This is a genomic window from Streptomyces sp. NPDC020875 (genome assembly GCF_040641415.1).
Lineage (GTDB): Bacteria > Actinomycetota > Actinomycetes > Streptomycetales > Streptomycetaceae > Streptomyces.
Genome location: NZ_JBFADP010000040.1, coordinates 1 through 57,671, shown reverse-complemented (window position 1 = coordinate 57,671; position 57,671 = coordinate 1). Strand labels below are relative to the sequence as shown.

The window sequence follows — 57,671 nt, the reverse complement described above, 5'->3', positions numbered from 1 at the left end:
CGTCATGACCTTGGCGATGCCCAGCTTGTTCAGGGTGTCCTGGGAGGTGCCCTGGAACTCGGCGGGGTAGTCCATGGAGCCGACGCCCATGATCACCGACTGGCCGGGCATCAGCCGGGGCACGGAGTGGACCGTACCGAGGCCGCCGGGGTTGGTGAGGGAGACGGTGACGCCGGTGAAGTCGTCCATCGTCAGCTTGTTGCTGCGGGCCCGGCGGACGATGTCCTCGTACGCCTGCCAGAACTCGAAGAAGTCGAGGGTCTCGGCCTTCTTGATGGCCGCGACCACGAGCTGGCGGTCGCCGTTGGGCTTCACCAGGTCGATGGCGAGACCGAAGTTGACGTGCTCCGGCTTGACCAGGGTCGGCTTGCCGTCCTTCTCCGCGAACGACCAGTTCATCGACGGCATGGCCTTGAGGGCCTGCACCATGGCGTAGCCGATGAGGTGGGTGAAGGAGACCTTCCCGCCCCGGGCGCGCTTCAGGTGGTTGTTGATGACGATCCGGTTGTCGAAGAGCAGCTTCACCGGGACCGCGCGCACGGACGTGGCCGTGGGCACCTCCAGCGACGCGTTCATGTTCTTCGCGACCGCGGCGGAGGGGCCGCGCAGGGTGATCAGCTCGGGGCCTTCGCCGGAGCCGGCCGCCGGGGCTGCCTTGGCCGCGGGGGCCGCGGCGGGCTTGGCGGCGGCCGCGGGCTTCGCCGCCGGAGCCGGAGTCGGGGCCGGGGCCTTCGCCGGAGCTGCGGCTGCGGGCTTCGCCGCCGGAGCGGGGGCCGCGGCAGGGGCGGGTGCCGCGGCAGCCGGAGCGGCCTGCGCGGCGGGCGCCGTCTGCTGGGCGGGGGCGGGGACCGACGCCGGTGCCGGAGCGGTGGCGGCCGGGGCGGCACCGGCGGCGTCCGCCGGGGCCTCGGTGGTGTTCTTCCCACCCGGCTTGTAGTCGGCGAAGAAGTCCCACCAGGCGCGGTCTACCGAATCGCGATCCTGGAGGTACTGCTGGTAGATCTCGTCGACGAGCCACTCATTGGCACCGAAGGCGGCCGCGGGGCCCTGGCCCGGGGTGCCTTGGTCGGCCGAAAAACTGGCGTTACTGGGGGACTGAGACGACACGGCGGCAACCGCCCTCTTCCGCTTCACAAGGTGATGGACAGCGGAAATAAAGGCTACGCCTCCTGAGGCCCCAGATGCAGGCCGGGCCCGTCATCGTCGCGTAAGTCACATCGAAACTCGGGTTTCATTGCGAGGAATGGCGGGAAACAACCACAGTTTGCCCATGCCGGGCCCGCCCCGGGCCGGGGCCGAACCCCCGCCGGTGGCGTGCCGGTCGAGCGGCCGGAGATCCCGCGGGATCCCGGGAAACGTCCTCCGGCGCCGGTCCGGACGGGTGACGGCGGCCGGTAGATGGCTCGCCCCTTGTCTCATACACGCACTCCGGTACCGGGCGATTCGAACCCTACGTCAACTGACGGTGGACCGGAATTCCCGGAAGGGTGACCCGGATGCGGCAGCCCCGGGTGGATTCGGCCACCCCGATCCGCCCGCCGTGGAGATCGACCGCCCAGCGGGCGATGGCCAGCCCCAGCCCCGTACCGCCGTCACTGCCCTTGCCGTGCGGCGCCGCCACCTGACCCCGGTTGAACCGTTCGAAGACCCGGTGCCGCTCCTGCTCCGGAATCCCCGGCCCCTCGTCGACGACCTCCAGCTCCAGCGACTCCGGATGCTGCCCCCGCCGGGCCAGCACCGTGACCCGGCCGTGCGGCGGCGAGTGCCGGACCGCGTTGTCGATCAGGTTCGCCACCACCTGGTGCAGCCGCTCGGTATCCGCGTACGCCGTCAGCTCCGGCGGCGAGACATCGAGGTGCAGATGGACATCGGTCCTGGTCGGCCGCCCCGACCCGGAGGCCAGCATGCGGGGCCCGCCCGCCAGACTCGCCTCCTTCAGCACCCCCGACAGATACGGCCACACCTCGAACCGGTGCGCCCGCAGCGGTACGACCCCGTTGTCGAGCCGGGACAGATCCAGCAGCGTCTCCACCAGCCGGCCCAGCCGCTCGGTCTGCGTCAGCGCCGTCCGCATCGTCTCCGGATCGGCCGCCGACACCCCGTCCACCACGTTCTCCAGCACCGCCCGCAGTGCCGCGATCGGAGTCCGCAGTTCGTGCGACACATTGGCCACCAGCTCCTTGCGGTGCCGGTCCTCCGCCTCCAGATCGTCCGCCATCCGGTTGATCGTGCAGGCCAGATCGCCCAGCTCGTCCCGGCGGTCCGCGCCCCGCACCCGGCGGGTGTAATCGCCGTGCGATATCCCCTTCGCCACCCGGGTCATCTCGTCCAGCGGCGCGGTCAGCCCATGGGCGAAGAACTGGGTGATCAACAGGGTCGCGATGATCGAGAAGACGGTGATGAACCGCAGCTCGGTCGAGGTCTTCAGCGCGACCACCAGCAGCCCCGTCGTGATGAAGACCGACACCACGACGAGCGAGCCCAGCTTGGTCTTGATCGAGATGGGGACCGTACGGCGGCGGACCGCGCGCTGCTCCGGCGGGACCGAGCACCGCCCGGCCCCCTCCCCGTTCCCGGCCCCGGGCCCTGGTCCCGTTCCCGGACCGGCGCCCGGCACCGGACGCGCGCCGGAACCCGGCCGGCCGCCGGTCCCGGACCCCGCGCCCGGACCGGCGCCCCTCCCGGTACCCCGCCTCATGGCGCGGGCGTCTCCAGCGCGTAGCCGACACCGTGGACCGTACGGATCCGCTCCGCGCCGATCTTCCGGCGCAGCGCCTTGATGTGACTGTCCACGGTCCGCGTCCCCGACGCGTCCGCCCAGTCCCAGACCTCCGCCAGCAACTGCTCCCGGGAGAGCACCGCACGCGGAGTGTTGGCCAGACACACCAGCAGATCGAACTCGGTCGGCGTCAGATGAACGTCCTCGCCCCTGACCCGGACCCGCCGCTGCGCGTGGTCGATCTCCAGCTCGCCCAGGCGCAGGATCCCGCTCCTGGGAGTCACCGCCGCCAGCGCCGCCCGCTCCACCCGGCGCAGCAGGACATGCACCCGGGCCGCCAGCTCGCGCATCGAGAACGGCTTCGTCATGTAGTCGTCCGCGCCGACCCCCAGCCCGACCAGCATGTCGGTCTCGTCGTCACGGGCCGTGAGCATCAGCACGGGCACCGGCCGCTGCGCCTGCACCCGGCGGCACACCTCCAGCCCGTCGAAACCGGGCAGCATCACGTCCAGGACCATCAGATCCGGCTGCCAGGCATCGGCCGCGTCGACCGCCGCCGGGCCGTCCGCGGCCGTCTGGACCAGGAAACCCTCGGCCCTCAGCCGGGCGGCGATGGCGTCCACGATCGTCGAGTCGTCCTCGACGACCAGCACCCGCCGCTGCGCGCCCGGTGTGGCCGCGACGCCGTTCTGGGTGGTGGTCTGTGTCTGTTCCATCGCCCGCCCCTGTAAGCGCTCTCGGGAGATTCACGCTTCGTTGTCGATCGGTGTTGTTGGTTCAGCAGACTAAAGGCTGTTTCAGCGTCCCGGCTACGCAGGGCTAACGGCGAGGTGCACCACGTCCGGTACGCCCCGGGCAACCCGGATCTCTTCGGTTCTTACCCCGCTGAACCCGGCATTCCGCAGAGCCGTCTCAAAGGCCGCGGACGGCCGCGCCGACCAGACCGCGAGCACCCCGCCGGGGGCCAACCGGGCCCGGCACAGGGCGAGTCCGGCGGGGGTGTAGAGGCTGGAGTTGTCCTCGGTGACAGTCCAGTCCGGACCGTTGTCGATATCCAGACACAACGCGTCATAGCGGTCGCCGGTATCCCGGAGATGGGCCAGCAGATCCACGCGGAGGATCACACTCCGGGGGTCGGCGAGCGCCGCGCCCGAGACGGCCTTCAGCGGCCCCGCCAGATGCCAGTCGACGATCGCGGGCTCCCGCTCGACGACGGCGATCCGGCCCCATCGGACATCGGCGGCGGCCTGGGCCAGGGAGAAACCGACCCCCAGACCGCCGATCAGCACGGCGGGTCGCTTTTCGGACATTCTCACCGGCTCGGCGCCGGACCCGGCCGCCAGAGTTTCGAACGCCGCGTCGATCAGCCGCCGCTCGGAGCGGCCGTCCGAGGTGTCCATCAGGAAACAGCCGTTGGCGATGATCTCGTGATGATCCCCCCGTCGCCGCAGGACGACTTCGCCGTACGGGCCGTCGCGGCGATCCAATGTGACGGGTGCGGACATACGGCCTCCGGTGCGATCTGGCTGACGGACCGGGCCATGGTCGCCCGGGGGCGCGGGTTGTACGAACGAATCCGGCCAGCGGTTGGGGCGGGGCGGTTTTTCCCGCCGGGGGCGCCGCCTGGTGTGGGGTTCCTGGTCCCTCAGGCGCCTGGTGTCGGGGTTGCCTGTGTCCAGGCGGGGTGTTCGCGCCTCAGGCGCCGGCGGGGCGGGGGCGCCCTCCCGCTGTGGGGTTCCTGGTCCCCGGGCGCCTGGTGTCGGGGTTGCCTGTGTCCAGGCGGGGTGTTCGCGCCTCAGGCGCCGGCGGGGCTGTTGAAGTTGTGACCGTTGCTCCGGCGGTATGCGGGCGGTCTTGTTCGGCGTCGGGAGGGTCGGTGGCCTCCGGGCTCACCTCCTCACGGACGGCGGAAGTGAGCCTCTTGTCTGGGAGACCCGTTTCTTTTCCGCCGTCCTCCCCCAAAGCTGCCTTTGGGGGGACCCCCAGGGGGCGACCCTGCACCCCCCGACCACGCCGACTGGTCTTGTCCCCTGGGGCTGGAGCCCGTCCCGGGGGAGGGGAAGAGTGCCGCTTGGTGTTGTCGGTCCACCCGCGCCTGGGTGGGTGGCTTGTCGCGCAGTTCCCCGCGCCCCTGGGTTGCCCCCGTTGCCGCCCTCCGAAAGGGCCCCGCCCCTCATCCCGGGGCCGGGACCCATTTCAGGTCCGGTGCGGGGGAGAGCATTAGGTGGCGCTGGGGGTCCCCCCATTGCCGAAGGCATAGGGGGCGGAACTGCGCGAACGGCCCACGACGGCCCGCAGCCGAAACTCCTCCGGAGGAAGCACTCTCCATCCCGCCCGGAGGGCGCCCCCCTTCGCAAGGGCGATGAGGAGGGCAACCAGGGGCGCGGGGAACTGCGCGAACAGCCACAGGCGGTCCGCAGGCCGCGAACAACACCAGGCTGCCGGGCGCGGCCCGGTAGTGGCGGGCCCCGCCTGGAGTGCCGAGGCGCTGGGGCCCCGAAGGCACAGGCCGCGAACGGCGCGACCAGCCACCCGCGGGCCGCAGGCCACCCGGCGCGGACCGTCCTCAGGGGTGAGGGAGCCCCCTGAGCGCTCCAGGAGGCGGGTTAGCCGCGGGGGGAGGCTCCCCGGAGAAGCCACGTCGTGGTGCCCGTCGCGAACAGCGTCAGCGCCGTCGTCCACGCCCCCGGCTCCCAGCCGGGGGCGTTCACCCAGCCCCACGCCCCGCCCGTGATCGGGACGAAGTACGCGACGGCCGTGTAGAGCGCCATCGGCAGCCAGCTCAACCCGGCGCCCGCGACGGCCGCCGTCAGCAGGGTGAGGCCGACGGCGCCTAGCAGGTTCCGGATCGCCGCGGGGGAGCCGTAGACGTCGGGGCTGCCGGTGAGGGCCATGGTGAAGCCCGCGGCGGCGGCCCCGGTCACCCCGGCGATGTGCAGCAGCCGGGGCCGCCACCAGGGCCGGGCCGCCGTCCGGTCGAGTTCGGCGCTGTGTGTGTGGAGGCCCGCCGCGACGATCGTGGCGACGGCCAGCGGCGCCAGCAGGATCAGCGGCAGCCGGTTCGCCGGGTCTTCGAACCCGTGCTCCCGCACGAGGCGGGGCGCCGTCCACGCGGTGATCAGCAGGACCGCTGTGACCAGGGCGAACGTACCGGGCAGTCCGCGCGAGCGGCCGTACAGCACGAGGGGTGAGAGCGCCCGTCGCCGTACGGGCGCGGGTGCGGCCCCGGGTTCCCAGGCGTGGCGGGGCGTCATGGGGCGGGCACCTTCCCGGGGCCGGTGCACGGGTCGACCGCGAACCGCCGGGCCAGATAGTCGCGGCCTTCGGCGGGGGACTTGGCCTCCAGCCGGGTGAGATGGGCCCGGGCCGCGGGCGTCGCCCAGGGCCACCGTTCCGGGTCCGGGGCCAGCCACTGCGCCACCGCGTGGTCGATGTCGGCCGCGTGCGCCCACTCCGCGTCCGTGGCTTCGAAGTACCTGGTGTCGCAGTACCCCAGCATGCTGTCGACGGCCCACCGGGCGTACGCCTCCGGGTGCGTCAGCCGCCCCCGCAACACCTCCATCGATGGGTTGGGGAGTTGTGCCTCGCCGTCCTTCAGCAGCGAGTCGGCGGTGTCGACCCAGCGGACCGGTGCGCCCGGTACGCCCCGCAGGGTGTCGTGGACCTCGTCCAGGGCGGTCGCGATCTGCTTCCGCAGCCCGGTGTTCCGCGCCTCCAGACATATCTGCGGCGAGCCGTCGTCGCAGACCAGCCGGGTCGCGGCCGGATCGGGGCGCCACACGTCCTCCCCGGTCTCGATCAGCACGGCGGCGCCGAAGACGGCCGCGGTCAGCGGGACGATCGCGACCGCCCGGTGCCGGGCCGCGTACAGCAGCAGTACGGTCGCGGCGAGCCCGCCGGTCCAGAGCACGGATACGGGGGTGTACCACCAGACCGGCTCCAGACCATCGAACGGGCCCTGGTCCGCCGGGTTGAGCTGGGAAATCGCGCCCTTCACCGCGGCGACGTCACCCTGGTACGACACCAGGAAGAGCCAGCAGCCGATGCCCAGCAGCGGCGGGGCCACCCGCCACGGCACGAGGCGGCCGACGACGAAACCGATCACACCGAGGGCGGCGACCGCGACGGAGTCCGCGACGGCCACGGAGACGTACGGGCCACCGGCGCTCGCGTAGGGGGCCGTCGCCAGGATCACCGTCAGGAATCCGGCGAGATGGGCCACGATCGGCCACACCACCACCGGCGCGACGGCGACCAGGGCCTGCCGTACCGGGCCGAGGGCCGCCGACGCCCGGAGGTCGAGCGTCTTGCGGCGCCGCTCCCGGCCGCCCTGCCAGCAGCCCGCGGCGGCGGTGAGGGAGCCGCCGAACAGCACGGACCCCGACCGCAACAGCTCGGCCCCCTCCGACCACTGGCTCTGCCAGTCGGAACCCGGGTCGGCCTTCTCGTACAGCACCATCCCGATGACGAGGGCGACGGCCGCGCCCGCCCACGGCCCGATTCCGCGCAGCAGTTCGGCGCGGAGGGGATGGACCCGCCGGGGCCGGGACGGCGGGCGGCCGGTGCCCTCCGGGGGTTCGGCGCGCGGCGGCGCCGGGGTGTCCGCAGTCGTCATGGGGTTCCGCTCCGGGAGAGGTCGGGGTCGAGTCGCGGGTAAGGGGGTACGGGTGGCGGGGCCCGGTGGTCGGGTGTGTTTCCGGACCGGTGGCGGGCGCCGGGGCCGACCGCCGGGTCGTACGGGCCGGTCGAGGCGTAGGGGACGGGTGGGTCGGCCGGGGCGCGGCCGGCGGGCCGGACGGCCGGCTGTCACCGGGGCGCGCTCAGTGCCGCGCGATGCGCGCGCAGGGCCGCCGTATAGCCGCGTTCGATGGCGTTGCCCTCCTCGCCGGGGGCGTCCCGGCCCAGGGCCGTCAGTTCGTCCGGTGTGCCCCGGTAGGCGACCCGGCCCGATTCGACGACGGTGACCCGGCCGCAGGCGGCGGCCACGTCCTCCACCAGATGGGTGGAGACGATCACCGTGGAGGTTCGGCCCAGTTCCCGCAGCAGCGCCCGGAACTCGACCCGCTGCTCCGGGTCGAGACCGGCCGTCGGCTCGTCGAAGAGCAGCAGCTCGGGCTCGTTGACGACGGCCTGGGCGATGCCCACCCGGCGCACCATTCCGCCGGAGAGGGTCTTCAGCCGGGAGTTGATCCGGTCCGCGAGGCCGACGCGTTCCACCGCGTACTCCACCGCGTCGGGCACCCGCTCGGCGGGCATCTCCTTCAGCCACGCCACGTACGCCACGAACTCGCGGACCGTGAACCCGGGGTAGTAGCCGAACTCCTGCGGCAGATAGCCGAGCCGCCGCCGGACGGCCGTACGGTCGCGGCGGACCGAGATGTCCCGGCCCAGCAGCGCCACCCGGCCGTCGGAGGGCGCGGCGACCGTGGCCAGGACCCGGATCAGGGACGTCTTGCCCGCGCCGTTCGGGCCCAGCAGACCGTGCACACCGGTATCGAAGTCCAGGTCGACGGCGCGCAGGGCGACCGTACGGCGATGGCGCACGGTCAGGGCCGTGACCTCGGCGCCGGGATGGTTGCTCACACTCTCTCCAGATGGTCGAAGGACGAACGGCGCAGGACCAGCAGCCCGGCGCAGAGGACGGCCGCGGCGGCCCAGCCGCCTTGCGCGGCGGCGCCCACCAGCGGTGCCAGCCGGTCGTCCAGCGGTCGGGCCGCGGTACCCGCGACGGGCAGCAGGACGGCGGCAAGCCAGCCGCCCGCCAGCACGGCGGCGGCGACTGGCAGCCCTGTCCAGCTGCCGAGGACGAGGGAGCCGAGGGTCAGCGCCAGACCCGGCAGCAGCCAGGCCGCCGCGCCGGGGGCGCCGCCGTCGGCGGGCAGCAGGGCGCCCGTGGCGGTCAGCAGCGTCACGCTCACCGCGAGGACGAAAGCGGTCCGGGTGAGCAGCAGCCGCAGCCCGCCGGAGGGCGTCGCGGCGGCGATCTCGTGCAGCGGGTCGGTGTACCGGCCGTACGACAGGGCGACCCCGGCGGGCGGCAGTACGGGCGCGAGGACGAGCAGCAGGGGCCGGGCGGCGTCGAACCCGGTCACGTAGGAGAGCGTGAAGGCGGTCGCGATCACGGCGAGCAGCGCCCCGAGCCACCCCTTCCCCAAGGCGGGCCCGACGCCCCGCGCAGAGAGCCTCCGCCACTGCCCGCCGCGCCGCCCCCCGACGGCACGGCGAACGGTCGGCCCCCCGTCGGCGCCCGGCCGGTGGGCCGTGACGCCGGGGTCCCGGCTCGCTCCGGGGGACCGTACGCCCGGCACTCCGGGAAGCGCCCCGGCCCTCGCAGCGCCGGGGTGTGCCCCGGTCCGCCGGTCGGCGGTGGTCGGAGGTCCTGCCACGGCCGACCGGCCGGTGGTCCCGGCGGGGTCTGTTTTTGCCGCGCGGTCGGCCATGGCCGCCGTACGGATGTCCGCGCCGGGCCTGTGGGCCGGTACGCCCCGGACCCCGGTGGTGTCGGCGGGCCGGAGAGCGGGTGGCCGATCGGCCGGGGCCTCGGGGCGTGATCCGGTTCCGGGGCCGGTCGGTCCGGTGGCGGCCGGAGGCGCGGTCCTGGCCGCAGTACGGGTATCCGGGCGGGGCCCGGGTGCCTGTACGGGGGCATCGGGGCGGCGGGTCTCGGCGCCGGGTCGCCGGACGGCGGAGAGCCGGGGACGTGCCCCGGCCCCGGTGCCGGGCGGCCGGTCGGCGGTGGCCGGAGGCGCGGCCGTGGTCCGGGCAGCCGCGGCGGGCCCGGGCGTCGGTACGCCCGGGGCCTCGGGGCGTGATCCGGCTCCGGGACCGGACGGTCCGGGCCCGGTCGTCGGCCGGGCGGCCGGGGCCGGGGGGGACACCCCGGGGCCGGGCCGTCGGATGGCGGGCGGCGATCCGCCGTTGGTCCCGGCGGGGTGCGGTACCGCCTTCGGGCCGGGGCGGCGGGCCGCCGCCGACCCGTCGGCTGATGTGATCCGGGTCAGCAGCGCCGAGCGGACCTCCGCGAGGGCCGTCGCCGCAGCCGGGACCGCGCGGACGGCCGCGGAGACCGTCGCGGCGCAGCGGGAGCAGGACTCGACGTGCTTCTCCACGGACCAGGCGTCGGGTTCGCGGACCGAACCGCGGGCGTAGGCCGCGGCGGTCGCGGGGTCGACGTGCCAGTCGGCGGGACGGCGCCCGGACGGGGTTCCGTCGCTCATGCGGTGCCTCCCAGGGGGTGGACGTCGGGGGCGATCAGCGCCAGGGCCGCGCGGAGTTCGCGGCGGGCCCGGAGGGCGCGGGTCTTGACGGTGCCCTCGGGTATGCCGAGGACGCGGGCCGCCTCGCGGGTCGTCAGGCCGTCGACGACCGTGACCCGCAGTACCTCCCGCAGCTCGGGCGAGATGCGGTCGAGGGCGGCGCCCACGTCTCCGTACTCCAGACCGGCGAGCACCCGTTCCTCGGCGGACGGCGCGGCCGTCGGCGGTGGTACGGCGGCGGGGGCCGGGGCTTCCGTACGGGCCCGGGCCCGGGACGCGTCCACCAGGCGCCGGGCGGCGATCACCCAGAGCCAGCCGCCCGCCTCACCGCCCCGGTGGGACGCGGCGGAGCGCCAGACCGTGACAAAGGTGTCCTGGAGGACCTCCCGTACGGTCTCCGGGTCCCGGCAGCGACGGGACAGCCGGGCGTGCAGCCATCCGGCGTGCCGGTCGTAGAGCACGGCCAGCGCGTCGGCGTCGCCGCGCGCGACCGCGCGCAGCAGTGCCGCGTCGGCGGGCTCGGCGGGCGTGCCCGGCCCGGCGGTCCCGGTGTCCGTCCGCTCGGTGTCCTCGGGGCGAAGTGGTCTCACGCCTCCTCTATCGCGGATCGGGCCCGGTTCGGTTCTCGTCCGGTCCCGGCCACCCGGGTCACTGTCAGTCGATCCAGATGACCAGGGCGTGCCCGCGCAGGGCCGTGGCCCGGAAGAAGGCGGCCAGCGGGGCGTAGTGGCCGGTGACGAGTTCGACCGCGTACGGATCTGTCCACCACGAGGCCGGACGGATCTCCGCCGCCGCGAGATCCTCCGGTGTGACACCCGCCGACAGCTCCGCCGGGCCGAGGGCGGCGAAGGCGTCGGCGGCGGTCCGTACCCGCTCCGGGGAGAGCGGCCCCGGTGGACCGGATCCCCAGTCGCCCGCGCCCGGTATCGGCCGCTCCCCGTGGATCACGTCCACGGGGAAGGCCCGGCGGCGGAGCAGGAAGTCGAGTCCGTGCCATGCCTGGTCCGTGCGATGGACCCGGGCGGTCGGCGGGGGCCGCTCGGTATCCGGTTCGGCCGCCCGCAGCCCGTCGGCGAACTCCTCGGCCCAGCCGGGGTCGCCCGACGCCCGGGCGTACTCGTCGGGGGTGAGTCGGATGTACACACCGTGCATGCTCATATCCGGAGAGTAGGACGCGGCACTGACAGTCGTGCCCGATGCCCCGAGGCGCTGTCGGTGCCGGGTCGTACGGTGTGGACGACCGGCCCGATCCGAACCAGGTCGTTTCTTTTGGATCAGGCTGGGTTAGTGAGCGGGGTCTGGTGCCGTGGATCGCAAGGCGGAGGAATGAGCCACTGCGGAGCATTGGTGATTGACGACAACGCGGCGAGGCGCGGTGCCAGGGCACGCGAGCCCCAGCAAGATCCAAAAGAGACGGCCTAAGCCCCTCGGAGTTCCCCGTGTCCCTGACCGCCCGCCTCCTCCGTACCGTGCCCGCGCCCCTCCCGTTCAAGGGCGTCGCGGACGCCCCCGTGCCCCGCCGATCGGGACCGGGCAAGGGGTGGCGGCTGACGCAGCGGGCGGACGCGGAGGTGGTGGTCGCGGACATCGCCCCGGACGGGGCCGCGCCCGTGCCCGTGGTCCGGTTCCCCGCGCCCTGGCCGTCCGCCGAAGCCTCGTACGCCGTCTCGCCCGCCGCCGATCTGGCCGTCTTCACCGGCCCCGACGCGGTACGGGCCGTGGACCGGACCGGCGCCGTGGTGTGGGAGATCCGCCATCCGGCCCGGCCCGCGTGGCGGGGCGGCGGCTCGGTCGGCTTCGCCGTCGACGGGCGGACCCTGTGGGCCCATGTGGTGGCCGCCGGGCGGGCGGAGGAGTGGCTGGTGATCGACCCGGCCGACGGTACGGTCCTGGCCCGCGCGGAGACGGGGACGGACTCCGCCGGTTCCGAACACGTACCGCATCCGGACCCCGGGCAGATGGGGCTGAGCGTCGGCGAGGGGCAGGACGGAGCGCCGCTGCGGTGGGGCCGCTGGGACGGCCGGACCCTCACGGTCGACTCGTACGGCGCCGACGACCTGGTCCTGCTGGGGGTGAGCCCCGGCGGCGGGCTGCTGCTGACCGTCGGCCACGACCAGGACGCGGTCACGGTCCACCGGGCCGCGGACGGATCCGTGGTGGGCGCCGTCCCGGCGGAGGCCGTCCCCGCGCATCCCGGCGCCGACCCGGCGGACGAGGACGACTTCGGCCCCTGCTTCGACTACGCGGGCGGCTTCGTCGACGAGCACACGGCCCTGGTGAGCACGGTCGACAGCGACGACGAACACGGACCGGGCCGCCACTGGCTCGTGGCCGCGGACTCCCCGGCCCTGACCGGCCCGGTGGACTACCCCCTCGCGATATCCGACTACCCCGTACCCCTCGGCGACGGCACCTGGTGCACCGCGTCCCCCGAGGACGGCGTGCTGCGCCTCTGGACCCTCGGATAGGCGCCCCGGACGGGCGGCCGCCGGCCCCTTGGGGCGCCCGGGGTAATGTCCGCCTGTTCGAGGCATGCCCCGGGCGGGGCTTGATGAATGGAGGGGCGTCATGAGCGGCGCGGCAACGGCCGGCGGCACCTGGGAACTGGATGCGGAGACGGGCGGGATACTCGCCGGCCGATGGTGGAAGTGGGCGCTGTCGGCCCCGGACGACGCCTGCCCGGTCCAGGACACGACCGGTGAACACGCGGCCTGGAGACAGCCGGACGACCTCTGGTTCCTCGCCGGTACCTACGGCGGCCGGGTGGTCCGGCGCTGCGCGATCCCCTCGACCCGGCCGCTGTTCTTCCCCGTACTCAACATGCAGCACAGCAGGGGGTACTCGAAGGTGCCCCTGACCATGACCGTCACGACGGCCACGGCGTCGCTCAACGGCGCCCCGCTGACCCTGCGGGAGTACGCCGCGCCGTTCCGGACGGGCCTGATCCGCCGCCATGCCTGGGGGATCTGGGGCGGCATCACGCCGCTGGTCCCCGGCCAGTACGTCCTGGAGATCAAAGGCGCGAACACCGACGGCTTCCGGGTCGACACGACCTATCACCTGGAGTCGACGGCACCCTGAGCCCCGGGAGCACCGCCCCGGGCTCACCCCTGGTGGACCGGCGATCGCTCAGAGCGAACAGAGCGCGGGGAACAATGCGCGAGTCACATGCATTGAGTCCACATAGCTCAAGTTCACTGCCAAAGGGGAGATCATGGCTGCTGAGTCCGACGCGTTCACACCGTTCGCCCTGCCCGTGCTGCCGCTCGACGACGAGGTCGTGCTGCCCGGGATGGTGGTGCCGCTCGATCTGACCGACAACGAGGTACGGGCCGCCGTCGAGGCCGCCCAGGCCGCCGCCCGGGCCGGAGGCTCGTCGGGAGGCAGCAAGCCGCGGCTGCTGCTTGTTCCCCGGGTGGACGGGACGTACGCGGCGACCGGTGTGCTCGGCACCGTCGAGCAGGTCGGCAGGCTCTCCGACGGTGACCCCGGGGCGCTCGTCAAGGGACGGGCCCGGGTCCGGATCGGGGCCGGGACGACCGGTCCGGGCGCGGCGCTCTGGGTCGAGGGCGTCCAGGTCGAGGAGGTGCTGCCCGACCCGCTGCCCGGACAGGTGCTGGAGCTGGCCAAGGAGTACAAGGCCCTGGTCACCGACTGGCTGAAGAAGCGCGGCGCCTGGCAGGTCGTGGACCGGGTCCAGCAGATCGACGACATCTCGCAGCTCGCCGACAACGCCGGATACTCCCCCTTCCTCACCGTCGCCCAGAAGATCGAACTCCTCGACACCGCCGACCCCGTCGACCGGCTGAGGCTCGCCGCCGAGCAGCTGCGCGAGCATCTCGCCGAGCAGGACGTCGCCGAGTCCATCGCCAAGGACGTGCAGGAAGGCGTCGACAAGCAGCAGCGGGAGTTCCTGCTCCGCCGCCAGCTCGACGCCGTCCGCAAGGAGCTGCGCGAACTCAACGGCGACCAGGAAGGCGAGGAGTCCGACGACTACCGGGCCCGGGTGGAAGCCGCCGACCTGCCCGAGAAGGTGCGCGAAGCCGCCCTCAAGGAGGTCGAGAAGCTGGAGCGGGCCAGCGACCAGAGCCCCGAGGGCTCCTGGATCCGGACCTGGCTCGACACCGTCCTCGAACTGCCGTGGAACGAACGGACCGAGGACGCCTACGACATCACCGGCGCCCGGTCCGTCCTGGACGCCGAGCACGCCGGGCTCGCGGACGTGAAGGAACGGATCACCGAATACCTGGCCGTACGGAAACGGCGCGGCGACCGGGGCCTCGGGGTCGTCGGCGGCCGGCGCGGCGGTGCCGTGCTCGCCCTCGTCGGGCCGCCCGGTGTCGGCAAGACCTCCATCGCGGAGTCCGTCGCCCACGCCATGGGCCGGAAGTTCGTCCGGGTCGCCCTCGGCGGCGTCCGGGACGAGGCGGAGATCCGCGGCCACCGCCGGACCTACGTCGGCGCCCTGCCCGGCCGGATCGTCCGGGCCGTCAAGGAAGCCGGGTCCATGAACCCCGTCGTCCTCCTCGACGAGATCGACAAGGTCGGCTCCGACTTCCGGGGCGACCCGGCGGCGGCCCTCCTCGAAGTCCTCGACCCCGCGCAGAACCACACCTTCCGCGACCACTACCTGGAAGTCGAGCTGGACCTCAGCGACGTCGTCTTCCTCGCCACCGCGAATGTGCTGGAGGCGATCCCGGAAGCCCTCCTCGACCGGATGGAACTCGTCCGGCTCGACGGCTACACCGAGGACGAGAAGGTCGTCATCGCCCGGGACCACCTGCTGCCGCGCCAGCTGGAGCGGGCGGGCCTGGACGCCGGGGAGGTCGTGGTCGACGAGTCGGCGCTGCGGAAGCTGGCCGGTGAGTACACCCGCGAGGCGGGCGTACGGAACCTGGAACGGGCCGTCGCCCGGCTGCTGCGGAAGGTCGCCGCACAGCACGAGCTGGGCGAGCGGAAGCTGCCGTACACCGTCGACGCGGGCGAGCTGCGCGGGCTCATCGGGCGCCCCCACCACGTACCCGAGTCCGCCCAGGACCCCGCCGAGCGGCGGACCGCCGTCCCCGGGGTCGCCACCGGCCTCGCCGTCACCGGGGCGGGCGGAGACGTCCTCTACGTCGAGGCGTCCCTCGCCGACCCCGAGACCGGGGCCGCCGGGCTCACCCTCACCGGACAGCTCGGCGACGTCATGAAGGAATCCGCCCGGATCGCGCTCTCCTACCTGCGGTCGCACGGCGCGGAGACCGAGCTGCCGGTGGGCGACCTCAAGGACCGCGGGGTCCATATCCACTTCCCCGCGGGTGCCGTCCCCAAGGACGGGCCGAGCGCCGGAATCACCATGATCACGGCGCTGGCGTCGCTGCTCTCCGGGCGGCTGGTCAGGACCGACGTGGCGATGACGGGCGAGGTCTCCCTCACCGGACGGGTCCTGCCGATCGGCGGCGTCAAGCAGAAACTGCTGGCCGCGCACCGGTCGGGCGTCACGACGGTCGTCATCCCCAAGCGGAACGAACCCGACCTGGACGACGTCCCGGCGGAGATCCTCGACGCGCTGCAGATCCACGCGGTGACGGACGTCCGCCAGGTCCTGGAGGTGGCGCTGGCCCCGGCGAGGGTGGCCGTCGCGGCGTAGTCGCCTCCCGCTCCGGGGTACGGGTCCTCTCGAAGGCCCCGCACCCCGGGCGCCGTCTGCCCTGCCGGGCCGGTGCATCTCTCGCGCCCGCGGCCCGGTGGGTGGCTGGTCGCGCAGTCCGCCCCGCCTTCGGCGATGGGGGGACCCCCAGCGCCTTGGCCCTCCGGGGTGCCGTCCCGAACCCCGGGTCTCGCCCGGCGCCCTGATGTTGTCGGCGGTCTGCGCCACCGTCGTGGCTTGTCGCGCAGTTCCCCGCGCCCCTAAATGCTCTCCAGCTCCCCGCCCCTGGAAGGGCTCGTCTCTCTGCGAGGGCGGTCAGGAAGGCAACCCAGGGGCGCGGGGAACTGCGCGACAAGCCACGCACGGTCCGCAGGCCGCGAAAAAGGCGCGGTTGCCGGGCGGGACCCGGGTAGTTCGGGCGGTGCCCCGGAGAGCTGAGGCTCTGGGGGTCCCCCCATCGCCGAAGGCATAGGGGGCGGAACTGCGAGACAAGCCCACCACCGGGCCGCGGGCCGCCGACAACATCAGGCTGCAGCACGCGGCGCTGCCCCCGAGGGCCGAGGCTACGGGGGTTGCCCGGGGCCCCGGGGCAGGACCCGCACAATGGGGGGATGCACATCAGGACCTCCAGGGAAGGGCTGCGGGCCGATTGCGGGAGCTGCTTCGGGCTCTGCTGCGTCGCCCTCCCCTTCATCGCCTCCGCGGACTTCGCCCGCGACAAGGCGTCCGGCGACCCCTGCCGCAATCTCGACACGGACTTCCGGTGCGGGATCCACGCCCGGCTGCGGGACAGCGGTTACCGGGGATGCACGGTGTACGACTGCTTCGGCGCCGGGCAGCAGGTGTCGCGGGAGACCTTCGGCGGCCGGGACTGGCGGGCCGCGCCGGAGACCGCGCGGGAGATGTTCGACGCCTTCCCCGTCGTACGGCATCTGCGGGAGCTGCTCTGGTATCTGGCGGACGCCCTGGAGCGGGAGGCCGCCCGCCCGCTGCACAAGCGGCTGCGGAAGGTGTACGCGGAGACGGCGGAGCTGACCCGGCTGGGCCCGGCGGAGCTGGCGCTGGTGGATGTGGGGGAGCGGCGGGAGACGGCCAACGCGCTGCTGCTGCGGACGAGCGAGCTGGTCCGGGCGCCGGTGCGGGGCCGGAAGAAGGACCGCAGGGGCGCCGATCTGATGGGTGCCCGGCTGCGCGGCGCCGATCTGCGCGGGGTGAGTCTGCGGGGCGCCTGTCTGATCGCCGCGGATCTGTCGGGCGCGGATCTGCGGGAGACCGATCTCATCGGCGCCGATCTGCGGGACGCCGATCTGTCGGGCGCCGATCTGCGCGGCGGTCTCTTTCTCACCCAGATGCAGGTGAACGCGGCGCGGGGCGATACCGCGACCGGGCTCCCCCCGGCTCTCGACCGTCCTCCGCACTGGTCCTGACGCGGTTCTGCGCGCCGTTCGCGGCGGTGGCGGTCGGGCTCTCGGGCCCGGACGCGGCGGGGTTCAGCCGTTGGCGAGTGCGACGACCCGGTCGAGTGCCCCGTTGAACTTGTTGTGGTCGCCGACGATCGGCCCGGACGAGGTGTACTGCCACATGGTGTGGAAGTCCCAGCCCGCGGGGAGCGTCCCCGGTGTGGTGTTGTAGCGGGCGATCCACAGCGGGTTGCTGGCGCCGAAGCCGCTGTGGTTGCCGGTGCACTGGGTCCACCAGCTGGTCGCCGTGTAGATCACCGCGTGCCGTCCGGTACGGGCCCGGTAGCGGTTGAGGAAGTCCCGGATCCAGCCGACCATCTGGCTCTGGGTCTTGCCGTAGCAGGCGGCGCCGTACGGGTTCCACTCGATGTCGAGCGCGCCGGGCAGGGTCTTGCCGTCGCGGGACCAGCCGCCGCCGTTGTCGACGAAGTAGTCGGCCTGGGCGGTGCCCGACGTGGTGTCGGGGGTGGCGAAGTGGTACGCCCCGCGGACCATGCCGATGTTGTAGGAGCCGTTGTACTGCTGTGGGAAGTAGGGGTTCTTGTAGTACGTCCCTTCGGTGGCTTTGTTGTAGGCCCACCGCACGCCGCTGCTCCACAGGGCGGGCCAGTCGACGTTGCCCTGGTGGCTGGAGACGTCGACGCCCTCGGTCTGCGGGGCGCGGAGGGACAGGGGCAGTCCGCCGGTGCCGTCGTGCTCGGCGACGCCCATGCCCATATGGGCGGAGCCGCGGGGCGGGAGGTCGCCGCCGTCCGGCGGCGGGCCCGCGGCCGACGCCGGGAGGGCGGTGGCGGGGAGCAGGGGGAGGAGGACGGTGAGGAGTATGCCCGCCGCGGTGGCGCGCGGTCGGCGGGCTCTCCCGGCTTCGGGGCGGTGAACGGTCTTTCCGGATCTCTGCACGGACATAAGCGTGCCTCCGACTGACCTCGTGGGGGTGGTTGGCCGAACTGACGGCATGGCACCGCAATGGAGCAACATGGTGTGGACATGCCACTCATGACGCTACGCACGTAGAACGGGGTCCGGAAGGGCCGGAAGGTGGTGCCGTTGGTCTACGCCTGCGAAATACTGACCGAACTGCGGAGACAGGTGTCGCTGGCAGAAACTTTCACGATTCGGAAAGCGTACGAGGGGTGCTGACGTGCACAGAAGCGGTACGGGGAGTGAAGCCGACCCCAACGGTGCGAGTGGTGTGGACCAGGTTTTCCTCGCCCTGGAGCGGGAGTTGGCGGTCTTCCTGCGCCGTGCGCGGGCCCAGTCGGGGGAGATGGCGCGCCAGGTCCACCCCGGACTCGAACCCGCCGCCTACGGATTGCTGGTCCGGCTGGAGGACGCCGGGGCTCAGCGCGCCACCGATCTCGCCGCCTATTTCGGGGTCGGCAAGGCCACGATGAGCCGTCAGCTGAGGGCGCTGGAGGACGTCGGTCTGGTGGTCCGCGAGCCCGATCCGGCGGACGGCCGGGCGTCACTCGTCCGGCTCACCGGAGAAGGGCTCGAACGGTTCCGCCGAGTGAGGGACGCGCGCCGGGAGCGGTATGTGAAGAAGCTGGCGGGCTGGGACCGGGGCGAGGTCGCCGAGCTGGGCCGGCTGCTGCGGCAGCTCAACGACCGCGCCGCCGACTGAGCGAATCGAAAAAGGGCCGGGCCCGGCCCCGCACCCGTCGGGTCCTACGGCTCCACGAAGACCGCGGTCGCGTCGTCGTGGAGCTTCCAGCGGACCGGTTCCGGCCGTTCCGCCGTCGCCGTCTCGACCGCCCGGACCCGGTCGATCAGCGTCTGCGGCCCCGACGACCGCAGCAGCGCCACGCACTCCGTCCAGTCGCCCTCCTTGAAGAGGTCCGTCCAGCGGGAGGCGCCGTCGGTGAGGGCGGTCAGGGAGCGGACCCCGGCCATCGGTACGCGGCCCGTGACCGCGCGGGCGGCGACCGCCGGGTCGGCCGCCGCCGTGAAGAATCCGCCCTCCGCGTTGCGCAGCGCGTCCGCCGACGCGTGGGTGCGCAATGCCTCGCGCGGCAGCCGGTCGAGCCGGTCGTCGAGGACGGCCGTCACCTCGCCGGCCGGGGATTCCAGCAGCAGGGTGGAGTCGGAGAGGACGAGGTACTCCACCTCGTCCGCCCCGTCGGCCACTCCGGCACCGCCCGTACCGGTGCCGCCCCAGCGGGCGAGGACGACCGTTGCCTGTGGCGTACGAACGTGAGAAAGGTCACAGGTGCCCCGATGGGCGTCGGCGGTGCGGCGAATTGCCGCCGAGAGAATTTCGGTCAGGGCGAGATCGCGCCGGGACGTCCCGAGTTCGAGCAGGGCTCCGCCGAGCCGCGCGGTGAACCACGGCACGCCGTGCAGGCAGCCGTCGTCCCCCGCGGGTGGGGTGACTCCGTCCAGCACCACCAGGGATCCCCCCTGGCCCGATGCCGGGAGGGCCACGGACGCCCAGTCCTCGTTGGGCCGTTCGGCGGAGCCGGGTGACGTGGCGAGTTCCATACGCATGATCCCCAGTCTGCATCACCCGCCCCGGAGGCCCGCGTACCTCGGGTTTTTCCCCGTACGGGCAGGTCAGAGCCGTTTGTCCGGAGACACGGCGGGTTAGCACGCGACTGCGGGCGGGCATCCTGCCAAAGCCGGACCGGAAGATCCAGTCAGTCCGACGGAATCTCTCATTCCGGTGTCTCTGCGGAGTTGTTCGCCAACTCCTGGGTGATGTTCACTCGTTCAGGTGGCGGAGCGGCCGAAGCGCGTCTCCCTCCCAAACGCACTGGAATCGTCTGAAGCCGTGCCCGTGCCGGGGGTGGGATCACCTGTGTGACCGGTCGTCATCTCTGCTTCATGGGTCAACGGCTGGACGAGTCGAGCAGGATTGCGAGCACCGGTGCAGAACAAGCGGCCCCCCGGGGCCCCGACGGCCGCCCCATCGGCCCCGGGAACGTTCTCGGCGCAGGACACACCCGTCACCCCCGCCCCCGCCACGGCGGTACCGCCCGAGGTCCCCTCGCCCGGCGGCCGGACCAAGCGCGTCCGCAACCGCCTGGTCATCGGCGTCGCCGTGGTCGGACTGATTGTCACCGGCGCCGGAGTCCCCGGACTGCTGGACAGCACCCGTGAACTCCGTGACGCCCAGAACCTGGTGACCCTCGCCGAACTGAACCGGCAGGCCGTCACCCTCGCGCACTCCCTCTCCGACGAGCGCGACGAGGTCACCGCGTACATCGCCGCGGGCCGGGACGAGCAGAGCGGCGACCGGGCCGAGCGGCGGAAGGTGACCGCAGCCCGCAGCGCCCGGGTCGACCGGCAGATAGAGGAGATCCGCGGCTCCATCCCCGACGAGCGGGACGCGCTCCGCCGCGATCTGGCGACCGTACCGTCCGTCCGCCGGGCCGCCCTGACCGGCAAGGGCACGGCGCTGGAGGCGCACCGCGCGTACACCACCGTCATCGGCAATCTGCACGCCCTCGCCGCCGAACTCGCCGAGCGGACCCCGCCGAGGGCCGCCGACGGCACCCGGGCCCCCGCCGAACTCAGCCTCGCCGTCGAACAGGCGTCGGCCACCCGGGGCCTGCTGCTCGCCGCCCTCGCCGTCCCCGGCGCCGAACCGGAGTACGAGACCGACTACCTCGGGCGGCGGATCGAGAAGGAGAGCGACGAGCAGAAGGCCGCCGCCGCGATCAGCGACGGCCTGAGCGCACTCGCCCAGCAGGCCCGGGTCCGTGAGGAGGCGGCCCTCGCCGACTTCGACCAGGCCGCCCGCAAGTCCGACCGGGACTCCCTGCTCGCCACCGTCACCGGTGCCGAGGTCAAGGCCGCCGAGGGCTATCTCGCCAAGCTCACCGACGAGCCCGGTCTCTCCGCCGAGGACCGCGGTACGGACGTCCGCAAGCTGGAGGCCGCGCTCACCGCCCGGATCGAGCAGATGCGCGGGGTCGAGTCGGCGCTGGCCGCCCAGCGGATCACGGCCCTCGAAGAGCTGCGTGACGACGATGTCACCGAGCTGGAGCTGCGGATCGCCCTGCTCGGCGCGCTGCTGCTGCTCGCCGTCGCCGTACTCGCCGCCCTGCTGCGGACGATCACCCGCCCGCTCTCGGTCCTGCGGCGCGGCGCCGCCAGGATCGCCGCCGCGCCCGAGGCGGAGGACCCGGTCGGCTTCACCGGCCGCAACGACGAGTTCGCCCAGGCCGTACGGTCCCTCAACACGCTGCACGGCAAGGTCCGCGTCCTCGCCGAACGGGCCCGTGTCCTGGAGTCCGCCCGGGCCGGACTCGCCGGTGACCGCGACACGCTCGCGGCCGAACTGGCCGCCGAGCGCGCCGAGGCCCATGGCCGGGTCGAGGAGCTGACCGCCGAGGTCGAACGCCTGCGGCACACCGTCGACCACACCTTCGTCAATCTCTCCCTGCGCAATCTCGGCCTGGTCGACCGACAGTTGTCGGTGATCGAGAAGCTGGAGGAGCGCGAGCAGGACCCGGAGCGGCTGGCCACCCTCTTCAAGCTCGACCACATGGCGACCGTGATGCGCCGCCACAGTGAGAACCTGCTGGTGCTGGCCGGGGCCGAACACAGCCACGGCCACCCCAACGCCGTACCCCTGGTGGATGTGCTGCGGGCCGCGGTCAGTGAGATCGAGCGGTACGAACGGGTCGTCATCCAGTCCCTGCCGCCGCACGCCCAGGTCGCCGGGTTCGCCGCCGACGACCTGAGCCATCTCCTCGCCGAACTGCTGGAGAACGCCACCTCGTTCTCCCCGCCGGAGACCAAGGTCGAGCTGTCCGGCTGGCTGCTGGAGAACGGCGAGGTGATGCTCTCCGTCCGGGACAACGGCATAGGGATGGCCGCCGGGCGGATCGCCGAGCTGAACGGGAAGCTGGAGGATCCGGCCGCGTTCGAGGAGTCCGCGCGGCCCGTACCCGCGGGGAAGAACAAGAAGGGCGGCAAGGGCGCCAAGGGCGGCGGGAAGAACGGCGCGTCCGGGCGGACCCACCGCACCGGCAAGGGCGCCAGGTCCGCCGAGCCCGAGGGCCTCGGACTGCGGGTCACGGCCCTGCTCGCCGCCCGCCACGGCGTCCGGGTGCAACTCCGCGACCAGCAGCAGGGCGGCGTCACCGCCGTCGTGGTGCTGCCGATCGCACTGCTGCCCCAGGGCGCCGGAGCCGACCGCCGCGATCCGCTCACCGACTCCGGGTCCATGCCCGCAGTCCGGCTGCCGGGCTCGGTCGCCGAGGCCAACTCCAACGCCCTGCCCACCGGCCCGCGGCAGGCCCCCGAGCGGGCCCGGTCCACCACCGCGCCCGACCCCGTTCCGTCTGTTGACAACGTTCCCGTCGATCTTCCGGTCGGCGGCCCCGTCGGCGGCGGACCGGCCGAACTCCCGGTCGGACCCACCACGTCCGGCACCGGAACCGGCCCCGGCCTCACCGACGCGGACCCGGACCCGGCGGATCCCTCGTACGACACGTACGGAGACCCGGCCAGCACGCCGTACGGCGACGACACGCCCGGCATGCTCTACGGCGAATCCCCTTACGGCGACGACCCGTACGGCCCCATCGTGTCCGGTGGCGGCGTCGGCGACCCCCGGACCGAGGCACCGCCCGGGGCGTTCGTCCCGATGACCGATCCGCTCGTGGAGGCCGCCGAAGCCGCCGTACGGGCCGCCGAACCCGATGTCCACACCCGTACCGCCGACGGCGATCCCGTCGTTACCGGGCTGGATCAGGCCACGTTCGAGATGAGGCTCCCGGACCCCGGGGACCTCGTGAACGACCCCTTCGGCGCCGGGGAACCGGCCGGAACCGCCCGGGCCGGGGAGCCCGCGCGCCCGGCCGCCCCCGAACACCCCGATGACGAACGGGGCTTCGCGGCCCCCGTGACCCCGGCGGACACCGCCGGGGACGAAGGCCCGGCCGCCCCGGCCGAGCCGTCCGCTCCCACCGGGCCCGGGGAGCCCGGCGGTTACCGGCTGACCGACAAGGGACTGCCCAAGCGGACACCGAGGGTCGTCCGACCCGCCACCGACCCCGGGGAGCGCAGGAGTGGCGGCGTCGACGCCGCGGCTCTGAGGCGTAGGCTCGGTGGATTCCAGAAGGCCGCCGAGGACGGCCGCCGCGAGGCACGGGACGAGATCGCCCGTACCGCGGCAGAAGAAGAAGCGGGGGACACAGTCGAGGAGGCACGCAGTTGACTGCGACCGGGACGTTCGGCCTGAGTATCGAGGCCCGCAATCTGCACTGGCTGCTGAGCAATCTGGTGGAGGAGGTGCCCGGTCTGCGTTCGGTCGCCGTGGTCTCGTCCGACGGACTGCTGCTGCTCTCCTCCGACCCCGCGCGGAATATCGAGGCGGGCGGCGTCACCAGCCCCGAGGGGCCGCGCGGTTCCAGCGCCGACCTGGCCACCATCGTGTCCGGGATCGGCAGCCTGACCGTGGGCGCCGCCCGGCTGATGGACGGCGGCGGGGTCAAGCAGACCATGGTGGCGATGGAGGACGGCTGCGTCTTCATCATGTCCATCAGCGACGGCTCCCTCCTCGGCGTCCACGCCGAGGCCGACTGCGATATGTCGGTCGTCGCCTACCACATGGGACTCTTCGTGGGCCGGGCCGGACACGTCCTCACCCCCGAACTCCGCAGCGAGCTGCGGCAGTCCCTGGAGGAAGCCCGATGACCGGGTCCTTCACCCCGGCCGGAGCCGGACCCGGCGGGCCCGCCGCCGGCGGGCTGCCGATAAGGGGCGAGAACCGCCGCCCCGCCCGGGTCCGCCCCTACTCCCTCACCGGCGGCCGTACCCGGTTCGGGCACGTCCTGCTGGTGGAGACCTTCGTCGCCGCCCTCGAAGCCCCCGCCGAACGCCGGGAGCTGCCCAAGGGCGATCTGTCGAGCCGGGTGATGCCGGAGCTCCAGGCCATCGTGGAGCTCTGCCGCCGGATGCGGACCGTCGCCGAGATCTCGGCGATCCTCAAGATGCCCCTGGGCGTCGTCAGGGTGCTGCTCAGCGACCTCGCCGACCAGGGCAAAATTCGTGTATACGGCACCGGGCACGGCTCGGGCCGCCCCGAACGCGCACTGCTCGAAAGGGTGCTGAGTGGACTCCGCCGCCTCTGACACGCTCTCCGCCCTCCGCCACCACGGGGAGGGCGGCCCGGCCGCCGCACCGGACCGCGCCCCGGCGTCCGGCTTCTTCGGCCTCCCCGCCGACGACGACGCGTCCGAGGAGGGCCTCCAGCCCTGGCAGCTGGACCACACCCGGGCGCCCAATGTCGCCAAGGTCGTGGTCGCGGGCGGCTTCGGCGTGGGCAAGACCACCTTCGTCGGCGCGGTCTCGGAGATCACCCCGCTCCAGACCGAGGCCCTGATGACCGAGGCCAGCTCGGAGACCGACGACCTCACCGCGACCCCGGAGAAGCGGACCACCACCGTCGCCATGGACTTCGGGCGGATCACGCTCGACGACGAACTGGTGATGTACGTCTTCGGCACCCCCGGCCAGCAGCGGTTCTGGTTCATGTGGGACGACCTGGTGCGCGGGGCCGTCGGCGCGATCGTGCTCGCCGACACCCGGCGGCTCTCCGACTGCTTCCCCGCCCTCGACTACTTCGAGAGCAGCGGGCTGCCGTACATCGTCGCCGTCAACCACTTCGAGGGCTCGGAGAGTTTCGAGCAGGACGATGTGCGCGAGGCATTGACCATATCCAGCCGCGTACCCATCGTGATCATGGACGCGCGCCGGCGGTTCAGCGTCGTGGAGGCACTGGCGACCCTGGTCACCCACGCCCTCGACGAGACCCCCGAATGACCCGAACGGTCCGAGCGATCCGATCCCACTGAGCCCAACGAGAGAAGACGAACCGGATGCGGAAGATACTCATAGTCGGTGCCGGACAGTCCGGCCTCCAGCTGGCCCTCGGACTCCAGTCCCGGGGCTACGAGGTCACCCTGATGTCCAACCGCACCTCCGAGGAGATCCGGTCCGGCCGGGTCATGTCGACCCAGTGCATGTTCCACACCGCCCTCCAGCACGAGCGCGATCTGGGACTCGACTTCTGGGAATCCCAGGCGCCCCGGATCCAGGGCCTCGGCGTCTCCGTCGCCGGACCCCCGGCCGGGGACGACCCGGAGGGGCCGCTCTCCCGGATGGTCGACTGGGTCGCCCGGCTGGACGGCTTCGCCCAGTCCGTCGACCAGCGGATCAAGATGGCCGGCTGGCTGGAGACCTTCGCCGAGCGCGGCGGGCAGCTCGTCATCCACGGCGCCGCCGTCTCCGACCTCGACTACTTCTCCCGCACCTACGACCTGGTGATGGTCTCGGCGGGCAAGGGCGAGCTGGTCTCCCTCTTCGGCCGGGACGCGTCCCGTTCGCCGTACGACACCCCGCAGCGCGCCCTCGCCGTCGCCTACGTCCACGGGCTGGCGCCGAGGCCCGAGCACCCCGACATGGACGCGGTCCGCTGCAACCTGGTGCCCGGGGTCGGCGAACTCTTCGTGATGCCGACCCTCACCATGTCCGGCCGGGCCGACATCCTCTTCTGGGAGGGCATCCCCGGCGGGCCCCTCGACGTCTTCGCGGGCGTCAAGGACCCCGGTGAGCATCTGGCGATCACCCTGGAGCTGATGAAGCGGTACACCCCCTGGGAGTACGCCCGTACCGCGAAGGTCGAACTCACCGACGGCGGCGGCACACTCGCCGGGCGGTACGCGCCGGTGGTCCGCAACCCCGTCGGCCGGATGCCGAGCGGAGGACTCGTCCTCGGCGTCGCCGACGTGGTCGTCGCCAACGACCCCATCACCGGCCAGGGCTCCAACTCGGCGTCCAAGTGCGCCGCCGCCTATCTCGCGTCGATCACCGAACACGGCGACCGGCCGTTCGACGAGGCATGGATGCGGGCCACGTTCGACCGGTACTGGGAGACCGCGCGGCACGTCACCAAGTGGACCAACGCGATGCTGGCGCCGCCGCCGGGGCACGTACTCGACCTGATCGGCGCGGGCGGCGCGATACAGCCCGTCGCCGACCGGATCGCCAACGGCTTCAACGACCCCGCCGACTTCGAGAACTTCTTCTACGACCCGGAGAAGGCGGGCGCCTACCTGGCGGCGCAGGGCTCCTGAACCCGGTGCGTTCCGGCCCCCGGCTCTCCGGGGGCCTTCGGGGCCGGAACGCCGTTTCTACGGGGCGGCCGTCTCCGCGTAGCCCGCGTCGTCGCCGTCGGCCGCCCAGCCGGGGAGCGTCACCGGACGGTACGAGGGCAGGGGCGCGGCGTACGGATCGGGCCGGACCGCGCCCAGCACCGGATTGGCGGCCAGCGGCGACACCTTCACCGTCGCGCCCGGCCGGGGCGCGTGCACGACCCGGCCGCCGCCCACGTACATCCCCACATGGGTGGCCGCCGCGAAGTACACCACCAGATCCCCGGGCCGCAGCTCGCCCACCGGCACCCGGGGCAGGGTCCGCCACTGCTCCTGACTGGTCCGCGGGATCGGCCGCCCCGCCGCCGACCAGGCACGCGACGTCAGCCCCGAGCAGTCGTACGCGTCCGGCCCCCGCGCGCCCCAGACGTACGGCTTCCCCAGCTGGTCCACCGCGTACCGGACGGCCCGCTCGCCCCCGGCCGTCGGCGGGCGTACGTCACCGGAGGCACCGTCGTCCGCCACCGCGCCCGACTCCGTGCCGGGCCCGTCTCCCGGCTCCTGCCCGGCGGGCTCACCGGTGTCGAGGGCCTCCGGGCCGGTCAGCTCCGTCTGCGCCTCGGGGGTCGTGATGCCGTCGATCTCGTCCGGTGTCAGCCCCGCGAGCACCTCCTCGACGGCCGCGAGCCCGGCGTCCGCCGCCTCCCGGGCCGTCCGCCGCTCCGCCGCCAGGGCCCGCTCCCGGTCGAGAGCGGCCTTCGACTCCCGCGTCAGCCGCTCCGCCCGCGCGGTGCGGTCCCTCAGCCGGTCCAGGGTCGCCCGCCGGTCGGCGGCGGCCCGCCGCACCAGATGGCCCTCGTCCAGGGCGGCCCGCGGATCCGGGGCCAGCAGCAGCCGGAGCGACGACGGCAGATCCGACCGCCCCCGGTACTGCGCGCGGGCCAGCAGCCCGGCCGCGTCCCGCCCCCCGGCGAGGGCGTCCCTGGCCGCCGTCAGCTCCCGCCCCAGCCGGGCGGTCTCCACCCGCTGGGCGGTCAGCCGCTCCTCGGCGGCGGTATACGCGGCGGCGGCGGTCTCGGCGTCCCGGTACAGGACCTTCAGCCGGGCCAGCAGCTCGGGCACACCCTCGGGGAGCCCGGGGCCCGCCGCCCGCGCGGCCGGACCGGGCACGACGGCGGCCAGGGACACCGCCGTGACCAGGGCGGCCGTACACACCGCGCGGAGCACCTTGCCTGACACGTGATCACCTCCGGGGCGGGGGCGGCGGATTCCGCCACCCGTCCCCCGGAGCGTGCGGGCCCGGCCGCCCGCGCGCCTTCCGGGTGGCCGTAACGGACGCACCCCTTCACTCCTTGCGGCGGAGCGGGCGGCGGCTACGGCGTGTCGACTCGCCCCGGCGGCTTCGACCACGGCCACCGGGGCGCCTCCTTCTGCCGCCCCTCGGGCACAAAGACGTACTTCCAGCCGCGCGGCAGCCCCAGCCGCTTGCCGTACCCGGCGGGCTCCCGTTGATACGCGTACACGACATCCGGCCCCCCGCCCTCCTGGGGCACGGGCACCTCGTACCACTTCGGCGGCTGCCCGGTGACCCCGAGCACCACGTCCACGACCTGCCCGTCCATGGGCCCCCCGACGAACGGGGTCATCTCACTTCGCACCCCACCAGTCTCCTACGCGGCGCGGCGCCCCCCCCACTACCCGCCCGGGCCCGGCGGCCTGGTGTTGTCGACGGTCCGCACCACCGTCGTGGCTTGTCGCGCAGTTCCCCGCGCCCCTGGGTTGCCCTCTTCGCCGCCCTTGCGGAGAGCCGGGCCCTGTTCCCTGGGGCGATGTCCGGGAGGGCATTTAGGGGCTCGGGGAACTGCGAGACAAGCCACAGACGGCGCGCGGTCGGCGATGACGGGTGGGGACCGCTCACGGGTTCCGGGGTAATGGCTGAGGCGGCCCGGCCGGTGGCCACCGGCCAAAGAAGTGGGTGATTGTCGTACAACCGTGATAGTCACTACCTCCACGAGGGGGCGTGATCGACAACCGCCCCGTCGATCACGTACGAACAAGGGGTGGGGAAGCATGGCGGTGTTCCGGGCCGTGGGCCGGACGCTGGGGAAACTGACGGGCAGAGCGCCCGCCCGGCTGGTCGAGGACTACGACGATCCCGAGCTGCCGGTGGTGCGCGACGCCGCGGCCGCCGCCGACTGGGATCTCGTACAGGAGATGGTCCTGGGGCGGGCCGAGAACGACGGACGGTCCCGGATGATCTGGGCCGTCGCCGACACCGCGGGCGTCGAGCGGTGGATCCCGAAGATCATCGAGGCCGAGCCCGACGCGGCACTGCCCCGGGTCGTCGGCGGTTTCCGCCAGATCAGCTGGGGCTGGGAGGCCCGGACGGGGGCCCGCGCCAAGGATGTGTCGCGCCAGCAGTTCGAGACCTTCCATGCCCGGCTGGCCATCGGCGAGGAGTGGCTGTTCGAGGCGGCGGAGCGTGAACCGGACTGGGTCGCGCCCTGGCACGGCTTGCTGACCACCGGACGCGCCCTCCAGGTGGGGCAGACTGTGGCCCACCGCCGCTTCGAGGCGGCGACCCGGCGCGATCCGCACCACTTCGGTGTGCACACGTCCCACCTTCAGCAGGTCTGCGAGAAGTGGGGCGGCTCCCACGAGGCCATGCACGAGTTCGCGCGGACGGCGGCCCTCAAGGCCCCCGCCGGGAGCTGGCTCGGCGGGCTGGTCGCGGACGCGCACATCGAGCAGTGGCTCCACCTCGAAGACGGCGCGGACGACGCGTACATCGTGCGTTCCGAGGTGACGGCCTCCTTGAACGAGGCCGCGGACCACTCCTACCGGCACCCCGACTTCGACCCCGAGGGCCCCGGTGTCAATGTGCTCAACTCCTTCGCCATGGCCTTCTCGCTGAACGAGGAGCCGGAGGCGGCCAGGGAGTGCTTCGCGGCCACCGAGGGGCGCGTCACGGAATCCCCCTGGCACTACCTGGACGGCGGCGACCCCGTGAGCGTCTACAAGAGGATGCGCTCGGCAGCCGGACGCTGACCGGGCCGAGCCCGGCCGGGCCCGGCCCGTGCCGCGCCGCATCCTGCCGCGGACGCCCCGGTGGCGCCGACGATTCCGGTGCGCCCGCCCGTACCCGTACCGGCATCCGCCGGGATACGGAACCGCTGCCGCGCGTCGTCCCCCGGCCCCCTTCCGGCGGCCGCCGCGAGACACCCCACGACGCCCCGATTCACGGAAAGACACTGCACAGGTGACCGACTCCCAGACGTCCCACACCTTCCAGGTCGACCTGCGCGGCCTGGTCGACCTGCTCTCCCACCACCTCTACTCCAGCCCCCGCGTCTACCTCCGCGAACTCCTCCAGAACGCCGTGGACGCCATCACCGCCCGGCAGCGGGCGACCCCCGGCGCGCCCGCCGCCATCACCGTCCGCACCGGCGACACCCTCACCGTCACGGACACCGGCATCGGGCTCACCGAAGCCGATGTGCACCGCTTCCTCGCCACCATCGGACGCAGCTCCAAGCGCACGTCCGGCGGCGGTATCGACGGCGCCGGACTGGAGGCCGACCGCGGCGACTTCATCGGCCAGTTCGGCATCGGACTGCTCGCCTGCTTCGTCGTCGCCGACGAGATCACCGTGCTCAGCCGCTCCGCCGCCGACCCCGCCGCGCCCGCCGTGGAGTGGCGCGGCCACGCCGACGGCCGCTACACCATCCGTACCCTGCCCGCGTCCGCCGTCCCGGAGCCCGGCACCACCGTCCGGCTCGTGCCCCGCGCCGACAACGCCGAGTGGACCACCCCCGAGCGGGTCGTCGCGCTGGCCCGGCACTACGGCGCCCTGCTGCCGTACCGGGTCACCGTCACCGATACGCGCGGCGCGACCCACCGGATCGACGAGACCCCGCCCTGGGACCGGCCCCACGCCTCCCCGCTGGCCCGCCGCGAGGCCCTCACCGCCCACTGCCGCGAACTCTTCGACTTCACCCCGCTCGACACCATCGAACTGGACCTCCCCGCCGCCGGACTGCGCGGCGTCGCCTACGTCCTGCCCACGGCCGTCGTCCCCGGCCGGCACGCGGGCCACCGGGTCCACCTCAAGGGCATGCTCCTCACCGACCAGGCGCCGGAGCTGCTCCCCGAATGGGCGTTCTTCGTCCGCTGCGTCATCGACACCACCAGCCTGCGGCCCACCGCGTCCCGGGAAGCGCTCTACGAGGACGGCACCCTGTCCGCCGTACGGGACGCACTCGGCGAGCGGATCCGCGACTGGCTCACCGGGCTCGCCGCCCGCGACCCCGCCCTGCTGCACCGTTTCATCGACGTCCACCATCTCGCGGTCAAGGCGCTCGCCCGCTACGACGACGAACTGCTGCGCATCGTGCTGCCGTGGCTGCCGTTCGAGACCACGGACGGCCAGGTCACCCTGGAGGTCTTCACCAGGACCCACGCCACCGTCCTGGTCACCCGCAGTGTGGAGGAGTTCCGGCAGGTCGCCCCCATCGCGTCCGCCGTCGGCATGGGCGTCGTCAACGGCGGCTACACCTACGACCGCGACCTGGTGCACCGGCTGCCCGAGATCCGGCCCGGCACCGCCGTCGCCGACCTCGACCCGCACACCGTCACCGCCCATCTCGACGCCGTCGACCCGGCCGCCGAACTGCGCGCCGCCGCCTTCCTCACCGTCGCCCGGGAGACCGTCGGCGCCCATGACTGCGATGTCGTCCTCCGCGACTTCCAGCCCGTCACCGCGCCCGTCCTGCTCATCGACAACCGGGAAGCGCGCCACGAGCGGACCCGGTCCGGAATGGCCGCCGACAGCGACGGCATGTGGGCCGACATCCTCGGCGCACTCCGCCAGGAGACCCCGCCCGCCCAGCTCGTGCTCAACCATCTCAACCCGCTGGTACGGCAGGCCGTGACGATCACCGAACGCGGCCTCGCGGTCACCACCGCCGAAGCCCTCTACGGCCAGGCCCTGCTGCTCAGCCGCCGACCCCTGCGGGCCAGTGAAAACGCCCTGCTCACCCGGGCCTTCACCGGCCTGCTCACCCACGCCATGCACCATCCCGGCACGGCGGCACCCGGCTCCGAGCCCCGGAAGGACATCTAGATGCTGGACACCCCCGAGGCCGTGGTCGAGGCGCTGCGCGAGAACAACGGCAGACCCCATGGACTCCAGCGCACCATCACGGCCGAGGAACTCGTCGAGGCCGCCGGGGCGTTCGAGAAGCCCGATGTCCTCGTCACGGCCCTGCTGGAGCTGATGACGGGGTACGACGTGACCGGCGAGCACCGCAAATCGCCCGTCGCCTTCGCCCGGCTGCTCAAGCTCTGGGAAAGCGACCCCGACGAGTTCAGCGAATGGGAGGCCGCCCAGATCCACCACCGGTCCTTCTGGGTCACCCTCTCCCTGCTCCAGGTCCCCGAAGTGCCGCTGGCCACCGTCGAAGCCTGGGTCGCGCAGACCCGGGAACGCTTCACCGCGGCCGGGCACGGCCTCCAGCCGGTGGCCGCCGCCCGCTACCGGATCGCCGCCCACACCGGTACCGGCACGGACGACGCGTACGACCTCTGGGCCACCCGCCCCCGTACCGAACACAGCGACTGCGGACCGTGCGAACTCCGCCGCGTCGGCGCCCACCGGCTGCTCACCGGCGACGACACCGGAGCCCTCGAAAGCTGGCGGCCCGTCCTGGACGGCAACGCCGAGTGCACCGAGGAGCCCGCGATGACCCGGGCGCTCGCCCTGCTGCCGCTGCTGCGCACCGGCCGCGCCGACGAGGCCCGCTCCCACCACCTCAGCGGCTACCGGCGGATCCGCGGGAAGACCGGGATGCTGGCGGAGCTCGGCCTGCACCTGGAGTTCTGCGCGCTCTCCCGGAACGAGGGCCGCGGACTGGAGATCCTCGCGGAGAACCGCCCGCTGTTCGAGGCGGCCGGGGCCCCGCTGTCCCGGCTGGGCTTCCTCACCGGCACCGAACTGCTGCTCGCCAGGCTCGCCGCCGACGGGCACGGCTCCACCGCCGTCGCGGGCCCGCCCGGCCGGAACTGGACCGTGACGGAGCTTCTTGCCGAGGTCCGTACCGAGGGCGACCGGCTCGCCGCCGCCTTCGACGCCCGCAACGGCACCACCGCGGTCGGCGACCGGCGGCGGAACCGGCTCGACCGGAGCCCCCTGCTCGACGAGCCGCTGCCGCTCGGCCTGCGGACCTCCGTCGCCCGGACCGCCGCACCGCCGGTGCCCGTGGAAGCGCCCGCCGTACCGGCCGACTTCGCCGGTCTCGTGCGCGAGGCCCGCCGACAGGGCGCCGCCGGCCACCCCGCGGCCCACGGGCTGTGGGCCCTGGTCGCCGAGCGGCTGACCGCGGGCGGGAACACCCCGCACGACGACGGCATCGGCCCGGTGGAGCTGCTGCACGCGGAACTCGCCGAGTACCACGCCAACCGGCTGTTGCGCGACTCGGACGACACCGATGCCGATGCCGTCGTGGAGCTGGAGCGGGCGGCCGAGCTGTACGAGGACCTGGGCCTGCACTGGCAGGCGCTGAGCGTCCGGGCCCGGGTGATCACCTGGGGTCCGCGGGACACGCCCGGCGCCGAAGGGCCGGACGACGGCTCCGACCGGGTCGCGGAGATGGAACAGCTCGTCCAGGAGGCGGCGGTCGTACTGGTCCGGGTCCCGCTGACGGGCGGGAACCCGGCCCCGGCGGAGGGATTCCTCGGTGCCGACGCGGCCGTCGAGCGCACCCTCTCCTACGGCGGTGTCCTGTTCTGCCTGGCCTTCACGGCGTACCGGTCGGTCATGCTCCGGTTCCCGGAGCCCGGCGCGGAAGCCGTCGCGAAGCTGGAGGAACACACCGGCACCCTCCGGGCCGAGGCGGAGCGGCTGTCGCTGCCGCACCAGATCGCCAACGCCCGCCAGTTCCTGGCCGATGTGGCCGCCAGGACCGGCGACAGCGCCCGCGCTGAGAAGGAGCTGCGGGCGGCGCTGGAGGACGTGGCCGCCTCCGACCGGCCCTGGCGCGCGGGCCGGCCGCGGCTCCAGCTCGCCCAGGGCCTGATGGCGGACGGGCGGTACGAGGAGGCCGCCGAGCTGGTGCACCGCGCGATCGGCGACGCCGCCCGCTACGGCGACGACGAGTTCGCCTTCGCCGGGGCGTACACGCTGCTCGGGCATGCCGTGTCCCACCTCGGTGACCACGCCGGCGCGGTACGCCATCTCTCGGAGGCGGCCGCACGGCACGACCGGGACACCGAACCCGACGAGGCCGCGGCGGTCCGGCTCCAGCTGGCGGAGGTGCTGACGGAGTCCGGCAGGCCGGACGAGGCCGTCGCCGTACTGGAGTCCGTACTCACCGGTGCCGACGGCGCCGACGGTGCCGCGCTCGACGAGCGGGTGCTCGCCCAGGCCCGGCTGAACCTCGCCCGCGGCCTGCGGGAGCTGGGCGAGTTCCGGCCGGCGGCCGAGGAGTTCCTGCTGCTGGCGGACGCCGTCGCCGGATGGGAGGACGACCGCCCGATCCAGACCCTGGTGGCGGGCGAGACGGCCGTCACGCTGGCGCTGGCGGACCGCTGGGACGCGGCGGCCACGGCGTACGAACGGGCCCTCACCGCCCATGCGGAGGCGCCGAACCCGCCCCTGATGACGGAGATGCTGCGGGAGTTCGCCCGCCTGACCATGGAGTCCCGGGGCGACGAGGGCCTGGACGCGGCGCTGGCCCATCTGGCCCGCGCCGACGACATCGTGGCGGCCGCCGCCGGTGATCTCACCGCCTGGTACGAACGGGGCAGCATCCACTACCGCCGGGCCCGGATCCTGGCCGGGGCGGAGCGCTTCCCGGAGGCCCTCACCGAGGCGGAGGCGGCGATCGCCGCACATGAAGAGGGCGGCGAGGCCGCCGAGGCCCCGCGCGCGGAGGCGGTCCGGATCGCGGCCCTCATCGAGGGCAACGGCCTGGAACGCCGCGACGAGGCGATCGCCCGGCTGACGGCGGCGATCGCCCGCTGCCGCAAGGCGGACCTGGACGAGGCGGTCCGGATCCTGGAGGAACTGCGCCGGAGCTTCATGGACCGCGGGTAGGGAGTTTCCTTCGGATCGGGCCGGGTCGGTGAGCGGGTTCCCCCACTCACCGACCCGGCCCGATTCATCAACACGCCCTAGAGGTGGACGTGGTAGACGATCGGGGGGCGGCCCGTCTGGCCCTGTTGGCGCCAGCCCGTGGGGACCGCCACCCCCGCGCGTTCCAGGCGCTTGAGTATGCGGCGCGCGGTCCGCTGCTGGATCGAGAGACGTTCGGCGACGAGGTGTGCGGTGAGGCCGTCGCCGGGGCCTTCGGCGATGAGGGCGCGGAGGCTGTCGAGGGTCTTGGGGTTGAGGCCGGTGCGCCGGGCGAGGGTCGCGCCGGTGGCCCCGGCCGCCTCGGGCGCGGTCCCGGGGCCGATGACGATGTCGACGTCGTCCTTCATACAGACGACGGCGGCGACGGGCCCGACCGCGCGGGCCCTGGCGACGGCCCGGGCGGCGAGTGCCTCGGCCTCCGCGGCCGTACGCCCGAGGCCGAATCCGATGCGTACGGCGCCGTGCCGGGCGGAGAGGCCGTCGAGGAAGGGCAGCCGGGTGAATCCGGCGGTCACCTCCTCCAGGACGCCTTTGGTGGTGACGACCAGGGGCCGGCCGTCGGGGAGCCGGGCCAGGCTGCCGCCCGGCATCCGCAGGTCCTCGGCGAGGGCGCGGGCGACGGGGCCGCCGGTCCGGCCGCCGCCGTACGGCCCGTCGGGCTCCGGCCCCGGCTCGGGGGCGGCCTCCACGATGCCGAGCGCCACCTGCGCGTCGCCGCTGTGGACGCCCGCCGTGGCGAGCAGCAGCGCTTGGAGCGTGGCGCGGATGGAGTGCCGTGACGGGGAGAGCCGTACGGCGTGGAGTTCGTGTTCCAGCAGCTGGTACGCGGAGCCGAGGCAGGTCACGGCGACCCGGGCGCCCTTGCGGTCGCGGGCGTCGCGGTGGAAGGCGGCGAGGTCGTCCGCGGTCAGTCCGGGGCGGTAGGGCAGGACACGGACGTGTTCGGTGGGCAGCATGGCTTCGGTGAGGGTCTCCATGACTTCGGCGCGGCCGAGGGTGTCGATGGAGATCCGGGAGACGTCGTGGCCGAGCCGGAGGAGTTCGACCAGGGCGCGCAGCAGGGTCGCGCCGCTGTACGGGACGTACATCGCGGGCCGGTCGAGCGGTCCGGCGGCCTCGGCGACGGCGTACGGGGCGATCCCGGTGAAGAGCAGCGCGTCGGTCTCGGTCCTGGCGCGGGCGACGGCCTGGGCGGTCCGTTCCTCGTACCGGCAGGGGTAGGGCCGCAGTCGGCGTGCCCCGCATTCGGTGCCCACCGCGAGGACCTTGCGTACCAGGTCCTCGGGGCCGATCACACCGACCGTCGTCGCCATCGGCCGGTCTCCCGTCTCGCGTGCGCGGAGGGGGTACGGTCGCCGCCCCGCTGCCGTGGTCGTGGTGTCGTACCGGGCTGTGGCGGCCGGTGTCCCGGCGGCCGGTGGGCCGGTGTCGCGCGCGGGCGGCCCCGGCCCAAGATAGTGCCCGCCCGGGGCCCCCGGTATGCGCCCCCGGGCCGTAAGCCGCCCCGGCCGTCGGCGGTCACGGGGTGGGCCCGGCGGCCGGGCCGAGCGCGGCTTCGATCCGCCGGGCGAGGGTGGCGGCGGGCCCGTCGGGCGGCTCGCGGTCCAGGAGCGCGCGGAAGGTCCGGGCGGTCTCGGGGTCGGTGGCGGCGGTCGCGGCGACGAGGGCGACGAGATGGTCCAGGAGCCAGTCGCGGAGTTCGGGCGCGGGTGGCTGTTTCCGTTCGTCCAGCCAGATCAGGGACGCCGCTTCGACGGCGGCGATCCAGGTGCGGACCATCATCCGCAGCCGGGGTCCGGGCTGTTCGGCGCCGAGGTGGCGGAGGATCTGTTCGGCGGCGGCCCGGCGGACCTCGTCCACGATGGCGGTGGTCCGGGAGGTCTCGGCGACGCTGCCGCCGCGCAGCAGGGCGCTGAATCCGGCGTCGTGGGAGTCCACGAAGGCGAGATAGCGGTCGACGATCCGGGCGAGGTGGCCGGTGGGCGGCCCGGTCCGGGGTTCCGCGAGGCATTCCTCCAGTTCGTCGGCGGCGGAGCGGAGGGCCTTCTCGTACAGCTCCTGTTTGCCGCCGGGGAAGTACCGGTAGACGAGGGGCCGGGAGACCCCGGCGGCCTCGGCGACGTCGTCCAGGGAGACGTCCTCGGGCGGCAGGTGGGCGAAGAGGTCGAGGGCGGCGTCGAGCAGTTGCGTTCGGCGTTCCTCGACCCCGAGCCGCCGATAGGCCCGGGTCGTCGCCGGCGCGGGACTGGTCATGTCCGCAGCGTAGCCGGAGGCCCTGACGGCCGAGGCGCCGGGGAAGCCGTCCGCCCGGGCACACCGGGCGTCAACCGACGTGTTCCGGTCACCCGTTCGGGCGGTGACGCGCCGGACGGCCCGGGACCTGTGAGTCCGGTCCGTCGCCCCGTCAGGCTCCCGGTGGGGGGAACGAGCGGCCCAGGGTGAAGGCGTGCGGGGTGGGGCCCTCCGTGCGGAGGTGGACGAGGCGGGTTTCCGCCTCGGTGACCGTGGGGCGGTGGCCCGCCGGGACCCACCAGAGGGTCGTCATCGCCTCGCGGACCCGTTCGAACCAGTCGTGGCGGCGGCTGAGGAGTTCGCGGTGCCGGCCCGCGTACATGAAGGTGGTGAGGGCGTCCTTGTCGCACCAGACGGACATGTTGACCAGGATCCACTCGTCGTCGAAGACGCGGATCTCGGTGGCGTCGCCGCCGTCGTCGTCGGCGAGCCGCCAGATGAAGCCGTCGGCGGCGTCGGCGACCGCGTTCACCGGGTCGAGGGCTTCGACGAAGTCCTTCAGCTGGGGGGAGTCGAGGGGGAATTTGAGGCGGGCTATGTTCACCTGGGCCAGTTCGTAGGACGTCATGTACCGAACGTTAGGTCGGGGTGGGGTCCGGGAACAGGCCCTGTCCGTACGGCGGGACGCCGCCGGGTGTGTCGGGGGCCGTCCGCCGAGGTCAGCGGGTCGGCTGGGTTTCCAGTACGGCGCTTATCACCGCGCGGGCGATCGGTGCCGCGCTGCCGTTGCCGCTGACCCGGCCGCGGATCGCCTCGGCGTCCTCGACCACGACGGCGATCGCGACCCCGGGCTGGACCGCGTCGTCGCCCTGGGCCCAGGCGATGAACCAGGCGTAGGGGATGCCGGTGTTGTCGGGGCCGTGCTGGGCGGTGCCCGTCTTACCGCCGACCCGGGCGCCCGGGACGGCCGCGTTCCGGCCGGTGCCGTCCTCGACCACCCGGATCATCAGCCGTTGGAGCCGGTGTGCGGTGGAGGGGTTCATGGCCTGGCGGTAGTGGCGCTGGTGGTACTGGCGTACGGTACGGCCTCCGGCGGTGGTGACCCGGTCCACCAGGTAGGGGCGCCGGAGCTGGCCGCCGTTGGCGACGGCGGCGGCGACCATCGCCATCTGGAGCGGGGTCGCGGTGGTGTTGAACTGGCCGATCGAGGAGAGCGCGACCTGGTCGACGGACATCCGGGTGTCGAAGTTCGACGGCGCGACCCGGGCCGGGATCCGCAGTGACCGGTCGTTGAAGCCGAAGCTCTCCGCGGTCCGCAGTATCGCCGGGAGTCCGGTCCTCGCCCCGAGCGCGGCCATCACCGAGTTGCACGACCACTGGACGGCGTAGGCGAGGGACGCGCCGCCGCAGCCCTCGGTGGCGTCGGGGAGCCGGGTCCTGGTGCCCGGCAGGACGTACGGCTCCGGGGTGTCCGTCGGCGCGTCCACGTTCCGGACCAGGCCCGCGTCGAGGGCCGCCGCCGCTGTGACGATCTTGAAGGCGGAGCCCGGGGGATAGGTCTGGCGGATCGCCCGGTTCAGCATCGGCTGGGTGGCCGCCGACGTCAGCCGGTGCCAGGCCGCCCGGGTCGCCGGGCCGGTGCCGGACAGCTCTCCGGGGTCGTAGGAGGGGCTGCTGACCAGGGCCAGGATCCGGCCGGTCGACGGTTCGAGGGCGGCGACGGCGCCCCGGCGGCCCGCGAGCCCCCGGAACGCGGCTTCCTGGGCGGCCGGTTCGATGGTGGTGAAGACCTTGCCGCCGGGCCGCCGCGACCGGGTGAGGTCGTTCCAGAGGGGGATCGCCGAGAGCAGCGGGTCGGCGCCGGAGAGCGCCGCGTCCTCGGTGTGTTCGACGAGGGACGTGCCGTACGTCTGCGAGGCGTAGCCGGTCACCGGCGCGTACATCGGCCCCTGCGGGTAGACGCGTTCGAAGCGGAGCTGTTCCCGGGTGTCGCGGGAGCCTGTGATCACCCGGTCCCCGGCGAGGATGTCGCCGCGCGGTTCGGAGTAGCGGGCGATCGGGCCGCGCCGGTTGGCCGGATTCCGGTCCAGTTCGGGGGAGTCGACGACCTGGACCCGGGCCGCGTTGACCAGCAGCGCCGCCAGCAGCAGCAGACAGAGTCCGGCCGCCCGCCGGATGGGGCGGATCACCGGCCCGCCGCCCGGCCGGGAGTCCCGCCCGGAGTCCGTCCCGGAGCTTCGCCGGGTCCGCCCGTTTCACCGGTGAGCAGCGGGGAGCGGGCGGCCATCGGATCGGGGCCGCCCGGGAGGGGGTCCCGGGCGGCGTCGCTCAGCCGGATCAGCAGCGCCACGATGATCCAGTTGGCGACCACGGAAGAGCCGCCCTGCGCGAGGAACGGCATCGCCATGCCCGTCAGCGGGATCAGTCCGGTCACCCCGCCGGTGATCACGAAGACCTGGAGCGCCACGATGGAGGCGAGTCCGACCGCGAGCAGCCGCCCGAAGTCGTCGCGGAGTCCGAGGCCCGCCCGGTAGCCGCGGGCCACCAGCAGGGCGTAGAGCAGGATCAGCGCCACCAGCCCGGCAAGGCCCAGTTCCTCGCCCGCGGTGGCGAGGATGAAGTCCGACTTGGCGGCGAAGCCGATGAGGACGGAGTGGCCGAGGCCGAGCCCGGTGCCGAGCAGTCCGCCCGCGCCGAACGCGAACAGGGACTGGGCGATCTGGTCGGGTCCCAGGCCCGCGTCGATGGAGGCGAAGGGGCGGAGCCAGTCGTCCACCCGGCCGTGGACATGGGGTTCGAGGGTGCCGACGGCGTACGCGCCCGCCGAGGCCAGCGCCAGCCCGGCCAGGATCCAGCCGGTCCGGCCGGTGGCCACGTACAGCATCAGGACGAAGAGGCCGAAGAAGAGCAGGGACGTACCGAGGTCGCGTTCCAGGACCAGGACGCCGACGCTGACCAGCCAGACCGTGACGACCGGGCTCAGTACCCGGGCTGGCGGCAGCCGGAATCGGCGCAGACCGCGCCCCCGGGCGGACAGGGTGCGGTGGTTGGCGGCGAGATAGGCGGCGAAGAAGACCGCCAGCAGGACCTTGGCGAACTCGCCGGGCTGGAAGGACAGGGCGCCGAGCCTGATCCAGATCCGGGCGCCGTTGACCGGCGGGAAGAGGATCGGCAGCACCATCAGGGCGAGGGCGGTGACGACGGAGACATAGGCGTAGCGGGCCAGGATCCGGTGGTCCGGCAGCAGCGCCACGACGACCGTGAAGAGACCGACGCCGAGGGCCGACCAGACGAGTTGCGCGGGGGCGGCGACCTCGCCGGGGGTGTCGAGGTCGAGCCGGTAGATGAGGACCAGGCCGAGGCCGTTGAGCAGGACGGCAATCGGCAGCAGGAGGGGGTCGGCGCGGGGGGCGCGCAGCCGGACCGCGAGATGGGCGACCAGGGCGAGGGCGCCGAGTCCGGCGGCGTAGCCGAGGACGTCGGGCGGTACGGAACCACCGCGTCCGAGGCCGACGGCGGCATAGCCGAAGACGGGGATCCCCACCGCGCCGACGAGCAGGCAGAGTTCGGCGCCGCGCCGCCCGGGGGGCGCCGGTGGGGCCTCCTCCGCCTCCGCCGGGCCCGTTCCCCGGGCAGTTCCCCGGGCCGTCGCGGTGTGCGCGCCGGGGCCGGGGCCGGGGTCTGCGCTTGCGGTCATGCGGGGAAACGTAGCAAGAGCCGAGGTTTATGTCCGTTATGTATGAGGTGTGCGCGTCCTGTTTGCGGGAGGGTGTGGGCGTTCCGGTCCGGGGAGCGTCCGGTTCACGCGGGGATGGGGTCGGTCGCTGCTCCCGCGGGCCGGTGGCCGGTCCCGGCGGGCCGACGGTCCGGTCGTACGCCACCGGACGCGGGCGCCCGGTCAGCCGGTCCGTCCGGGGTCGTACGGCGGGGCTCGTCTCTCAGTCCACGGGCCCGGTTCCGCGCGGCAGCTCCAGCCGGGCCAGCGCGCCGCCCTCCGGCGGGTTGTGGAACGTCAGCGTCGCGCCCAGGACCGACGCCTGGCCCACGGCGATGGTCAGCCCGAGGCCGTGGCCCTTCGCGCCGCCCTCGGTACGGAACCGTTCGGGTCCGTGGTCGAGGAGGTACGCCGGATAGCCGGGGCCGCCGTCCTGGACCGTGACCACCGGCCCGTCGACCGACAGCACCACCGGTGCGGCGCCGTGGCCGTGCGCGTTGGCCACCAGATTGCCCAGGACCCGTTCCAGCCGCCGCCGGTCCGTCTCGACCAGCGCGTCCTGTACGACCCGGACCTCGGTCGCGGTGCCCGACGCGCGGGCCACCCGCTCGGCCAGTACCCCCAGCTCGTACAGGGCCAGGTCGACCGTCTCGCGGCCCGCGTCCAGCCGGGAGATCTCCAGCAGGTCCTCGGTGAGCGACCGCATCGCCCGGACCCGGTCGCGGACCAGTTCCGCCGGGCGGCCGTCCGGCAGCAGTTCGGCCGCCGCCGTCAGTCCGGTCAGCGGGGTCCGCAGCTCGTGTGCCACATCGGCGGTGAACCGCTGCTCGCTCAGCAGCTTGTGCTGGAGCGACGACGCCATGGTGTCCAGCGCCCCGGAGACCGTCGCCACCTCGTCCAGCGGGCGGGACGGGTCCTTGGTCCTGGGGTCGTCCACCCGGGCGTCCAGATCTCCGGCGCTGATCCGCCGGGCGACCTGTGCCGTCAGATGCAGCCGCCGGGTCACCCGGGTCACCGCGACGGCGCCCACCAGGAGCGTCGTACCGATCGCCAGGCCCGCCGAGCCGAGGATCGCCCGGTCCAGGGCGGCGATGGTCCGCGCGGCGTGGGTGTAGTCGACCCGGACGGCGATGGCCCGTCCGTCGGCCGGGCCCGCCGCCCACATCGTGGGGCGTTCCCGGAACCGGGCGACCATTGTGCCCCGCTCGCCGTTCAGCGCCATTTCCCGCAGCTCGGCCGGGAGGCCCGGCGAGTCGATGCCGCCGAACTTGGGCAGCGGCTGCCCGGCCTGGTAGGCGGCGGTGACCTCCTCCAGCCGGTCCAGCGCTTTCTGCCGCGAGGTGTCCACGGTCTGCCGGGTCACGCCGACGTGGACCAGCACACCGAGCAGGGTGGCCAGACCGCAGCACATCACGGTGATGAAGAGCGCGGCCTTCCAGGTCAGGGTCGCGGTCCAGCGGGGGCGGCGCGGCCGGAGCCGCAGCCGGGCGCGCGGCCGGAACCCGGGGGACCCGGGCCGGAGGGGTCGCGAGGGTCGCGAGGGGCGCCGGGGGAGCGGTACGGGCCGCGCCCCCCGGGTGTCCGGGCCCCGCGCGCCGGTCACGCCGGGTGCGGCGGGTGCGTCGGCCGTGCCGCCCGGGTCGGCCGCGTCCGGGCCGCCGGGCCCGGTGGCCGTGGTCCGGCCGTCGCCGGTTCCGGGGCCGGTTGGGTGGTCCGCTCCGGTGCTGGTTTCCGTGGCGGGGCCGGTGCCCCCGCCGGGCGCGGGGAACGCGTCGCCGTCCCGGGTCGGCGCCGCGTCCTGGCGCGGGTCCGGACCCGTGTCCCGGGCCGAGGGCTTCTGGGGACGCGTCATGGCCTGGAGTCCTCCGCGCCGCCGTCCCCCGTGCCGTCGCCCGAGCCCGGCCCCGTGCCCGTACCGCCGCCGGAGCCCGCGGCCGACGCGGACGCGGTGATCGACGCGCCGGGGACCGGCTTCGAGGAGGGCGACTTGACCTCGACGATCTCGTCCCGGGTCGGCAGCATCGCCTGATGCTGCGCGTCCCACGACCAGGCCGTGCGGTACTCGTACCCGGGGATGCCCGCCGAGACCGACCGCAGAATGATGTCCCGGCCCGCCACGTCGACGCTCACGAGCTGGTCGGAGGTCGACATGATCCGGGTCAGTACGGAGAGGTCCTTCTTCGCGCCGGACATATAGACCCGGACCTCGGTCAGCTGGCTGCCGACCCGGACGCCGGTGATCAACTCCTCGCGGCCGTCGCCGGTCAGATCGATGTAGTACGGCGCCAGCACCGGGCAGTCGCCCGGCTTCGGCGCCGCGCCGTCGGCCCCGTCCCGCAGGGCGTCCTTGCCGCGTTTGCAGGCGTCCAGCCGGGTCAGGATCAGGGGCAGCGGCTCACCGTCCGGACCGGTGTACGCGGACGGGTTCGCCTTCGCCTCGGCCCGGATCACCTCGATCGGGTCGAGCGCCCTGACTCCGCCCTTCGGTACCCGGACCTCCGGAATGACCAGGGTGTCGATCTCCCCGTAGTCGTAGGGCGGCGCGGTGACCGGCGGCAGATCGGGCCAGAGCCGGATGGGGCCGGTCGCGGTCGGCGTCGGCCCGTGGCTCCGCAGCTCACCCGCCGTACCGCAGCCTGCCAGCAGCAGCGCCGCCGCCCCGGCGGCCACCCCTGCGGCGAGCGGCGCCAGCAGGACGGGCGAACGGCGAATCCGGCGTATCCGGTGACGGTGCGGACGCAAGGATCTCCTCGCCGGGTGCGGGCGGTACGAAACGGGCGGAAGGGTCGGTACGGGTCGGGCGGGCGGACGGCGGACATGAGGTCCCCGTCAACCATATGAGATGGCCGACCGGACCCCCGGACCCGTCCGTCCGCCGGACGGACACCACACCCCGCGCCCCCCGGACCGGCCTCCGCGCCCCCGCGCGGCCGCCCCGGCGGCGTCAGCGCTGGTACGGATTGCCCGACTGGCCGGGACCGCCGCCCTGCTGGAACGGATTGCCCGACGCGAACGGGTTCGCCTGCTGCGGCCCGCCGTACCCCGGAGCCCCACCCTGCGCGCCGTGTCCCGGAGCCCCGCCCGGCACCGCCCCGCCGGTCACCGCCTGCGCCTGCAACGCGTCGGCCTGCTGCTGGTTCAGCTGGGACTCGGCCCCGCAGAACGTGCACTGCGTGCCGTACTTCGTGGAGAACGGGAACAGCGGCACGAAGAAGAGCGTGAACTTCGTGACCCGCTTGCGCAGGGTGTGCGCCGCCGGATTGCCGCACTGGCCGCAGACCAGCGTCACTATCGCGAGCTGGTACAGATATCCCTTGGTACCGAAGATGATCATTAAAGGTTCCTCCCGTTAAGCGCCTGTCGGCACAGGGCCAGCAGCCTCTCGTCCCTCACGATGTCATGACTGCCATATCCTCCGTCTATCGCGTTGTGGCGACGGACGTACGACAGCTCCGACCGCAGCAGCGCCGCCGCGCCCGAGGGCCACGGCCGGTCCGGGTCCCCGGCCGCCGCCCCCGGCTCGGCCGCGCTCCGCGACAGCAGCTCGGCCGTCGCGATCCGGGTCGCCGGAAGCGACTCCCACGCCGTCCGCAGCACCGGCCACGACCGGTCCGCGTCCCCGGTCACCGCCCACAGCGCGTGCGCGGCGTCCACCCGGGTCCACGGATCCGCCGCCGACAGCAGCGGTACGAGAGCGGGCGCCGCGCCCGAAGCGGCCCGGCCCATCGTGCCCACCGCCTCCGCCGCCACCCGCCGGGCACCCTGGTCGCGGGACATCAGCGCCCCCCGCAGCACCGGAAGCACCGCCTCCGCGTCGCCCTCCACGGCCCACAGCGTCGCCGCCACCTTCGCCCCGAACGCCACCGGCAGCGCGTCGCCCCGGGCCGCGTCCGCCAGCAGGGCCCGCAGATCCGGCGCCGCGTCCGCCGCCTTCGGCCCGAACGCCGTCAGCGCCCGCAGCACCAGCTCGACCACCCACTCCCGCCGGTAGGCGGGCGCGCCCCGCAGCACCCGCAGCACCTCCGGCATCGCCTCCGTCGCCCGCAGCGCCTTCAGCGCCCACAGCAGCGACCCGGCGTGGTCGTACAGCCGGTCGTCCAGCGGTACGGCACCCAGCCGCTCGCGCAGCACCGGAACCAGCGGCGCCGCCGCCGCGCCCAGATGCCCCACCGCGTACCCCAGGTCCCGGGGCGCGTGCTCCCGCTCCAGCAGCCGCAGCAGGACCGGCACCGCCCGGGGGTCCCCGGTCCTGGCCAGCGTCACCAGGGCCCGGCTCAGCGCGTCGGGGCCCTCCGCCCACCGCCGTACCCAGCGGTCGGGGCCGCACCGCACATAGTCGGCGAGCGCGTCGGCGGCGGGCTCCGCCAGCCGGTGCAGATCCTCCAGCGCCGCGACCGCCGCGTCCGCCAGCCGGGGCTCCTCGTCGTCCAGCTGGTCGCCGATCAGGCTCACCAGCTCGTCGTAGTCTCCGCGCCAGGTCCGCATCAGCCCGCCGCTCATCCGGACCGCGTCGATCCGCTGCCCCCAGTCGGGGCTGCACAACTGGTCCGCCAGCAGCGCTATCCGGTCGTCCACCCGGTCACCGAGCCCCGCGTGGAGGGTCCGCAGCAGATCGCCCGTCCACGGCGCGACCCGCCCGACCCGGTCGGTCTCCCGGTACTCACGCAACCGCCCGGCCGGACCCGCCGCCGACTGCTGCGCCGTCCCCGCCTGCGCCTGCGGCGGCACCGCCCGCCCCGCCGGACCCGTCACCCGGGCCGCCCGCAGCTCCCGCAGCAGCCCCGTCACCCCCGGCACCACATCGGCGGGCAGGGTCTCCGGCGCGCACCGGGCGAGCTGGGCGATCGCGGAGAGCCTGAGCCCCGGATCGTACGAACGCCCCGGCATCCGCCCGCCGCCCGGCGCGCCCAGCAGCGGGCCGCGTACCCCGTTCGACACCGGGCCCCGGCCGCCCTCGCCGGTGCCACCCGTGCCGTCAGGTCCCCGGGCCGTCCGGTGCGAGGGGCCGAGCCGGTAGGCGTCCGGGTCGTACACCGACGGCTTGCCGTCGTGCGGGCCGTGGGTCAGGGCCGTCAGCCACTCCACGACCTCCCCGGCCAGCCGGTCGTGCCGCAGGGCGATCCGCCCGCCGGCCTCCACACAGGCGAACCGGACCTCCGGGTCCTGCTCCACCTTCAGCCGCTCCCGCAGCAGCGCCAGCACCAGCGCCGGTTCCTGATGGAACGCGGCCAGCGCCAGCGGCACCGCCAGCCGTACGCCCCGGTCCTCGGAGTCCACCAGCGACAGGAAGACATCGGATCCGGCCGTCACCGCCGAAGCGGCCATCGCGTAGTTGGCCGCCGACTCGAACTCCTCGCCCTCCGGGTCCAGCTCGTCGTCGCCGTCCAGCTCGATCCCGCCGATGCTGGTCAGCAGCTCGACGACGCCACCACGGTCCGGCACCTCCGGATCCGCCACCAGCTCCAGCAGAAACGGTATGCAGGCCAGCGTCGAGTCGTACACATCGCCCTGGTGGTGCACGGCGCCGTACATGCCGTCCAGCGCCGACTCCCGTACCTCGGGATCGGCCGACGCCAGCCCCCGCAACAGCCCGGGTACGTCACCGGCCGGACCGTAGGCATGCTCCAGACCGGTCCACTCGACCTCGTCGATCCCCCCGAACACGCCTGCCTCCTCCCCGAGGCTCCGCCTTCACGAAGCACCACAGGCATACGCCCACAAGGGGTGGATCCACCACCCCGTTCGAACCATTCGTTCGGTGAGAGTGTGCACCACCTACCCGACGCCGAGTCGGTTACGGCCGGACATGGCGAGGTTATTGCCCAGGAGGGCCGGGGACTGGTCCCATGGTCGGGAACGCCACGCCCGGTGGCGGCGGCCGAAGGTGAGGTCATCACGGTGTCACTCCGCGTCACACCGGCAGGCGACCGGCTGTACGTCCGCGCCCGAGACGGCCGGATCGTCGCCTGGTACGACCGCGAGGACGGCGGCGAGGGCGCCCGGGGCGCCGTCGAGGCTGGCCGGATCCGCCTGGTCCATACGTCACTCCGCGCCGAAGTGCTCGCCGTCCTGGCGCCGTACGTCACCGGGGACGTCACGGTGGGGCCCCCGCCCGTGCCCACCTCCGCCGAACTGACCCGGCTCGCCCTCCACCCCGACGACGACCTCGCGCCCAACCGGCCCGGCGAGGCCCTCCACGCGGCCCTCGACCATCTCCCGCCACCGGGCCGCCTCGCGTCCCTGGGCCGCGACCCCCACCGGGCCGCGCGGGCCCGGCTCGCCGCCGAGGAACGCGTCGGCGCGGCCCTCGACCGGCTCGGCGCGGAGGGCTGGCGGACCCTGCACTCCCTGCCGCTGCCCGGCGGCGACCGGATCGACCACCTCGCCGTCGGCCCGGGCGGCGTCCTCGCGGTCCACGACGTGCCCGCCCGCCGATTACGGGTCGTCGTCGCCAACGGCGAACTCCGGACGAGATTCCGCCTCGACGAGGAGATACCGCCCCTCCGCCTCGCCTACCGCCTCGCCGAACGCGCCGCCCACGCCCTGGCGACGACGGTCCGCCCCGTCCTCGTCGTGGTCGACGCGACCCGACTGGAAATCATCCCGCCGAGACCCCGGGACATCCGCATCGTCCGCGACGCGGACGTCCCGGCCCTGGGCGCGCTCGGCGGCGTCCACAAACCCGCCGACGTGGACGCCCTCTTCGCCACGGCCCGCGCCCGCCAGACCTGGCAGCGCGCGTAACGCCGGGCGGCCTGCTGTCGCTCTGCGACCCGTGGGTGATTACTCGCAGGGTTCCGCCCCCTATGCCTTTGGCGATGGGGGCCCAGCGCCTTGGTCCTCCGGCTGGACGCTTTACCCCGGAGCCTGTGGGGTGTCCACATCGGCCATTGCCGACCGCACGCCGTCGTGGGCTGGTCGCGCAGTTCCCCGCGCCCCTGGTTGCCCTCCTCGCCCCTTTCGCAGAGAGACGGGCCTCTTCTCAGGGACGAGGCCGGGGAGAGCTTTTAGGGGCGCGGGGAACTGCGCGAACGGCCCACGACGGCGCGCGGTCGCCTGACTGGCTCGCCCGGCTGGGCGGGTGGCGTGGGCCTCACCCGGAGGGCCGAGGCGCTGGGGGTCCCCCCATCGCCGAGGCATAGGTTGGGGGTCCCCCCCATTGCCGAAGGCATAGGGGGAGGAACTGCGCGACAAGCCACAGGCGGGCCGCGGACCGCCGACAACATCAGGTCAGCCGGGCGCGGCCCGGGTCTTGGGACGGCACCCGGGAGTGCCGAGGCGCGGCCCGGGATACTGGCCGCCCATGGATGAAGTAGAAGTCGTCGTCGCCCATGCCGAGCGCGCGACCCTCCGCGTCGGCGATGTGTTCCTGAAGGTCGACACCGATCAGGCGCGGATCGACATCGAGGTCGAGGCGATGTCCCTGGCCCCGGTTCCCACCCCGGAAGTCCTGTGGCGGAAGCCGCCCGTTCTCGCGATCGCCGCCCTTCCGGGCACGGCCCTCGGACGCCTCGGCGGGCCTGCGAACGGGTCGTCGGCGGCGTGGGTCGCGGCCGGTGCCGCCGTCCGTCGGTTGCACGAGGCGCCCCTGCCGCCCTGGCCCGGCCGTCGCCGCCGGAGCCCGGAGGAACTCGCGGTAGAACTCGACCACGAGTGCGAGTTGCTGGTGACGAAGGGGATCCTCCCCGCCGACCTGGTCACCCGTAATCGCCGGGTCGCCGAGGCGGCGATCCGGCCGTGGACTCCGGTGTTCGCCCACGGCGACCTCCAGATCGAGCATGTCTTCACCGACGGCGACGAGGTCACGGGCGTCATCGACTGGTCCGAGGCGGGCCCGGGCGACGCCCTGTTCGACCTCGCCACTCTGACCGTCGGCCATCAGGAGCACTTGGCCGACCTCCTCGTCGGCTACGGCGCGGACGTCGACCTCGACGTGATCCGCGCGTGGTGGTCGGTACGCGGCCTGCTGGGGGTCCGCTGGCTGGTCGAGCACGGCTTCGACGCGTTCGCGCCGGGCTGCGAGGTGGATGTGCTGAAGTCCCGGATGTGAGGCCGCGCGAGCTGCCCGAGCGCTACATCAGGTTCGTTCGCCAGTACGTTGCGCCCAACGGGGCCCGGTCCCTCAGCGGAGGGCTCTACGGCCCACCCTTGCGGACCGCGTCCGCACACTGGTGCCGCAGAACCGTCACCAGCTCGCCGAACTGCCGCGGGCTGAGCCCGGTGGGGAACAGGCATATCCAGACACCTCAGGTGTGCAAAAAGTCAAGTTCGTAGCGCTGAGTCCGTGTGTAGCCTGTCGATTTGTTCGAACGAATGAGGGGAGCTGAAGGTGGACGCGGAACGACGGCGCGTGGGCATTCAGCTACCTGAGGGGTCCTGGTGGGACTGGGATGTCATCGCTTGCAACGCTGCTGAGCTACGACTGGCGGCCGGGCATGATCTCACCTACCACCACGGCTTGGAGCTAGTCTTCGGCGATCCGACGCTTGTCAACTGCCCGGCGAAGTTTCTCGATCCGGTGTTCCGCGCGCCGACGAGCGAGGAACTCGCAAGAGTCACCCGCCAGATCGGTGAAGAACCGCCTGTCCTTGTCGCCTTCGAGGCGGACGCGGGAGGGCTGGAGCCGGTCTCGTGTCTCATCGCGGCGGAGCGAACCGAGATCGTGCAGGAGACCGTTCTGAGGTACTGGCACGACGACGTAGCCCCTGGTCAGCGCCTCGCTCCGTGGGTGCGGCCGCCGACGTCGCAGGCAGGCTGGGCGGCTACCCCTCACGGCAGACGCCAGTGGGAAGCCTAGGGCCTTGGGCAGCATGGGTCGGCCCGGCCCGGAGGGGTTCGCGGACCTCGGGCCGACACAGACCGTTCTTCCAGCCATCGGCCGCCGCCGTGGCAGAGGACAGTACTCGCGCAGCAGCGATCAAAGCTGGTCGGCAGTCCACTGCCGGTTCCCAGCGGCAGCTTCCGGGCTGATCATGAGGGCGGTCCTCCGATCTTGATCCTGATCGGCGTGAAATCGGGCGCCGCGATAGACGCCCTTGACGGAGACACCCCAGCGCGGGACGGTCATCGCGCAACTATGCGCAACCGAGTCCCAGGGGAGTACGTGATGACGTTACGGTTCGTCGGGATCGACCCCAACACCGGCGGTGAGGGATCAGCGACGGTGTGGGTGGAAGAGGAGAGCGCGGACCTGCTCCTCCAGGGCGAGGAAGCCGACGCCGTCCTCAAGTCCCTGGTCGGCTCCACCGAGTGGGTGGCCGGCCACAAGACGGGGATCCCGCCGCACGAGCGGGTGATCCGGATCCCGTTCCACATGGTGCAGATCTTGAGGGAGGCGTGCGATGCCGCTGAACGCGCAGCAGCTGAACACCGCGACGTTCGCTGAACTGCTCGCCGACACCCACCACGCGGCGGTCCACCTGGAGATGCGGGACCTGTACGCCGTCGGCGACGAGACGGACGACTACGCGGCCTTCCTGCGGGCCGGCGTTCCGAACCTCGACCCGGCCCGTTCCTTCTGGCCCCAGTGGATGCCGCTCGTGCAGGACGCGGTCGCCCGCGGCGTGGTGATGCGCCGCGCCCGGATCGTCTCCGAGCCGGTCACCGACTACATCCGCTACGAGCACGCCATCACCCCGCTCAACCTCCAGGCCGGCGAGGACGTGCGCTGGCTGCCCCGCCGCCGCGCCTCCGACATCCCGCTGCCCGGCAACGACTTCTGGCTCCTGGACGACCGGCTCGTGCAGTTCCACCACTTCACCGGCGCCGGTGACTGGGCGATCGACGGCAAGGAACGCACCACCGCCCCGGCCGCTGTCGCGCTCTGCTCCGCCGCGTTCGAGGCGGTCTGGGAGCGGGGCGTACCGCACGAGAAGTACACCGTCCAGGCCCGCTGAGCAGAGCACCGTGAGCGCATCCCCTTCGTCCAGCGCACAGGCCGCCCGTGAGGCGTTGGCCCTGCGCTTGCAGCACCTGCGCAAGGACGCCGGCCTCACCGGTAAGGACCTTTCCGCCCGGTGTGGCTGGCATCCCGCGAAGACGACCCGCATCCAGAAGGGCGATGCCCCGCCCTCCGACGGGGACATCCGCGCGTGGTGTTCGGCGTGCGGCGCGGACGACCAGGCCGAGGACCTCATCGCCACCGCCCGCGCCGTGGACTCCATGTATCTGGAGTGGCGCCGCCTGCACAAGGACGGGATGCGCAAGGTCCAAGAGGGACGCAACGCCGTGCACGAGCGGACCCGCGTCTGCCGGGTCTACGTCTCCAACGTGCCGCCCGGCTTCTTCCAGACGCCCGGCTTCGCGACCGCCCTCATGGAGCAGATCACCCGCTTCCAGGGCACCCCCGACGACATCGCCGAAGCTGTCGCCGCCCGTATCGCCCGCTCCCGCTTCCTCTACGAGGGCGGCCACCGCTACGTCGTGCTCATGGAGGAGTCGGTGCTGCGGTTCCGCACAGCCGATCCCGAGGCGATGCGCGGGCAGCTGCGCCACCTCCTGGCGGTGATGCCGCTCGCCTCGGTCTCGCTGGGGATCATCCCGTTCACCGCGCAGCGCACCGTGTGGCCGCTGGAGGCGTTCTACCTCCACGACGACACCGTGGCCGTGGTCGAGACACTGACGGCGGAGATCAAGGTGACGCAGCCGCGCGAGCTCGCCGACTACACGCGGGCGTTCGCCGGCCTCGCACAGATGGCCGTGCACGGCGACGCCGCCCGTGCCCTCATCCAGGCCGCGATCGACGCCCTGGAGTGAAGTTCCGCAATTTCCCGCAATCTCGTTGAGGACGGAGCGGCGGCCTCCGTAGCGTCGAACGACACCGACGCGACGCACTCAGCACACGGAGGCGGTGCTCATGAGCGCACCCACACCCGCCGACGCCCAGCCGGAAGACCGCGGCCTCCAGCCGCCCGCCTTCGGCCGGCCCTCCCCGGCACTGGTCGCCCGCGCCGCCCGCGGCTACGCCTGCTTCCCCGCCGCCCGGGCCCCGGACGCCGCCACCAGGCGACCACGGCCAAGAGGACGACGCGGCGGGACTGCGGTGAGCGGCACCCACGCCGTGCTCCACGACCCGCTCGGTCTGATCGAGGCCGAACTTCGGCTGGACCGCGGCCCGCACGAAGCGCTCGTCACCGCCGTTCTCGAAACGGCCGCGCCCCGGCCGGGACGAGATCCCTCCGGGTGTTCGGCGCACTGAGCACCACACCCCGGCCCGACCCGGGCCGGGGGAGCACCACTCGACACCGAGAGGGGCACCACCGTGAGCACCGCGATTACCGAGCTGCGCCGGTTCCTGACCATCACCGGCCGGCGCTTCCGCACCGGCCGGTCCGCACCCGAGATGTTCTCCCCGGCCGTGGACGCGGCCTGGCACGACCTGGTCGGGACCCCGGCCTACGAGGCCCTGTGCCTGGAGACCGCCGGCCAGCCGATCCGGCACGTCGCGAACAACGGCCACGGCCCGATCGCCTGGGTCGCCGCCTACGAAGAGGCGTACGGGCCGCTGCCGGAGATCTGGTTCACCGACGCCGACGGCAACGTCGATCAGGACGCCGTCGCCCGCTACCGGAAGACCGGCATCGTGGTCGCGGAGTGGGACTGCGGCCCCGCCGACGGCGGCGACGGCGACGACGTCGCCCCGGGCCAGGCGGAGACCGCCCGCCGGTGACCACCGGCCGCACCAGCGCGGCGCCCCGGCGCACCGCCGGGGCGCTGCGCCTCGTCGAGGCCGGCACCACCCGGCCCAGGTCCGTGGACATCAGCGGCTATGTGCGGCAGATGACCGCTCACTGCCCCTACCTCGCCCCGTCGCTCCAGCGGGGCCTGACGACCTGGACGGTCTACCGCGCCGACGGCGACGCCGAAGCCGTCCAGGCCGAGCTCTTCCACGCGGGCGCCCAAGCCGCGGAGTGGTTGCGGCCCTTGTTGAACCGGCCCCACGGCGCCCTGCGGTGCGAGAACATCGTCCTGCTGGGCGACGTACCCGGTGTCCGGCACCGTGACCTGTTCGCCTGGCCGCACTGGGTGCTGAAGAACCTCTACGGACCGGTCGGGGTGATGTTCGGCAAGTTCTACGCGGGCGAAGAGGAAGCCACCGCGGCCGGCCGCCGGATCCCGGCCGCCCCTGCCTCGTTCCTCCCCGTGAGGGCCGCGGTCCGCCGCCGCGACCCACGCTTCCTCGCCGCGACCCCCGACCTGGCCGCCGCGCTCGCCGCGGCCGACGACGACGGCCGCGACGTGTTCGAGAACATCCCCACCGAGTGGACGGAGATCCGCAGATGGGCCCGACACCTGCTCCCCCCGGCGAAGCCGTCGCTCTCCTCACCGGACACACCGGGGAGCCCGCCGCGATCCAGCTCTTGAGCGACCGGCGCGGCTCCCGGGCCTGGAAGGTCCAGGGCCCCGAGGGCGCCGTCGCGCTGAAGGCCAACAACCCCGACGGCGACAACGCCGGCTGCAAGGCCGCCGAGATGGCCCAGGAGGACGACCACCTCCTCCGCCTCACCACCGCCGACGCCCTCGACCCCGGCTACCGGGTAGGCGCCGGGACATGGGACGGCGGCCGGTGGCTGGCCGCCAACTGGATCGACGGCGTACCCCTGTGGCGGGCCCTCACCCTCGCCCGCGAACCGGAGGGAGACCGCGCCTCGGTCCGCCCCTGGCTCGCGGGCATCGCCCGCACCTGGGCAGAGCACCTCGCGCTCATGCACGCCGCCGGATGGGCCCACGCCGATGTCCAGCCCACCAACACCCTCGTGACGCCCGGCGGCCACGCCGCGGTCATCGACTACGCCCTCGCCTGCGGCCCCGACGACGGCCACCGCCGCGTCCCGTACCGGGGCGCCCTTACCCACACCACCGCCCCCGAAGTCGCCACCGCCGTCCTCGCGACCCCTGCGGACACGCACGTCCAGGCGCAGCCGGCGGCCGACATCTGGAGCCTGGGCGTCTCCCTGTTCTGGTGCTGGACCGGCCACCGCCCCGTCGCCTACGACGACGACCTCGACCGGCTGGACAAGCTCGCCGTCATCGCCAAGGGCACCACCATCACGCTGCGCGACATCCGGCCCTGGTCGTTCCCCGAGTTCGAGGACGCCATCACCGCGTGCCTCGCCCCCGACCCCGCCGACCGGCCCACCGCGAGGGAGCTGACCGCCGCATGGTGACTCTGCGCGCCCTGGCCCTCGACGACGCACCTGCCCTCACCCGCGTCTACAGCGGCGCCTCGATCCGGCACACCACCGGCAGGCCCCTCACCCTCGACCAGGCCCACGACAAGATCCGCGCCGCCCTGGCCCGAGCCGCCGAAACCCCGCGGGCACAGTGGAGCTGGGGCATCGTCACCGAGGACGAGCTGATCGGCCTGATCGCGCTGAGGCGACGCACGCCGTCCATGGGCACCATCAGCTACATCCTCCGGGAGGACAGCTGGGGCCACGGCTACGCCACCCACGCCGCCATCCACGTGGTCTCCGCCGCCTTCACTACCGTCGGCTTGAACCGGCTGGAGGCCATGCACCACCCCGACAACCCCGCCTCCGGCCGCGTCCTGATCAAAGCTGGGTTCACCCGCGTCGGCACGTCCGACCGGCACGGCGACGACGGCACCGCCATTTCCTACGAGTTGTACGCGTTGGAGGCCGTGTCGCCGGCGGGCGCGTACGAGATGCGTCAGTGAGTCGGCGGGCCTGGGCCGGCGCGCTCGCCGTGGGGGCGGTCAGCGGTCAGTTCTAGGTACGAACCGTATTCCGGCGGCTGGAAGCCAAGAGGAACCCTGCCAGAGCACTTGACGGGAATCGTCCGAATCGCGGCCAACCGATCGCGCTCGGTGAACCCACCCCCTCCGCCGCCGCTCACCGGAACCGGAGGGCGCGGAACCCGTCCGGGCCCGGGGAAAGACGCGGGAGGACGTGTGCGCGGACGCACGAAGAGTTCGTTGAGGGTGGCCCTCGCCGTCACGCTGGGGACGGCGCTGACCGCCGGAGCGGGCGCGGCGTCGGCCCAGCCGGGTGGCGAAGGGGCCCGTCAGGGCGGCCGGGCCGGGACGACGGTGACGCTGATCACCGGGGACCGGGTGGTCGTCGGTGCCGGGGGGCGGATCACGCAGTTCCGGCCCGGCGAGGGCCGTGAGGGGATACCCGTGCGGACCGAACGCGCCCAGGGGCGTACCTACGTCGTCCCGTACGACGCGCAGCGGCTGATCGCGGCCGGGAAGCTCGACCGGCGGCTGTTCGACGTCACCGAACTGGCGAGCCCCGAGGGGCGTCGGCTCCACGGTGACGGCGTGAAGGCCATCGTCACCTACAAGGGCCCGTCGGCGGGTGCCGCGAAGAAGTCGGTACGGGCGTCGACGGCTCACCGGGCCCTGCCCGCCGTCGGCGCCGAGGCCGTCGCCGCCGAATCCCCGATCGGGGCGGCGGAGTTGTGGGACGCGCTCACCCGGACCACCCGGAGCGGAGCGCTCACCACCACCGCCGGGATCGAGAAGGTCTGGCTCGACGCCGTCGTGAAGGCCAGCCTGGACCGCACCACCCGCCAGATCGGCGCCCAGAAGGCGTGGTCGCGTTCGTACGACGGCACCGGGGTGAAGATCGCCGTCATCGACACCGGTATCGACAAGCGCCACCCCGACCTCGCGGGCCGGGTCGTCGCGGAGCGGAACTTCACCGCGGACGCCGACGCGGGCGACCGTCACGGCCACGGCACTCATATCGCGTCGACGGCCGCGGGCACGGGCGCCGCGTCCGGCGGCACCCACAAGGGTGTCGCACCCGGCGCGACGCTCCTCAACGGCAAGGTCCTCGACGCCCAGGGCTCCAGCAGCTTCTCCAAGATCATGGAGGCCATCGACTGGGCCGTCGCCGAGGGCGCCGATGTCGTCAGCTTGAGCTTCGGCAGCCAGGACTCCCCGGGTATCGACCCCATGGAAGCCCTGGTCAACAAGTACACGACCGAGAAGGGCGTCCTCTTCGCGATCGCCGCGGGCAACAACGGATCGGGCCCGTCCACCATCGGATCCCCGGGTACGGCCGCCGAGGCGCTGACCGTCGGAGCCGTGGACGGCGAAAACGCCCTTGCCGACTTCTCCAGCCGCGGACCCCGTCTCGACGGCGGCAACATCAAGCCGGACGTGACCGCCCCCGGAGTGGCCGTCACCGCGGCCGCCGCCGGTACCGACGGCTACCGGGACATGGACGGCACGTCCATGGCCACCCCGCACGCGGCGGGCGCGGCGGCGATCCTCAAGCAGCGTCACCCCGACTGGACCGGGGCCCGGATCAAGGCGGCCCTCACCGGGTCCGCCGAGCCCGGCCCGTACAGCGTCTTCGACCAGGGCACCGGCCGTATCGACGTCGACCGGGCCACCGCCCAGAACGTCGTCGCCGAGCCCGCCTCGGTCTCCCTCGGCAGTCCCCGCTGGCCCCACGACGACGCCGAACTCGCCACCGAGCGGATCACGTACCGCAACACGGGTACGACGGATCTCACCCTCGATCTGGCACTGGCCTCCGCGACCGGCCCCGACGGCCGACCTGCCCCCGCCGGTCTCTTCAGCCTCGGATCCTCCCGGCTGACCGTTCCCGCGGGCGGGACCGCGTCCGTCGACGTGACCGCGGACGTCAGGGCGGCCGGGAGTACGGACGGCCGGTATCAGGCCATTGTCGTGGCCAAGGGCGACGACGGCCGGACGGTGGTGCGCACCGCCACCACCGTGAACCGCGAACCCGAGTCGTACGAGCTGACCATCCGGGCCATCGGCCGCGACGGCAGGCCCGACCCCGGCGCCGCCGCCGCGATCGGATTCCCCGGCGGGGAAGCCCCCGACAGGGTTCTGACGGTCGACCCCGCCACCGGGGAGCGGTCCGTACGGCTCCCCAAGGGGCGTTACGCCGTCACCGGCCAGTCGTACGACCCCGCGACCGAGGGCACCGACCTGATCGTCCGGCCCCTGCTGGAGCTGACGGGAGACACCACCGTGGTCCTCGACGCCCGCACCACCAGGCCGGTCCGTGTCACCGTGCCCGACCCCGAGGCCGGTGAGGGGGTCTCGAACATGGGGTACACGGTGCGCCAGGGCGCGACGGCGTACGAGTGGCAGTCCATGTTCTTCCCCCTCAGCAAGGTACGGACCGCGCACGCCGGTCCGGCCCTGAGCGGCGGGACCGTGACCCACCACCTCTTCGGCTCCTGGGAGAAGCCCGGCACCGACTACAACACCGCCCTCAAGGGCAGCGGCACCCGCTTCCCGGCCGGTCTCACCAAGCACTACCGGAACTCCGACTTCGCCCGCGTGGACGTCGGCCTCGGCGCCTCCGTCCCCGGCAAGTTCGGCCAGTACACCGCCTACGGCGAGTTCTCCCGCGGCCTGGGCGGCGGCACGATGGTGACCCAGCCCGCGCAGACCCGCCGGACCAGCTATCTGACCACCGCCCAGGGCGTCCGGTGGACCCTGGAACACGCCCAGCTGACCACGCGGGACGGCGGGCAGAACCCCGAGTCGCTGCACTCGTCGGCCGGGCCGGAGAAGTTCCGGGCCGGGAAGACGTACCGCGTCGACCTCAACACCGCCGTCCACGGCCCGATGGTCGGCGAGGAGTGGGGCGTGTTCCGCGCGGGCGACGCGCTCCGGGCCCGGCTGCCGCTGTTCGCGGACGGCCGGGGCAACACCGCCGACTCGTCGTACGCCACGGCACGGACCACCCTCCACCGGGGTACGAGCCTCGTCGGCCACGTCGACCGGCCGACGGACGCGGGCGAACTGTTCAGCGCGCTACCGCAGGAGAAGGCGACCTACACCCTGACGACATCCGTCACCCGGGCCCCGGATGTCAGCCGGGTGGCGACGAAGGTGGACGCGTCGTGGACGTTCCGCTCGCAGCGCACGGCCGACGTCACCCGGCTGCCGCTGTCGGTCGTCCGGTTCGCCCCGGCGGTGGGTCTGGAATCCACGGCCCCGGCGGGCCGCGTCCAGACGTACCCGGTGACGGTGCAGGGCCCGGCGGCCGAAAAGAACCTCAAGTCGCTGGCGGTGTCCGTGTCGTACGACGGTGGGACGAGCTGGCACAAGGCGGCGGTGAAGGACGGCCGCGTGACGGTGAAGACCCCGGCGAAGGGGAAGGGGATCGACCTGAGGGCGACGGTCGCCGACAAGCAGGGCAACACGGGGTCGATGACGATCCACAACGCGTACCGGGGGAAGTGACGGTGACGGTGACGGTGTGACGTGCCTGTGCCCACCGGCTCCCAGGGGTCGGTGGGCACGGGACGCTTGGCGCTGGGCGCCAGGGCCTTTCGTCGCCCCGAACGAAACTTCCTAGCCGATCATGTCGTCGGGGGAGGGTCCGGCGCCGTGTCGGGTGGCGCAGGTGGGGCAGGCGTATTGGACGAGTGGTGGGGCGCTGGCTCGTTCGGTGACGCC

The 57,671-nt window shown here is 73.5% G+C and carries 47 protein-coding genes and 1 pseudogene (1 of these 48 running past the window's edge); 25 read left to right on the top strand and 23 right to left on the bottom strand.

From position 1 onward, the window contains the following. The 10 genes from AB0G74_RS23030 to AB0G74_RS22985 form a co-directional block, all read right to left on the bottom strand. Window positions 1-1,107, bottom strand: partial view of a multifunctional oxoglutarate decarboxylase/oxoglutarate dehydrogenase thiamine pyrophosphate-binding subunit/dihydrolipoyllysine-residue succinyltransferase subunit gene (locus AB0G74_RS23030; protein WP_361149222.1) — the start only. It extends 2,739 nt beyond the left edge of the window; the window shows 1,107 of its 3,846 coding nt (coding positions 1-1,107); the start codon lies at window positions 1,105-1,107; its stop codon lies off the left edge, out of view. A gap of 343 nt (window positions 1,108-1,450) precedes the next feature. Next, complete coding sequence (locus AB0G74_RS23025; protein ID WP_361149220.1) at window positions 1,451-2,698, bottom strand: ATP-binding protein; 1,248 nt, start codon at window positions 2,696-2,698, stop codon at window positions 1,451-1,453. After that, window positions 2,695-3,435, bottom strand: coding sequence for a response regulator transcription factor (locus AB0G74_RS23020; protein ID WP_358828791.1), 741 nt, complete (start codon window positions 3,433-3,435; stop codon window positions 2,695-2,697). Before AB0G74_RS23020 ends, AB0G74_RS23025 begins: the two co-directional genes overlap by 4 nt. 93 nt (window positions 3,436-3,528) lie before the next feature. Further along, window positions 3,529-4,224: a spermidine synthase gene (locus AB0G74_RS23015; protein WP_361149217.1), complete on the bottom strand. Its 696-nt coding sequence runs from the start codon at window positions 4,222-4,224 to the stop codon at window positions 3,529-3,531. A 1,101-nt stretch (window positions 4,225-5,325) separates the two neighbouring features. Beyond that, entirely contained in the window at window positions 5,326-5,973 is a 648-nt protein-coding gene (locus AB0G74_RS23010) for a hypothetical protein (protein ID WP_361149214.1), read from the bottom strand. Then, window positions 5,970-7,334: a hypothetical protein gene (locus tag AB0G74_RS23005; protein WP_361149212.1), complete on the bottom strand. Its 1,365-nt coding sequence runs from the start codon at window positions 7,332-7,334 to the stop codon at window positions 5,970-5,972. The genes AB0G74_RS23010 and AB0G74_RS23005 overlap by 4 nt, the downstream gene beginning before the upstream one ends. 191 nt (window positions 7,335-7,525) lie before the next feature. Further along, complete coding sequence (locus AB0G74_RS23000; protein ID WP_361149210.1) at window positions 7,526-8,302, bottom strand: ATP-binding cassette domain-containing protein; 777 nt, start codon at window positions 8,300-8,302, stop codon at window positions 7,526-7,528. Further along, window positions 8,299-9,936: a hypothetical protein gene (locus AB0G74_RS22995; RefSeq protein ID WP_361149207.1), complete on the bottom strand. Its 1,638-nt coding sequence runs from the start codon at window positions 9,934-9,936 to the stop codon at window positions 8,299-8,301. Before AB0G74_RS22995 ends, AB0G74_RS23000 begins: the two co-directional genes overlap by 4 nt. Then, the gene (locus tag AB0G74_RS22990) at window positions 9,933-10,478 is read right to left on the bottom strand and encodes an RNA polymerase sigma factor (protein ID WP_361149267.1); all 546 of its coding nucleotides are present in this window, start codon (window positions 10,476-10,478) and stop codon (window positions 9,933-9,935) included. The genes AB0G74_RS22995 and AB0G74_RS22990 overlap by 4 nt, the downstream gene beginning before the upstream one ends. Window positions 10,479-10,629: 151 nt before the next feature. Further along, window positions 10,630-11,133, bottom strand: coding sequence for a YfbM family protein (locus AB0G74_RS22985; RefSeq protein WP_361149206.1), 504 nt, complete (start codon window positions 11,131-11,133; stop codon window positions 10,630-10,632). Between the two features lie 281 nt (window positions 11,134-11,414). On the opposite strand from AB0G74_RS22985, the gene AB0G74_RS22980 reads away from it, so the two are divergent. The 4 genes from AB0G74_RS22980 to AB0G74_RS22965 all read left to right on the top strand — a co-directional run bounded on the left by AB0G74_RS22980 (window position 11,415) and on the right by AB0G74_RS22965 (window position 17,034). After that, window positions 11,415-12,443: a hypothetical protein gene (locus tag AB0G74_RS22980; RefSeq protein WP_361149204.1), complete on the top strand. Its 1,029-nt coding sequence runs from the start codon at window positions 11,415-11,417 to the stop codon at window positions 12,441-12,443. A gap of 100 nt (window positions 12,444-12,543) precedes the next feature. Continuing rightward, window positions 12,544-13,056, top strand: a complete 513-nt coding sequence (locus AB0G74_RS22975; protein WP_361149202.1) for a hypothetical protein — start codon at window positions 12,544-12,546, stop codon at window positions 13,054-13,056. 133 nt (window positions 13,057-13,189) lie between these two features. Further along, entirely contained in the window at window positions 13,190-15,607 is a 2,418-nt protein-coding gene (gene lon / locus AB0G74_RS22970; RefSeq protein WP_361149200.1) for an endopeptidase La, read from the top strand. A 611-nt stretch (window positions 15,608-16,218) separates the two neighbouring features. Then, window positions 16,219-17,034, top strand: coding sequence for a pentapeptide repeat-containing protein (locus AB0G74_RS22965; protein ID WP_361149198.1), 816 nt, complete (start codon window positions 16,219-16,221; stop codon window positions 17,032-17,034). A 63-nt stretch (window positions 17,035-17,097) separates the two neighbouring features. Here AB0G74_RS22965 and AB0G74_RS22960 read toward each other — a convergent pair whose 3' ends face one another. Further along, the gene (locus AB0G74_RS22960; RefSeq protein WP_361149196.1) at window positions 17,098-17,973 is read right to left on the bottom strand and encodes a lysozyme; all 876 of its coding nucleotides are present in this window, start codon (window positions 17,971-17,973) and stop codon (window positions 17,098-17,100) included. Between the two features lie 286 nt (window positions 17,974-18,259). On the opposite strand from AB0G74_RS22960, the gene AB0G74_RS22955 reads away from it, so the two are divergent. Further along, on the top strand, window positions 18,260-18,691 hold the full coding sequence (locus AB0G74_RS22955; protein ID WP_358828593.1) for a MarR family transcriptional regulator: 432 nt from the start codon (window positions 18,260-18,262) through the stop codon (window positions 18,689-18,691). Window positions 18,692-18,735: 44 nt separating this feature from the next. On the opposite strand, the gene AB0G74_RS22950 is transcribed toward AB0G74_RS22955, so the two are convergent. Beyond that, window positions 18,736-19,554, bottom strand: coding sequence for a hypothetical protein (locus AB0G74_RS22950; RefSeq protein WP_361149194.1), 819 nt, complete (start codon window positions 19,552-19,554; stop codon window positions 18,736-18,738). Between the two features lie 379 nt (window positions 19,555-19,933). On the opposite strand from AB0G74_RS22950, the gene AB0G74_RS22945 reads away from it, so the two are divergent. From AB0G74_RS22945 to AB0G74_RS22925, 5 genes are read left to right on the top strand one after another with little or no spacing between them, the layout of a single operon-like run. After that, entirely contained in the window at window positions 19,934-23,236 is a 3,303-nt protein-coding gene (locus tag AB0G74_RS22945; RefSeq protein WP_361149192.1) for a nitrate- and nitrite sensing domain-containing protein, read from the top strand. After that, window positions 23,233-23,715, top strand: coding sequence for a roadblock/LC7 domain-containing protein (locus AB0G74_RS22940; protein WP_361149189.1), 483 nt, complete (start codon window positions 23,233-23,235; stop codon window positions 23,713-23,715). Before AB0G74_RS22945 ends, AB0G74_RS22940 begins: the two co-directional genes overlap by 4 nt. Continuing rightward, complete coding sequence (locus tag AB0G74_RS22935) at window positions 23,712-24,152, top strand: DUF742 domain-containing protein (protein ID WP_361149186.1); 441 nt, start codon at window positions 23,712-23,714, stop codon at window positions 24,150-24,152. The genes AB0G74_RS22940 and AB0G74_RS22935 overlap by 4 nt, the downstream gene beginning before the upstream one ends. Continuing rightward, window positions 24,133-24,843: an ATP/GTP-binding protein gene (locus AB0G74_RS22930; protein ID WP_361149183.1), complete on the top strand. Its 711-nt coding sequence runs from the start codon at window positions 24,133-24,135 to the stop codon at window positions 24,841-24,843. The genes AB0G74_RS22935 and AB0G74_RS22930 overlap by 20 nt, the downstream gene beginning before the upstream one ends. Window positions 24,844-24,899: 56 nt before the next feature. Further along, on the top strand, window positions 24,900-26,156 hold the full coding sequence (locus AB0G74_RS22925) for a styrene monooxygenase/indole monooxygenase family protein (protein WP_361149180.1): 1,257 nt from the start codon (window positions 24,900-24,902) through the stop codon (window positions 26,154-26,156). Window positions 26,157-26,213: 57 nt separating this feature from the next. On the opposite strand, the gene AB0G74_RS22920 is transcribed toward AB0G74_RS22925, so the two are convergent. Next, entirely contained in the window at window positions 26,214-27,413 is a 1,200-nt protein-coding gene (locus tag AB0G74_RS22920; RefSeq protein ID WP_361149177.1) for a C40 family peptidase, read from the bottom strand. Window positions 27,414-27,547: 134 nt separating this feature from the next. Then, window positions 27,548-27,832, bottom strand: a complete 285-nt coding sequence (locus AB0G74_RS22915) for a hypothetical protein (protein ID WP_361149174.1) — start codon at window positions 27,830-27,832, stop codon at window positions 27,548-27,550. Between the two features lie 412 nt (window positions 27,833-28,244). On the opposite strand from AB0G74_RS22915, the gene AB0G74_RS22910 reads away from it, so the two are divergent. The 3 genes from AB0G74_RS22910 (at window position 28,245) to AB0G74_RS22900 (ending at window position 34,266) form a co-directional block, all read left to right on the top strand. After that, window positions 28,245-29,222: a hypothetical protein gene (locus tag AB0G74_RS22910; RefSeq protein WP_361149171.1), complete on the top strand. Its 978-nt coding sequence runs from the start codon at window positions 28,245-28,247 to the stop codon at window positions 29,220-29,222. 211 nt (window positions 29,223-29,433) lie between these two features. Then, the gene (locus AB0G74_RS22905) at window positions 29,434-31,296 is read left to right on the top strand and encodes an HSP90 family protein (protein ID WP_361149168.1); all 1,863 of its coding nucleotides are present in this window, start codon (window positions 29,434-29,436) and stop codon (window positions 31,294-31,296) included. After that, window positions 31,297-34,266: a tetratricopeptide repeat protein gene (locus AB0G74_RS22900; protein ID WP_361149166.1), complete on the top strand. Its 2,970-nt coding sequence runs from the start codon at window positions 31,297-31,299 to the stop codon at window positions 34,264-34,266. A gap of 77 nt (window positions 34,267-34,343) precedes the next feature. Here AB0G74_RS22900 and AB0G74_RS22895 read toward each other — a convergent pair whose 3' ends face one another. The 9 genes from AB0G74_RS22895 to AB0G74_RS22855 form a co-directional block, all read right to left on the bottom strand. After that, window positions 34,344-35,618, bottom strand: coding sequence for a hypothetical protein (locus tag AB0G74_RS22895; protein WP_361149164.1), 1,275 nt, complete (start codon window positions 35,616-35,618; stop codon window positions 34,344-34,346). Window positions 35,619-35,823: 205 nt separating this feature from the next. Then, entirely contained in the window at window positions 35,824-36,558 is a 735-nt protein-coding gene (locus tag AB0G74_RS22890) for a TetR/AcrR family transcriptional regulator (protein ID WP_361149161.1), read from the bottom strand. Between the two features lie 151 nt (window positions 36,559-36,709). Further along, a complete protein-coding gene (locus tag AB0G74_RS22885; RefSeq protein WP_361149158.1) occupies window positions 36,710-37,165 on the bottom strand; it encodes a DUF3291 domain-containing protein in 456 nt (151 codons plus the stop codon). Between the two features lie 91 nt (window positions 37,166-37,256). Continuing rightward, window positions 37,257-38,726, bottom strand: a complete 1,470-nt coding sequence (locus AB0G74_RS22880; protein ID WP_361149155.1) for a penicillin-binding transpeptidase domain-containing protein — start codon at window positions 38,724-38,726, stop codon at window positions 37,257-37,259. Next, entirely contained in the window at window positions 38,723-40,234 is a 1,512-nt protein-coding gene (locus AB0G74_RS22875) for an FtsW/RodA/SpoVE family cell cycle protein (RefSeq protein ID WP_361149152.1), read from the bottom strand. The genes AB0G74_RS22880 and AB0G74_RS22875 overlap by 4 nt, the downstream gene beginning before the upstream one ends. Window positions 40,235-40,475: 241 nt before the next feature. Beyond that, window positions 40,476-41,663 carry a HAMP domain-containing sensor histidine kinase gene (locus AB0G74_RS22870; RefSeq protein WP_361149264.1) on the bottom strand — a complete coding sequence of 396 codons (1,188 nt, stop codon included), beginning with the start codon at window positions 41,661-41,663 and terminating at the stop codon, window positions 40,476-40,478. A 437-nt stretch (window positions 41,664-42,100) separates the two neighbouring features. Further along, window positions 42,101-42,994 (bottom strand): hypothetical protein, encoded by an 894-nt coding sequence (locus tag AB0G74_RS22865; RefSeq protein WP_361149149.1) that lies wholly within the window; start codon window positions 42,992-42,994, stop codon window positions 42,101-42,103. A 202-nt stretch (window positions 42,995-43,196) separates the two neighbouring features. Further along, window positions 43,197-43,586 carry a zinc-ribbon domain-containing protein gene (locus AB0G74_RS22860; RefSeq protein WP_361149146.1) on the bottom strand — a complete coding sequence of 130 codons (390 nt, stop codon included), beginning with the start codon at window positions 43,584-43,586 and terminating at the stop codon, window positions 43,197-43,199. After that, window positions 43,586-45,916, bottom strand: coding sequence for a PBS lyase (locus AB0G74_RS22855; RefSeq protein ID WP_361149143.1), 2,331 nt, complete (start codon window positions 45,914-45,916; stop codon window positions 43,586-43,588). Before AB0G74_RS22855 ends, AB0G74_RS22860 begins: the two co-directional genes overlap by 1 nt. Before the next feature lie 234 nt (window positions 45,917-46,150). Between AB0G74_RS22855 and AB0G74_RS22850 the strand changes: the two genes are divergently transcribed. The 12 genes and pseudogenes from AB0G74_RS22850 (at window position 46,151) to AB0G74_RS22795 (ending at window position 57,455) form a co-directional block, all read left to right on the top strand. Then, complete coding sequence (locus AB0G74_RS22850) at window positions 46,151-46,996, top strand: nuclease-related domain-containing protein (protein ID WP_361149140.1); 846 nt, start codon at window positions 46,151-46,153, stop codon at window positions 46,994-46,996. Between the two features lie 559 nt (window positions 46,997-47,555). After that, entirely contained in the window at window positions 47,556-48,302 is a 747-nt protein-coding gene (locus AB0G74_RS22845; protein ID WP_361149137.1) for a phosphotransferase, read from the top strand. A gap of 279 nt (window positions 48,303-48,581) precedes the next feature. Beyond that, a complete protein-coding gene (locus tag AB0G74_RS22840) occupies window positions 48,582-49,049 on the top strand; it encodes a hypothetical protein (RefSeq protein WP_361149135.1) in 468 nt (155 codons plus the stop codon). 309 nt (window positions 49,050-49,358) lie between these two features. Next, on the top strand, window positions 49,359-49,637 hold the full coding sequence (locus AB0G74_RS22835; RefSeq protein ID WP_361149132.1) for a hypothetical protein: 279 nt from the start codon (window positions 49,359-49,361) through the stop codon (window positions 49,635-49,637). Next, a complete protein-coding gene (locus AB0G74_RS22830) occupies window positions 49,594-50,148 on the top strand; it encodes a DUF6879 family protein (protein WP_361149130.1) in 555 nt (184 codons plus the stop codon). Before AB0G74_RS22835 ends, AB0G74_RS22830 begins: the two co-directional genes overlap by 44 nt. Before the next feature lie 10 nt (window positions 50,149-50,158). Then, window positions 50,159-51,007: a helix-turn-helix transcriptional regulator gene (locus AB0G74_RS22825; protein WP_361149127.1), complete on the top strand. Its 849-nt coding sequence runs from the start codon at window positions 50,159-50,161 to the stop codon at window positions 51,005-51,007. 286 nt (window positions 51,008-51,293) lie between these two features. Next, a pseudogene (locus AB0G74_RS22820) lies at window positions 51,294-51,395 on the top strand (restriction endonuclease); the annotation flags it as partial. A gap of 117 nt (window positions 51,396-51,512) precedes the next feature. Beyond that, window positions 51,513-51,920, top strand: a complete 408-nt coding sequence (locus tag AB0G74_RS22815) for a hypothetical protein (RefSeq protein ID WP_361149123.1) — start codon at window positions 51,513-51,515, stop codon at window positions 51,918-51,920. Further along, on the top strand, window positions 51,917-52,615 hold the full coding sequence (locus tag AB0G74_RS22810; protein ID WP_361149120.1) for a DUF6875 domain-containing protein: 699 nt from the start codon (window positions 51,917-51,919) through the stop codon (window positions 52,613-52,615). The genes AB0G74_RS22815 and AB0G74_RS22810 overlap by 4 nt, the downstream gene beginning before the upstream one ends. Continuing rightward, entirely contained in the window at window positions 52,531-53,418 is an 888-nt protein-coding gene (locus AB0G74_RS22805; protein ID WP_361149118.1) for a protein kinase, read from the top strand. The genes AB0G74_RS22810 and AB0G74_RS22805 overlap by 85 nt, the downstream gene beginning before the upstream one ends. Beyond that, window positions 53,412-53,930, top strand: coding sequence for a GNAT family N-acetyltransferase (locus AB0G74_RS22800; protein WP_361149116.1), 519 nt, complete (start codon window positions 53,412-53,414; stop codon window positions 53,928-53,930). Before AB0G74_RS22805 ends, AB0G74_RS22800 begins: the two co-directional genes overlap by 7 nt. Window positions 53,931-54,164: 234 nt before the next feature. After that, window positions 54,165-57,455 (top strand): S8 family serine peptidase, encoded by a 3,291-nt coding sequence (locus tag AB0G74_RS22795; protein ID WP_361149114.1) that lies wholly within the window; start codon window positions 54,165-54,167, stop codon window positions 57,453-57,455. Window positions 57,456-57,671 lie beyond the last annotated feature (216 nt).

Coding starts and splice junctions, on each gene's coding strand:
- AB0G74_RS22910 (WP_361149171.1), top strand. CDS start 28,245: ATGGCGGTGTTCCGGGCCGTGGGCCGGACGCTGGGGAAACTGACGGGC.
- AB0G74_RS22975 (WP_361149202.1), top strand. CDS start 12,544: ATGAGCGGCGCGGCAACGGCCGGCGGCACCTGGGAACTGGATGCGGAG.
- AB0G74_RS23010 (WP_361149214.1), bottom strand. CDS start 5,973: ATGACGCCCCGCCACGCCTGGGAACCCGGGGCCGCACCCGCGCCCGTA.
- AB0G74_RS22895 (WP_361149164.1), bottom strand. CDS start 35,618: ATGGCGACGACGGTCGGTGTGATCGGCCCCGAGGACCTGGTACGCAAG.
- AB0G74_RS23020 (WP_358828791.1), bottom strand. CDS start 3,435: ATGGAACAGACACAGACCACCACCCAGAACGGCGTCGCGGCCACACCG.
- AB0G74_RS23025 (WP_361149220.1), bottom strand. CDS start 2,698: ATGAGGCGGGGTACCGGGAGGGGCGCCGGTCCGGGCGCGGGGTCCGGG.
- AB0G74_RS22800 (WP_361149116.1), top strand. CDS start 53,412: ATGGTGACTCTGCGCGCCCTGGCCCTCGACGACGCACCTGCCCTCACC.
- AB0G74_RS22965 (WP_361149198.1), top strand. CDS start 16,219: ATGCACATCAGGACCTCCAGGGAAGGGCTGCGGGCCGATTGCGGGAGC.
- AB0G74_RS22960 (WP_361149196.1), bottom strand. CDS start 17,973: ATGTCCGTGCAGAGATCCGGAAAGACCGTTCACCGCCCCGAAGCCGGG.
- AB0G74_RS22925 (WP_361149180.1), top strand. CDS start 24,900: ATGCGGAAGATACTCATAGTCGGTGCCGGACAGTCCGGCCTCCAGCTG.
- lon (WP_361149200.1), top strand. CDS start 13,190: ATGGCTGCTGAGTCCGACGCGTTCACACCGTTCGCCCTGCCCGTGCTG.
- AB0G74_RS22950 (WP_361149194.1), bottom strand. CDS start 19,554: ATGCGTATGGAACTCGCCACGTCACCCGGCTCCGCCGAACGGCCCAAC.
- AB0G74_RS22900 (WP_361149166.1), top strand. CDS start 31,297: ATGCTGGACACCCCCGAGGCCGTGGTCGAGGCGCTGCGCGAGAACAAC.
- AB0G74_RS22875 (WP_361149152.1), bottom strand. CDS start 40,234: ATGACCGCAAGCGCAGACCCCGGCCCCGGCCCCGGCGCGCACACCGCG.
- AB0G74_RS22995 (WP_361149207.1), bottom strand. CDS start 9,936: ATGAGCGACGGAACCCCGTCCGGGCGCCGTCCCGCCGACTGGCACGTC.
- AB0G74_RS22835 (WP_361149132.1), top strand. CDS start 49,359: ATGACGTTACGGTTCGTCGGGATCGACCCCAACACCGGCGGTGAGGGA.
- AB0G74_RS22890 (WP_361149161.1), bottom strand. CDS start 36,558: ATGACCAGTCCCGCGCCGGCGACGACCCGGGCCTATCGGCGGCTCGGG.
- AB0G74_RS22985 (WP_361149206.1), bottom strand. CDS start 11,133: ATGAGCATGCACGGTGTGTACATCCGACTCACCCCCGACGAGTACGCC.
- AB0G74_RS22860 (WP_361149146.1), bottom strand. CDS start 43,586: ATGATCATCTTCGGTACCAAGGGATATCTGTACCAGCTCGCGATAGTG.
- AB0G74_RS22870 (WP_361149264.1), bottom strand. CDS start 41,663: ATGTGCTGCGGTCTGGCCACCCTGCTCGGTGTGCTGGTCCACGTCGGC.
- AB0G74_RS22805 (WP_361149118.1), top strand. CDS start 52,531: ATGGGCCCGACACCTGCTCCCCCCGGCGAAGCCGTCGCTCTCCTCACC.
- AB0G74_RS23005 (WP_361149212.1), bottom strand. CDS start 7,334: ATGACGACTGCGGACACCCCGGCGCCGCCGCGCGCCGAACCCCCGGAG.
- AB0G74_RS23015 (WP_361149217.1), bottom strand. CDS start 4,224: ATGTCCGCACCCGTCACATTGGATCGCCGCGACGGCCCGTACGGCGAA.
- AB0G74_RS22935 (WP_361149186.1), top strand. CDS start 23,712: ATGACCGGGTCCTTCACCCCGGCCGGAGCCGGACCCGGCGGGCCCGCC.
- AB0G74_RS22885 (WP_361149158.1), bottom strand. CDS start 37,165: ATGACGTCCTACGAACTGGCCCAGGTGAACATAGCCCGCCTCAAATTC.
- AB0G74_RS22845 (WP_361149137.1), top strand. CDS start 47,556: ATGGATGAAGTAGAAGTCGTCGTCGCCCATGCCGAGCGCGCGACCCTC.
- AB0G74_RS22830 (WP_361149130.1), top strand. CDS start 49,594: ATGCCGCTGAACGCGCAGCAGCTGAACACCGCGACGTTCGCTGAACTG.